44 protein-coding genes are annotated in these 42648 nt (G+C 70.4%); 33 read left to right on the top strand and 11 right to left on the bottom strand.

The features are described 5' to 3' along the window. The 4 genes from PY257_RS05430 to phnN form a co-directional block, all read left to right on the top strand. On the top strand, positions 1 to 417 hold a 417-nt coding region (locus PY257_RS05430; protein WP_275739660.1), incomplete at its 5' end, for an RNA-guided endonuclease InsQ/TnpB family protein. A gap of 106 nt (positions 418 to 523) precedes the next feature. After that, on the top strand, positions 524 to 1399 hold the full coding sequence (phnE, locus tag PY257_RS05425; protein WP_275739659.1) for a phosphonate ABC transporter, permease protein PhnE: 876 nt from the start codon (positions 524 to 526) through the stop codon (positions 1397 to 1399). Next, entirely contained in the window at positions 1396 to 2265 is an 870-nt protein-coding gene (phnE, locus tag PY257_RS05420) for a phosphonate ABC transporter, permease protein PhnE (protein ID WP_275739658.1), read from the top strand. Before phnE (PY257_RS05425) ends, phnE (PY257_RS05420) begins: the two co-directional genes overlap by 4 nt. After that, the gene (phnN, locus tag PY257_RS05415; protein ID WP_275739657.1) at positions 2262 to 2912 is read left to right on the top strand and encodes a phosphonate metabolism protein/1,5-bisphosphokinase (PRPP-forming) PhnN; all 651 of its coding nucleotides are present in this window, start codon (positions 2262 to 2264) and stop codon (positions 2910 to 2912) included. The genes phnE (PY257_RS05420) and phnN overlap by 4 nt, the downstream gene beginning before the upstream one ends. Positions 2913 to 3011: 99 nt before the next feature. Here the strand turns inward: phnN and PY257_RS05410 are convergent, their stop codons facing one another. Both PY257_RS05410 and phnF read right to left on the bottom strand, forming a co-directional pair. Further along, positions 3012 to 3743, bottom strand: coding sequence for a DUF1045 domain-containing protein (locus PY257_RS05410; protein WP_275739655.1), 732 nt, complete (start codon positions 3741 to 3743; stop codon positions 3012 to 3014). Further along, positions 3730 to 4443: a phosphonate metabolism transcriptional regulator PhnF gene (phnF, locus tag PY257_RS05405; protein WP_275739652.1), complete on the bottom strand. Its 714-nt coding sequence runs from the start codon at positions 4441 to 4443 to the stop codon at positions 3730 to 3732. The genes PY257_RS05410 and phnF overlap by 14 nt, the downstream gene beginning before the upstream one ends. Before the next feature lie 136 nt (positions 4444 to 4579). Between phnF and phnG the strand changes: the two genes are divergently transcribed. From phnG to PY257_RS05350, 11 genes are all read left to right on the top strand, one after another. Continuing rightward, positions 4580 to 5089 carry a phosphonate C-P lyase system protein PhnG gene (gene phnG, locus PY257_RS05400; protein WP_275739651.1) on the top strand — a complete coding sequence of 170 codons (510 nt, stop codon included), beginning with the start codon at positions 4580 to 4582 and terminating at the stop codon, positions 5087 to 5089. Continuing rightward, on the top strand, positions 5086 to 5742 hold the full coding sequence (gene phnH, locus PY257_RS05395) for a phosphonate C-P lyase system protein PhnH (protein ID WP_275739648.1): 657 nt from the start codon (positions 5086 to 5088) through the stop codon (positions 5740 to 5742). Before phnG ends, phnH begins: the two co-directional genes overlap by 4 nt. Then, the gene (locus PY257_RS05390) at positions 5727 to 6833 is read left to right on the top strand and encodes a carbon-phosphorus lyase complex subunit (RefSeq protein WP_275739646.1); all 1107 of its coding nucleotides are present in this window, start codon (positions 5727 to 5729) and stop codon (positions 6831 to 6833) included. Before phnH ends, PY257_RS05390 begins: the two co-directional genes overlap by 16 nt. Then, the gene (locus PY257_RS05385; RefSeq protein ID WP_345799236.1) at positions 6830 to 7735 is read left to right on the top strand and encodes an alpha-D-ribose 1-methylphosphonate 5-phosphate C-P-lyase PhnJ; all 906 of its coding nucleotides are present in this window, start codon (positions 6830 to 6832) and stop codon (positions 7733 to 7735) included. Before PY257_RS05390 ends, PY257_RS05385 begins: the two co-directional genes overlap by 4 nt. Then, complete coding sequence (gene phnK, locus PY257_RS05380) at positions 7732 to 8529, top strand: phosphonate C-P lyase system protein PhnK (protein ID WP_275739644.1); 798 nt, start codon at positions 7732 to 7734, stop codon at positions 8527 to 8529. The genes PY257_RS05385 and phnK overlap by 4 nt, the downstream gene beginning before the upstream one ends. Positions 8530 to 8537: 8 nt before the next feature. After that, the gene (gene phnL, locus PY257_RS05375) at positions 8538 to 9272 is read left to right on the top strand and encodes a phosphonate C-P lyase system protein PhnL (protein WP_275739675.1); all 735 of its coding nucleotides are present in this window, start codon (positions 8538 to 8540) and stop codon (positions 9270 to 9272) included. After that, positions 9269 to 10426 carry an alpha-D-ribose 1-methylphosphonate 5-triphosphate diphosphatase gene (locus PY257_RS05370; RefSeq protein WP_275739642.1) on the top strand — a complete coding sequence of 386 codons (1158 nt, stop codon included), beginning with the start codon at positions 9269 to 9271 and terminating at the stop codon, positions 10424 to 10426. Before phnL ends, PY257_RS05370 begins: the two co-directional genes overlap by 4 nt. Positions 10427 to 10651: 225 nt before the next feature. Beyond that, a complete protein-coding gene (yajC, locus tag PY257_RS05365) occupies positions 10652 to 10927 on the top strand; it encodes a preprotein translocase subunit YajC (protein ID WP_275739673.1) in 276 nt (91 codons plus the stop codon). Between the two features lie 75 nt (positions 10928 to 11002). Beyond that, complete coding sequence (gene secD, locus PY257_RS05360) at positions 11003 to 12898, top strand: protein translocase subunit SecD (RefSeq protein ID WP_275739640.1); 1896 nt, start codon at positions 11003 to 11005, stop codon at positions 12896 to 12898. A gap of 93 nt (positions 12899 to 12991) precedes the next feature. Continuing rightward, complete coding sequence (secF, locus tag PY257_RS05355; RefSeq protein ID WP_275739638.1) at positions 12992 to 13945, top strand: protein translocase subunit SecF; 954 nt, start codon at positions 12992 to 12994, stop codon at positions 13943 to 13945. Positions 13946 to 13957: 12 nt separating this feature from the next. Continuing rightward, positions 13958 to 16435: a DUF1631 family protein gene (locus tag PY257_RS05350; RefSeq protein WP_275739637.1), complete on the top strand. Its 2478-nt coding sequence runs from the start codon at positions 13958 to 13960 to the stop codon at positions 16433 to 16435. Between the two features lie 253 nt (positions 16436 to 16688). Here PY257_RS05350 and dprA read toward each other — a convergent pair whose 3' ends face one another. Together dprA and PY257_RS05340 are read right to left on the bottom strand one after the other, a co-directional pair. Next, a complete protein-coding gene (dprA, locus tag PY257_RS05345) occupies positions 16689 to 17828 on the bottom strand; it encodes a DNA-processing protein DprA (RefSeq protein ID WP_275739635.1) in 1140 nt (379 codons plus the stop codon). A 40-nt stretch (positions 17829 to 17868) separates the two neighbouring features. Next, complete coding sequence (locus PY257_RS05340) at positions 17869 to 19098, bottom strand: LysM peptidoglycan-binding domain-containing protein (protein ID WP_275739634.1); 1230 nt, start codon at positions 19096 to 19098, stop codon at positions 17869 to 17871. 185 nt (positions 19099 to 19283) lie between these two features. Here PY257_RS05340 and def point away from each other — a divergent pair, with 185 nt between their 5' ends. The 6 genes from def (at position 19284) to PY257_RS05310 (ending at position 23648) form a co-directional block, all read left to right on the top strand. Next, on the top strand, positions 19284 to 19793 hold the full coding sequence (gene def, locus PY257_RS05335; RefSeq protein WP_275739632.1) for a peptide deformylase: 510 nt from the start codon (positions 19284 to 19286) through the stop codon (positions 19791 to 19793). Further along, positions 19790 to 20299 (top strand): hypothetical protein, encoded by a 510-nt coding sequence (locus PY257_RS05330; protein ID WP_275739629.1) that lies wholly within the window; start codon positions 19790 to 19792, stop codon positions 20297 to 20299. Before def ends, PY257_RS05330 begins: the two co-directional genes overlap by 4 nt. Before the next feature lie 43 nt (positions 20300 to 20342). After that, positions 20343 to 21311, top strand: a complete 969-nt coding sequence (gene fmt, locus PY257_RS05325) for a methionyl-tRNA formyltransferase (protein WP_275739627.1) — start codon at positions 20343 to 20345, stop codon at positions 21309 to 21311. Next, on the top strand, positions 21308 to 22051 hold the full coding sequence (locus tag PY257_RS05320) for an AzlC family ABC transporter permease (protein WP_275739626.1): 744 nt from the start codon (positions 21308 to 21310) through the stop codon (positions 22049 to 22051). The genes fmt and PY257_RS05320 overlap by 4 nt, the downstream gene beginning before the upstream one ends. Next, positions 22051 to 22380: an AzlD domain-containing protein gene (locus PY257_RS05315; protein ID WP_275739624.1), complete on the top strand. Its 330-nt coding sequence runs from the start codon at positions 22051 to 22053 to the stop codon at positions 22378 to 22380. Before PY257_RS05320 ends, PY257_RS05315 begins: the two co-directional genes overlap by 1 nt. A 71-nt stretch (positions 22381 to 22451) precedes the next feature. Beyond that, positions 22452 to 23648, top strand: a complete 1197-nt coding sequence (locus tag PY257_RS05310; RefSeq protein ID WP_275739622.1) for a phosphoglycerate kinase — start codon at positions 22452 to 22454, stop codon at positions 23646 to 23648. Positions 23649 to 23879: 231 nt separating this feature from the next. On the opposite strand, the gene PY257_RS05305 is transcribed toward PY257_RS05310, so the two are convergent. Next, positions 23880 to 25052 (bottom strand): fatty acid desaturase, encoded by a 1173-nt coding sequence (locus PY257_RS05305; RefSeq protein WP_419095658.1) that lies wholly within the window; start codon positions 25050 to 25052, stop codon positions 23880 to 23882. A gap of 370 nt (positions 25053 to 25422) precedes the next feature. On the opposite strand from PY257_RS05305, the gene pyk reads away from it, so the two are divergent. After that, entirely contained in the window at positions 25423 to 26865 is a 1443-nt protein-coding gene (pyk, locus tag PY257_RS05300) for a pyruvate kinase (protein ID WP_275739617.1), read from the top strand. Positions 26866 to 26875: 10 nt separating this feature from the next. Here the strand turns inward: pyk and PY257_RS05295 are convergent, their stop codons facing one another. After that, on the bottom strand, positions 26876 to 27445 hold the full coding sequence (locus PY257_RS05295) for a phosphatase PAP2 family protein (protein ID WP_275739615.1): 570 nt from the start codon (positions 27443 to 27445) through the stop codon (positions 26876 to 26878). 100 nt (positions 27446 to 27545) lie between these two features. Then, the gene (locus tag PY257_RS05290; RefSeq protein ID WP_275739671.1) at positions 27546 to 28154 is read right to left on the bottom strand and encodes a phosphatase PAP2 family protein; all 609 of its coding nucleotides are present in this window, start codon (positions 28152 to 28154) and stop codon (positions 27546 to 27548) included. A 426-nt stretch (positions 28155 to 28580) separates the two neighbouring features. Here PY257_RS05290 and PY257_RS05285 point away from each other — a divergent pair, with 426 nt between their 5' ends. The 4 genes from PY257_RS05285 to PY257_RS05270 all read left to right on the top strand — a co-directional run bounded on the left by PY257_RS05285 (position 28581) and on the right by PY257_RS05270 (position 32742). Next, positions 28581 to 29264 (top strand): response regulator transcription factor, encoded by a 684-nt coding sequence (locus PY257_RS05285; RefSeq protein WP_275739613.1) that lies wholly within the window; start codon positions 28581 to 28583, stop codon positions 29262 to 29264. Beyond that, positions 29261 to 30601, top strand: a complete 1341-nt coding sequence (locus PY257_RS05280) for a sensor histidine kinase (RefSeq protein WP_275739611.1) — start codon at positions 29261 to 29263, stop codon at positions 30599 to 30601. Before PY257_RS05285 ends, PY257_RS05280 begins: the two co-directional genes overlap by 4 nt. A 77-nt stretch (positions 30602 to 30678) precedes the next feature. After that, positions 30679 to 31743, top strand: coding sequence for a class II fructose-bisphosphate aldolase (gene fba / locus PY257_RS05275; protein ID WP_275739608.1), 1065 nt, complete (start codon positions 30679 to 30681; stop codon positions 31741 to 31743). A gap of 90 nt (positions 31744 to 31833) precedes the next feature. Further along, positions 31834 to 32742 (top strand): phosphoribosylaminoimidazolesuccinocarboxamide synthase, encoded by a 909-nt coding sequence (locus PY257_RS05270; RefSeq protein ID WP_275739606.1) that lies wholly within the window; start codon positions 31834 to 31836, stop codon positions 32740 to 32742. 74 nt (positions 32743 to 32816) lie between these two features. On the opposite strand, the gene trxA is transcribed toward PY257_RS05270, so the two are convergent. Further along, entirely contained in the window at positions 32817 to 33713 is an 897-nt protein-coding gene (gene trxA, locus PY257_RS05265; RefSeq protein ID WP_275739604.1) for a thioredoxin, read from the bottom strand. A gap of 59 nt (positions 33714 to 33772) precedes the next feature. Here trxA and purE point away from each other — a divergent pair, with 59 nt between their 5' ends. From purE to PY257_RS05245, 4 genes are read left to right on the top strand one after another with little or no spacing between them, the layout of a single operon-like run. Beyond that, positions 33773 to 34267: a 5-(carboxyamino)imidazole ribonucleotide mutase gene (purE, locus tag PY257_RS05260; protein WP_275739602.1), complete on the top strand. Its 495-nt coding sequence runs from the start codon at positions 33773 to 33775 to the stop codon at positions 34265 to 34267. Then, positions 34264 to 35472, top strand: a complete 1209-nt coding sequence (locus PY257_RS05255; protein WP_275739600.1) for a 5-(carboxyamino)imidazole ribonucleotide synthase — start codon at positions 34264 to 34266, stop codon at positions 35470 to 35472. The genes purE and PY257_RS05255 overlap by 4 nt, the downstream gene beginning before the upstream one ends. A 2-nt stretch (positions 35473 to 35474) precedes the next feature. After that, positions 35475 to 36467: an L-threonylcarbamoyladenylate synthase gene (locus PY257_RS05250; RefSeq protein ID WP_275739598.1), complete on the top strand. Its 993-nt coding sequence runs from the start codon at positions 35475 to 35477 to the stop codon at positions 36465 to 36467. 48 nt (positions 36468 to 36515) lie between these two features. Continuing rightward, positions 36516 to 37475 (top strand): SGNH/GDSL hydrolase family protein, encoded by a 960-nt coding sequence (locus PY257_RS05245; RefSeq protein WP_275739596.1) that lies wholly within the window; start codon positions 36516 to 36518, stop codon positions 37473 to 37475. Between the two features lie 65 nt (positions 37476 to 37540). Here the strand turns inward: PY257_RS05245 and PY257_RS05240 are convergent, their stop codons facing one another. The 3 genes from PY257_RS05240 to dacB form a co-directional block, all read right to left on the bottom strand. After that, the gene (locus tag PY257_RS05240) at positions 37541 to 38689 is read right to left on the bottom strand and encodes an SGNH/GDSL hydrolase family protein (RefSeq protein ID WP_275739594.1); all 1149 of its coding nucleotides are present in this window, start codon (positions 38687 to 38689) and stop codon (positions 37541 to 37543) included. Positions 38690 to 38746: 57 nt separating this feature from the next. Beyond that, positions 38747 to 38941, bottom strand: coding sequence for a type III secretion system chaperone family protein (locus PY257_RS05235; RefSeq protein WP_275739591.1), 195 nt, complete (start codon positions 38939 to 38941; stop codon positions 38747 to 38749). Positions 38942 to 39023: 82 nt separating this feature from the next. Beyond that, positions 39024 to 40460 carry a D-alanyl-D-alanine carboxypeptidase/D-alanyl-D-alanine endopeptidase gene (dacB, locus tag PY257_RS05230; protein WP_275739589.1) on the bottom strand — a complete coding sequence of 479 codons (1437 nt, stop codon included), beginning with the start codon at positions 40458 to 40460 and terminating at the stop codon, positions 39024 to 39026. 180 nt (positions 40461 to 40640) lie between these two features. Between dacB and PY257_RS05225 the strand changes: the two genes are divergently transcribed. The 3 genes from PY257_RS05225 to rimI are packed head-to-tail and all read left to right on the top strand — an operon-like array spanning position 40641 to position 42241. Beyond that, entirely contained in the window at positions 40641 to 41063 is a 423-nt protein-coding gene (locus PY257_RS05225) for a hypothetical protein (protein WP_275739587.1), read from the top strand. Beyond that, positions 41060 to 41761 carry a tRNA (adenosine(37)-N6)-threonylcarbamoyltransferase complex dimerization subunit type 1 TsaB gene (gene tsaB / locus PY257_RS05220; protein WP_275739585.1) on the top strand — a complete coding sequence of 234 codons (702 nt, stop codon included), beginning with the start codon at positions 41060 to 41062 and terminating at the stop codon, positions 41759 to 41761. Before PY257_RS05225 ends, tsaB begins: the two co-directional genes overlap by 4 nt. Positions 41762 to 41773: 12 nt before the next feature. Beyond that, positions 41774 to 42241: a ribosomal protein S18-alanine N-acetyltransferase gene (rimI, locus tag PY257_RS05215; protein ID WP_275739584.1), complete on the top strand. Its 468-nt coding sequence runs from the start codon at positions 41774 to 41776 to the stop codon at positions 42239 to 42241. The last annotated feature ends 407 nt before the right edge of the window (positions 42242 to 42648 follow it).

Below are 42648 nucleotides of genomic sequence, written 5' to 3'. Positions count from 1 at the left end.
GACTTGCAGGTGCGGAATATGTCCAGGTCAGCGGCAGGCACGGCAGAGCAGCCGGGTAAAAATGTTAGGGCCAAGTCGGGCCTGAACAAATCCATCCTCGATCAAGGCTGGTTCGAGTTCCGCCGCCAACTGGACTACAAGCTGGGATGGAATGGCGGCTGGCTCATCGCCGTGCCGCCGCAGAACACGAGTCGTACCTGTCCGTGCTGCGGCCATGTGTCGGCGGACAACCGCCAGACGCAGGCGCAATTCCTGTGCGTCGCGTGCGGCTTCGAGGCAAACGCCGATGTGGTCGGCGCGCTCAATGTACTAAGGGCGGGACACGCCCGGTTCGCCTGTGAAGTGAGCGATGCAGTAGGGTCGCCAGCAGCAGGAACCCACCGAAGCGACTCAGGGGCGGCTCCATGCCGCGCCTGAGCGCCGTAGGAAGCTCCGGCATTCATGCCGGGGAGGATGTCAAAATGCTGGCTCCGCATCCTTGTTTGCGTAAGCCGTAAGCGGGATGAAGTATCAAGAAGACCCCATGAACGTCACCCACTTGCCAGGGGCGCTCGTCCGCGACGCCTACGCCCAGGCCGTGGCGCGCCGCCGCCGCATGGCGGTGCTGGCGCTGCTGGCGCTGGCCGTGCTGGCCGCCATTGCCGGCCGCGTGGCGGAGGTGCAGCCGCGCCTGCTGGCCGAGCAGATCGGCGGCTTCATGAGCTACATCGACCGCATCCTGCCGCAGATCTCGGCGGCCCACCCCGCGCAGGACGTGGCCGAGTGGTACTGGGGCCTGGGCCGCTGGCTGGTGCTGCTGCTGCAGACCATCCTGATCGCCTACCTGGGCACGCTGCTGGGCAGCTTCGGGGCGTTCGGCCTGAGCTTCCTCGCGGCGGCCAACCTCAAGCCCGCGCCGTGGGTGCGCTTCGCCTGCCGCCGCCTGATGGAGTTCTGCCGCACCGTGCCCGACATGGTGTTCGCACTGCTGTTCGTCATCGCCTTCGGCATCGGGCCGATGGCTGGTGTGTTCGCGCTCGCGGTGCATTCCGCAGGCACCCTGGGCAAGCTGTTCTCGGAAGTGGTCGAGAACATCGACATGCGGCCCGTGGAAGGCGTGCGCTCCGCTGGCGGATCGTGGCGGCAGACCGTGCGCTACGCGGCGCTGCCGCAGGTGCTGCCGAACTTCGCCTCCTACGCCATGCTGCGCTTCGACATCAACGTGCGCGCCGCCTCCATCATGGGCTTCGTGGGCGCGGGCGGCATCGGCGAGCAGCTCATGGTGGCGATCCGCCAGTTCTACTACACCGACGTGAGCGCGATCCTGCTGCTGATCCTCGCCACCGTCATGCTGATCGACTTCGCCAGCGAGCGGATGCGCCATGCGCTCATCGGCGCGGTGCGGGAGACTGCGGTATGAACGCCAACGCGAAGTCGGGCCGCGCCGTCATCGCGGTCGACGTCGAGCGCCTCAAGCGCGAGCAGCCCGGCCTGTTCCCGGGCTGGCTGGCGGCGCGCGGCCTGTTCGGCTGGAGCGCGGGCGCGCTGCTGCTGGCACTGGTCTCGATGTGGTGGCTCGAGTTCTCGCCCGCGCGCTTCCTGTACGGGCTCGGGCGGCTGTTCGACTTCGCCCGCGTCATGCTGCCGCCCGAAACCGGCGGCATGGCCGCGAAATTCCTCGGCGCGATGGCCGAGACGCTGGCCATGGCCTTCCTTGGCACGGGCACCGCCGCGCTGGTGTCGTTCCCCATCGGCTTCCTGGCCGCACGCAACGTCATCCCGAACGTTTTCGCGCACTTCGCCGTGCGCCGCGTGCTCGACGCCATCCGCGGCGTGGATGTGCTGATCTGGGCGCTGCTCTGGGTCAACGTCGTGGGGCTGGGGCCGTTCGCCGGGGTGCTGGCGATAGCCTGCTCGGACATGGGCTCGTTCGGCAAGCTGTTCTCCGAGGCGATCGAGAACATCGACCGCCGCCCGGTCGAAGGCGTCATCTCTGCCGGCGGCGGCGCGCTGCACGTGCAGCGCTACGCCATCCTGCCGCAGGTGCTGCCCGTGATCGGCAGCCAGGTGCTGTACTTCTTCGAGAGCAACACGCGCTCGGCGAGCATCCTCGGCATCGTCGGCGCGGGCGGCATCGGCATCTACCTGACCGAGGAGATCCGCGTGCTCAACTTCCCCGTCGTGACCTTCATCGTCATCCTGATCCTCATCACCGTGATGGCGATCGACTTCGTCTCGGAAAAGCTGCGCCTGGCCATGATCGGCCGCGGCAGAACGCCTGCATGAGCCTCGCCCGGCCGCCCGAAGAGGCGCGCACCGCAGCGCATGAGCGCGGAGGTCGTCGAGCGGACGACCCAGCGCCGGGCATCCTTTTCTTCGTGGTCGGCGCCAGCGGCGTCGGCAAGGACACGCTGATGGCGCGCTCGCGCGCGTTGCTGGACGGCGGGCGCTACCTGTTCGCTCGCCGCACCATCACGCGCCCCGTCGACTCCGGTGGTGAGGACCACCGCGCCGTGGCGCTGGACGCCTTCCTGGCCGCGCGCGACCGGCACGCGTTCCTGCTGGACTGGCAGGCGCACGGCCTGCACTACGGCCTGCCGCGCGAACTGCTGGGTGAACTGGCGCACGGGCGGCACGTGGTGGCCAACGGCTCGCGCCAGGCGGTTGGCGCCCTGCTGGCGGCGGTACCGCGCGCTGTCGTGGTGGAGGTCACGGCCGGCGCCGAGACGGTGCGGGCGCGGCTGCAGGCGCGCGGGCGCGAGGGCGGTGCCGACATCGCGCAGCGCCTGGCGCGGCAGGTGGCGCCATACCCGGACGGGGCCGAGGTCGTGCGGGTGTCCAACGACGGTACGCCGGAGGAAGGGGTGGTGGCTTTCGTGCGCTGCATCGAGGCTGTCGTCGGGCGCTTGCCGGGTGGTGGTGGTTTGGGGTAAATCTGGCTGTAGCGCTTACTTTACCTGCGGATGGCGCTATTGTTTTTGTAGTTTTCAGGCGGAATAAGCACTACAGCCCGATAACACCACAAACAGCCATCACCCGCCAAAAGGCACCCGCTCCAGCAGCACGAAATCCCCGCCCTTCACCGGCTCGGCAAAGATCGCCAGCGCATCGAAGCGCGTCGCGGGCAGCGCGCCGAAGCACTGATGGGCGCAGCGCCGCACCGCATCCACCGCCGCCGCGTCCACGCCGGCCAGCGGCCCGGTGAGCGAGAAGTGGAAGCGGAACTCCTCCATGACGAACGGATAGCCCCAGCGCAGCAGCAGCGCGTCCTGCGCGGGTGTCAGCCGGGCCTGCCGCCGCCGCGCCAGTTCCTGCGGCGTCAACGGGGCGGCCAGCCCGTGCAGGGTTTCGACGCAGGCGCGCGCCACGGCCTGGATGCCGGCGCTGGGCACCTGCGGCGCAAGCGCCAGGAAGCCGCCCAGGTCGCGCACCGCGAGGGGCGGCATGTCGAACGCGCGCAGCGTGCGGCACAGCGTCGCCACGGCCTGCCGCAGCGTGCCGGCGCTCTGGCCCGGCGCCAGCCGCAACGGCGCCCGCAGCGTGGCGTGCCAGCCGTAGCGGCGCGGGTCGGCCACCAGACGTTCCCAGGGTCCCGCTTCCATCGGTGTCTGCGGCGGTGCCGGCGCGGCAGCGCCCGGCAGCGCGCTGCGCCCCAGCCAGGCGCTGCCGGCCTGCCACCACGGGCTGTGCGGCGCGTGGGTGAAATAGACCGCGTAACGATAAGCTTCGGGGTACGCCCCAGGGGTCGTTTCAGGTGTCGTCATGGTTCACCGTGATCGTGACGCGGTCGCCTGCGAACCACGTCGTGGAATATTCGATGGGGACGCCGTCCATGTCCACATTCACGCTTTCGGTGCAGAGCACGGGCCGCTCCAGCCGCTGCTGGAGCGCCGCCGCCACCCAGGCTTGCGGCATTTCCGCCCGCAGGCTGCTGGTCTTGCGCACGTAGTCGGCCACGCCGCAGGCGGCCAAGCCCGCGCTGATAGAGCCGGTGGTGCGCACCACCGCCTCCAGCCCGGCGAAGCGGGGCAGCGGAAACACGCGCTGGCTCACGTGCAGCGGCACGCCATCGGCCACCACGATCAGCGTCAGGTTCGACAGCGGGCTGCGCGCGGGCACCGCCAGCGCGCGCGCCTGGGCGGCGCTGGCGGGCTTTGCCGCCGCCTCCAGCACGCCGAACTGCCCATGCAGGCCCGCCAGCGCCAGGCTGCGGTGCAGGCGCGAGCGGCGCGCCAGCGCCAGGCTGACCGCGAACTCCTCCACATAGGTGCCGCTGCCCTGCGTGGTGCGCACCAGCCCCTGGCCGCGCAGGCTGTCCAGCGCCTGCCGGATGGTGTGCCGGTTGACGCCGAACTGGCGCGCCAGTTCAGACTCGGTCGGCAGCCGCTGGCCCGGCTGGTACTGCTTGCCGCGGCCGATGCCGCTCGCCAATTCCTCGGCGATGCGCCCCCACCTCCTTTTCACTGCTTTTTCCAAGAAACGGCTCCGATTCTTCCTGGCATGGTGCACCGCTGCGGGCGTCACCAAACCGACACGGGGGGGACTTAGCATCCCGTCTCACCGATATTTGTCTAGACATATTTTGCCCGGACGACGCTGCATGCCGCACTTTACTGAAACCCCGCAAACCTGCACCGATGCCGGTCGCGCGCAATGGATGGGCCTGCTGGCGCGCGCCCCCGTCGATCTGCTGGAACGCGGGCTCAGCGGCCATGCCGACGTCCGTGCGACCTGGCTCAAGGCGCCGCAAACCGGGCTCATGATGGTGCGGGCGCGCGCTGGCGGGAGCGGGGAGAAGTTCAACCTCGGGGAGGCCACCGTCACCCGCTGCGTGCTGCGCCTGGTCGATTGTGACGGGCAGCCCGCCGTGGTGGGCGTGGCCTATGTGCTGGGGCGTTCGCACCGGCAGGCGCAGCTCATGGCCATGGCCGACGCGTTGCTCCAGCTACCGGCGCAGCGCGAGCGCCTGGAGGCCAGCCTGTTGGCCCCGCTGCGCGCCCATCTCGATGCGTGCAGGCAGCGGCAACAGGCGCAGGCCGAGAGCACGCGGGTCGATTTCCTTACCGTGGCACGCGAAGCCGCCAGTGCCGCCGCGGGAGAGCCGGCATGACGGTGGCCGCGAACCTTGCCACCCTGGGCGCCGGGTTCTCCGCCCCGGCGCTGGACAGCCAGGCGGTGTTCCGCGTGGCGCTGGACGCCCTGTCGCGGCCCGGGCAGGTGCTCGCCATGCCCAGGCATGCGCAGGTGCCGGCGAATGCGCCGGCGGCAGCCGCCTGCCTTTTGCTGGCCCTGCTGGACCCGGATGCCCGCCTGTGGGCGGCCTCCTCCATCGCGGCGGGCGATGCGCCGAGATGGCTGCGCTTCCACACCGGCTGCCAGATCGTCGATACGCCCGCGCAGGCCCAGTTCGCCTGGGCCGGCCACGCGGGCGAGATGCCACCGCTGGATGCGTTCGAGCAGGGCAGCGATCTCTATCCCGAGCAGTCGGCCACCTGCGTGCTGGGTGTGGCGTCGCTCGCCGCGCAGGATGCGCCCGATGCCTGGCGTCTGCAGGGGCCGGGCATCCGCGGCGCATCAGCGCTGGCCGTCGGCGGCCTAGATGGCGCATTCGCCAGCCGCTTCCTGCAAGAGTGGCAGGCCAACCGGGGCCGGTTCCCGCGCGGCGTCGATCTGTTTCTGGCGACCGATGCGCAGATCGCCGGCCTGCCGCGCACCGTGGGCATCGAACGCCAGGAAGGGGTGGCGGCATGTACGTCGCGGTAAAAGGCGGCGAGACCGCCATCCTCAACAGCTACCGGCTGGTCGCCGAGCAGCGGCGCGGTGACGCGGCGGTGCCGGAACTGGGCGTGCGCCAGATCCGTGAACAGCTCAAGCTTTCGGTGGATCGGGTGATGTGCGAAGGCTCGCTCTACGACCCCGAACTGGCGGCGCTGGCGATCAAGCAGGCCGCGGGCGACCTGGTGGAAGCCATCTTCCTGCTGCGCGCCTACCGCGCCACGCTGCCGCGCCTGGGTTTCACGCTGCCGCTGGACACCGCGCGCATGGCGCTCAAGCGGCGCATTTCCGCCACGTTCAAGGACCTGCCGGGCGGGCAGGTGCTGGGGCCGACCTACGACTACACCCAGCGGCTGCTGGATTTCTCGCTGCTGGCCGAGGCCGAGGGCGGCATCGAAGCCGGGCCGCCCGTCGCGGCACCAGCGCCGGATGCGGCGGCCCCGGTGCCGCGCGTGGTCGATCTGCTGGGCGGCGAGGGCCTGATCGAGCCCTGCCCGCCGCCGCCGGGCGACCCGGAGCCGGTGGATCTTACGCGCCAGCCATTGCAGTTCCCGGCGGCGCGCGGCACCCGGCTGCAGAACCTTTCCCGCGCGGACGAAGGCTTTCTGCTCTCGATGGCCTATTCCACCCAGCGCGGCTACGGCCACACCCATCCGTTCGCCGGCGAGATCCGCGCCGGGATGCTGGAGGTGGTGGTCGAGCCGGAAGAACTCGGGTTCGCCATCCCCATCGGCGAGCTGGAAGTCACGGAGTGCGAGATGGTCAACCAGTTCGCGGGCAGCAAGACCCAGCCGCCGCAGTTCACGCGCGGCTACGGCCTGGCGTTCGGCCACAACGAGCGCAAGGCGATGGCCATGAGCCTGGTGGACCGCGCGCTGCGCGCGGCGGAACTGGGCGAGGCCGTGGCGGCGCCGGCGCAGATGCAGGAATTCGTGCTCTCGCACGGCGACAGCTTCGAAGCCTCGGGCTTCGTCCAGCACTTGAAGCTGCCACACTACGTGGACTTTCAATCGGAACTCAAGCTCGTGCGCCAGATGCGCGCGCAAGCCGGCACCGACACCCTGGGAGGGGCCGCATGACGGACATCCAGCAGCAGGCGGCCCGGCCCGCCTGCGCGGCGCTGCCGGTGGTGGAGCAGGCATTCAACTTCGCCTACCTCGACGAGGGCACCAAGCGCATGATCCGGCGCGCCATCCTCAAGGCCGTGGCCATACCCGGCTACCAGGTGCCATTCGGCTCGCGCGAGATGCCGCTGCCCTATGGCTGGGGCACCGGCGGCATCCAGGTGACGGCGGCGGTGATCGGGCCGCACGACACGCTCAAGGTCATCGACCAGGGAGCGGACGACACGGTCAATGCCGTCAACATCCGGCGCTTCTTCCAGCGCACCACGGGCGTGCAGACGACCACGCACACGCAAGAGGCCACGTTGATCCAGACCCGCCACCGCATTCCCGAGGCGCCGCTGGCCGAGGGGCAGATCCTGGTCTACCAGGTGCCCGTGCCCGAGCCGATGCAGCGGCTGGAGCCGCGCGAGTCGGAAACCCGCAAGATGCACGGCATGGCCGAGTACGGCCTGATGTACGTGAAGCTCTACGAGGACATCACGCGCTACGGCGCGTTCGCCACGACCTACGACTACCCCGTGCTGGTCAATGGACGCTACGTCATGTCACCCTCGCCGATCCCGAAGTTCGACAACCCGAAGATGCACATGAGCCCGGCGCTGCAGCTCTTCGGCGCCGGGCGCGAGAAGCGCATCTACGCCATTCCGCCGTACACGCCGGTGGAAAGCCTGGCGTTCGAGGACCACCCGTTCCAGGTGCCGCGCTGGAACGTGCCGTGCGCGCTGTGCGGCGCGACCGGCAGCTACCTAGACGAGATCATCGTGGACGACGCAGGCCGGCGCATGTACGTGTGCTCCGACTCCGACTACTGCCAGTCGCGCCAGCCTGCGGCGGGTGGCCGGGAGGATGCATGAACGCCGTTCTGCCCCAGGCCGGGGATGCCCCGCTGCTGCAGGTGCGCGGCGTCGGCCTGCATTTTGGCGCCATCGCCGCGCTGCAATCGGCCTCGTTCGACCTCTGGCCGGGCGAGGTGCTGGCCATCGTCGGCGAATCGGGCTCGGGCAAGTCCACGCTGCTGGACGTGGTCGCTGGGCGGCAGCGGCCCGATAACGGGCAGGTGCTGTACTGCACCACTGCCGGTGAATGGGTGGACGTGCATGCCATGCCCGAGTCGCAGCGGCAACTGCTGGCGCGCACCGACTGGGGCTTCGTGCACCAGCACGCGGGCGACGGCCTGCGCATGGACGTGTCGGCGGGCGCCAACATCTGCGAGCGCCCGATGGCGCTGGGCCAGCGCCACTACGGCCGCCTGCGCGCCACCGCGCTGCAATGGCTGGACCGTGTGGAGATCGCCCGCGAGCGCATCGACGACACGCCGCGCACCTTCTCGGGCGGCATGCGCCAGCGCCTGCAGATCGCGCGCAACCTGGTCACCCGGCCGCGCCTGGTGCTGATGGATGAACCCACCACCGGCCTGGACGTGTCGGTGCAGGCGCGCCTGCTCGACCTGCTGCGCCACCTGACGCGCGAGCTGCGCCTGGCGGCGCTGGTGGTCACGCACGACCTGGCCGTGGCCCGCCTGCTGGCCGACCGCACCCTGGTCATGCAGCAGGGCCGGGTGGTCGAGGCCGGCCTCACCGACCAGGTGTTCGACGACCCGCAACACGCCTACACCCAGTTGCTCGTTTCTTCCGTGCTCCAGCCATGACGACCGCCATGCCCCCGGCCCTGCTCCAGCTCGAAGGCGTGTCCAAGCATTTCACGCTGCACCACCAGGGCGACACCGAGCTGGCCGTGCTCGACGGCGTCGACCTGCAAGTCTTCCCCGGCGAATGCGTGGTGCTCGACGGCCCCTCCGGCATGGGCAAGAGCACGCTGCTCAAGCTTGCCTACGGCAACTACCGGGCCTCTGCCGGCCACGTGCGGGTGTGCCCGCCCGCAGGCGGCCCGATCGACCTGACGCAGGCCGCGCCGCGTGCGGTGGCCGCGCTGCGGCGCGAAACCATCGGCTACGTCAGCCAGTTCCTGCGCGTGATTCCGCGTGTACCGGCGCTCGACGTAGTGGCCCAGGCGCTGTGGGCGCCCGGGGATGATGCACAGGCAGGTGCGCATGCCGATGCCAGCCAGGCCGCTGCCCGCGAGGAAGCCGGCGCGTGGCTGGCGCGGCTGCGCATCCCGCCGGAACTCTGGGCGCTGCCGCCGGCCACCTTCTCGGGCGGCGAGCAGCAGCGCGTGAACATCGCGCGCAGCCTGATCCGGCCGCGGCCGCTGCTGCTGCTCGACGAACCCACGGCCTCGCTCGACGCCGCCAATACGCAGACCGTGGTCGCGCTCATCCGCGAGGCGGTGGCGCGCGGTGCGGGGGTGCTGGGCGTGTTCCACGACCCGGCCGTCAGCGCCGCCGTGGCGACGCGGCGCGTGAACGTCGCCAGCTTCAAGAGGGCGGCATGACCCAGCCCACCGTATTCAGGAACGCCCGCATCGTCCTGCCCGACGCGGTGGTGCATGGCAGCCTCGCAGTGTCGGCAGGACGCATCGCGGACGCCGGGGCGGGCGATCGCGCCGTGCCCGGCGCGATCGACCTGGAGGGCGATTACCTGCTGCCCGGCCTGGTCGAACTGCATACCGACAACCTGGAGCGGCACCTGATGCCGCGTCCCAAGGTGCAGTGGCCGGGCCTGCCGGCGCTGCTTGCGCACGACGCCGAGATCGCCGCCGCCGGCATCACCACGGTGTTCGATGCGCTTGGCATCGGCTCGACCGATCCCGAGGAGCTGCGCGCGCATTCCTGGGCCGGGCTGCTGGCGCTCTTGGATGCGGCGCGCGCGGGTGGCGTCCTGCGCGCCGACCACCGCATCCACGTCCGCTGCGAGCTGCCCGCGCCCAACGCCGTCGAGCTGTTCGCGCCGCTGCGCGGCCACCCGCTGGTCGGGCTGCTTTCGCTGATGGATCACACGCCCGGCCAGCGCCAGTGGGAAAAGCTGGAAAAGGCCCGCGAGTACTACACCGGCAAGAAAGGCTGGAGCCAGGAGAAGTTCGCGCGGCAAGTGGCGGCGGGGCCGTCGTTCCAGGTGCGCCATGCCGAGCCCAACCGACGCCATTTCGTCGATTACTGCCGCGCCCACGGCATCGCCATGGCCAGCCACGACGACACCACGGCAGCCCATGTGGACCAGGCGAGCGAAGAGGGTGTGCGCATCGCGGAATTCCCCACCACGCTGGAGGCTGCCCGCCGGGCCCGTGAACGGGGCCTGCTGACCGTCATGGGTGCTCCCAACATGGTGCGCGGGGGCTCGCACTCCGGCAACGTCGCCGCCGTCGAACTGGCGCGGCACGGCCTGCTCGACATCCTGTCGTCGGACTACGTGCCGAACGGCCTGCTGGGCGCCGTGGTGCGCCTGGTCGACGACGCATCCATCCCGCTGCCCCAGGCCGTGGCCATGGCATCGCGCAACCCGGCCCAGGCCGCGGGCCTGGCTGATCGCGGCGCGATCGAGGCCGGCCGGCAGGCCGATCTGGTGCACGTGCGTTTCCTCGAAATCCCGGGCCAGCGCCGCCACCCGGTCGTGCGCGGTGTCTGGCGCCAAGGGCTGCGCATCATCTGACACGCGGCCTGCCACATGGCCTTCGCGGCTGGCGCCCGGGGTGGCTGGACGCTCCGCATACAATGCCGCGTTCGTCGCGCGCCTGCACGCGCGTCAGTCAGACAGAGTATCCGCGGGCACCCGCATCGCCTGCCGCCACATCCATTCTCCACAGGAGCCCGATCCGTGTCCTTCATTTCCTCCGCTTTCGCCCAGACCGCACCCGCCGCCGCAGAGGGCGGCGGCATGATGGCTTCGCTCACCGGCATGCTGCCGCTGGTGCTGATGTTCGTGGTGCTGTACTTCGTGATGATCCGCCCGCAGATGAAGCGCCAGAAGGAGCACCGCGCCATGATCGACGCGCTGGCCAAGGGCGACGAGATCGTCACCTCCGGCGGCCTGCTCGGCAAGGTCACCCGCCTGGGCGATGGCATCGTCGGCCTGGAACTGGCCAGCGGCGTGGAGGTGCAGTTGCAGCGCAGCGCTGTGACCCAGGTGCTGCCCAAGGGCTCCATCAAGTAAGAAGCAAATGGGCGGCGCTTTCGCCGCCGCCCTATCATTCCTCGTGACGCCCTTCAGCGGGCGGTTGGCCAGATCATGAACCGTTACCCCGCCTGGAAGTACGCGATCCTCGTGGCCGCGCTGCTCGTCGGCATCCTCTACACCCTGCCCAACTTCTTCGGCGAGGCGCCTGCCGTGCAGGTGTCGGCGACCAAGTCCATCGTCAAGATCGACGGCGCCACGCAGCAGCGCGTGGAAGAGGCGCTCAAGGCTGCGGGCATCGCGCCCGACGCCATCGCCACCGACGCCGCCTCGGTGCGGGCACGCTTTGCCAGCACCGACCTGCAGATCAAGGCCAAGGACGCGATCGAGCACGCGCTCGTCAAGGACCCGGCCGACCCCTCGTACATCGTGGCGCTGAACCTGCTGTCGCGCTCGCCCGCGTGGCTCGCGGCGCTGCACGCGCAGCCCATGTACCTGGGGCTGGATCTGCGCGGCGGCGTGCACTTCATGCTGCAGGTGGACATGCAGGGCGCGCTGACCAAGCGCGCCGAGTCGCTTGCGGGCGACCTGCGCACCACGCTGCGCGACAAGAGCATCCGCCACGGCGGCATCAGCCGCAGCGGCCAGGCCATCGAGATCCGCGTGCGCGACGCGCAGACGGCGCAGGCCGTGCGCAACCTGATAGGCGACCAGTTCCCCGAGCTGCAGGCCAGCGATGCCGCCGACGGCAGCGAGTTCCGCGTGACCGCTGTCATCAAGCCCGATGCTGCGCGCCGCGTGCAGGAGCAGGCGCTCAAGCAGAACATCGTCACGCTGCACAACCGCATCAACGAGCTTGGCGTGGCCGAGCCGGTGATCCAGCAGCAGGGGCTGGACCGCATCGTGGTGCAACTGCCCGGCGTGCAGGACACGGCCAAGGCCAAGGACATCCTGGGCCGCACCGCCACGCTGGAGGTGCGCATGGTCGACGAGGGCGCCGAGGCGCGCGCCGCCGAGCTGGGCTCCGGCCCCGTGCCGTTCGGCGACGAAAAATACCTGGACCGCAACGGCCAGGCCGTGATCGTCAGGAAGCAGGTCGTGCTGACCGGCGAGAACCTGACCGACGCCCAGCCCGGCTTCGAGAGCCAGACGCAGGAGCCCACGGTCAACCTCACGCTCGACGCCAAGGGTGCGCGCGTCTTCCGCGACGTGACGCGCGAGAACGTGGGCAAGCGCATGGCCATCATCCTGTTCGAGAAGGGCCGGGGCGAGGTCGTCACCGCGCCCGTGATCCGCACCGAGATCGGCGGCGGGCGCGTGCAGATATCGGGGCGCATGACCACTGCCGAGGCCAACGACACCGCGCTGCTGCTGCGCGCCGGCTCGCTGGCCGCGCCCATGGAGATCATCGAGGAACGCACCATCGGCCCGAGCCTGGGCGCCGACAACATCGCGCGCGGCATCCACAGCGTGGTCTGGGGCATGGTGGCCATCGCGGTCTTCATGTGCGCGTACTACATGCTGTTCGGCGTCATCTCCACCGTGGCGCTGTGCGTGAACGTGCTGATGCTGCTGGCCATCCTGTCGATGCTGCAGGCCACGCTGACGCTGCCGGGCATCGCGGCCATGGCGCTGGCGCTGGGCGTGGCCATCGACTCCAACGTGCTCATCAACGAACGCATCCGCGAGGAGCTGCGCGCGGGCGCCTCGCCGCAGATGGCCATCCACACCGGCTACGAGCGGGCCTGGGCCACGATCCTGGACTCCAACGTCACCACGCTGATCGCCGGACTGGCGCTGCTGGCCTTCGGCTCCGGGCCGGTGCGCGGCTTCGCCGTGGTGCACTGCATCGGCATCGTCACCAGCATGTTCTCGGCGGTGTTCTTCTCGCGCGGGCTGGTCAACCTGGTCTATGGCCGGCGCAAGAAGCTCAAGAGCGTGGCCATCGGGCAGGTCTGGAAGCCCGAGGGCGGCGCGGTATCCGTGGCCGGCAAGACGGCAGCGAACTAAGGAAAGAGCGCCATGGAATTTTTGGCTCCAGCGTCACATGCGCTGCACGCATATGAGCTTCCTCTGAAAATTCCAGAAAAAGGATAAAAAATCATGGAATTTTTCCGCATCAAGAAGGACATCCCCTTCATGAAATACGCGTTGGTGTTCAACGCGATTTCGTTCATCACCTTTGCCCTGGCCGTCTTCTTCCTGTTCTCGCGCGGGCTGCACCTGTCGGTGGAGTTCACGGGCGGCACGGTGATGGAGGTGGCCTACAGCCAGCCGGCGGAGCTGTCCAAGGTGCGCGACGTGGTGTCCGGCCTGGGCTACCAGGACGTGCAGGTGCAGAACTTCGGCACCTCGCGCGACGTGATCATCCGCCTGCCGGTGCAGAAGGGCACCACCTCGGCCCAGCAGAGCGAGCAGGTGATCGGCGCGCTCAAGGCCGCCGACGCCAGCGCCGAGCTGCGCCGCACCGAGTTCGTGGGGCCGCAGGTGGGCGACGAGCTGGTGCACGGCGGCCTGCTCGCGCTGGGCGCCGTGGTGCTGGGCATCGTCATCTACCTGGCGTTCCGTTTCGAATGGAAGTTCGGCGTGGCGGCCATCATCGCCAACCTGCACGACGTGGTCATCATCCTGGGCTTCTTCGCATTCTTCCAGTGGGAGTTCTCGCTCTCGGTGCTGGCGGCGGTGCTGGCGGTGCTGGGCTACTCGGTCAACGAGTCGGTGGTGATCTTCGACCGGATCCGCGAGGCCTTCCGCCGCTTCCGCAAGATGACCACGCACGAGGTGATCGACCACGCCATCACCAGCACCATGAGCCGCACCATCATCACCCACGCCTCGACCGAGGCGATGGTGCTGTCGATGTTCTTCTTCGGCGGCCCGAGCCTGCACTACTTCGCGCTGGCCCTGACCATCGGCATCCTGTTCGGCATCTACTCGTCGGTGTTCGTGGCCGCGGCCATCGCCATGTGGCTGGGCGTGAAGCGCGAGGATCTCGTGAAGGCCCCGGCCAGGAAGGACGGGGATTCCAGCGATCCCAATGCGGGAGCCGTGGTTTAAGCTACGGTTTCCATGAATTCCGCCACCACCACGATGCAGCAGCGCCAGTGGGCCCGCCAGGTCCGCGAGCGCTTCGTGGAGGCGGCCTGCGAGCAGTTGCCCATGGTCGGCGAGGGCGTGCGCGGCTTCCTCACCGCCCTGCTCGACCAGACGGGCAACGCCCGCCAGATGCAGGACAACCGCGACGCCTGGGACGCCTACCGCCAGCATGGCAAGCAATGGCTGGACCGCACCGCCGCGGCCTGGCGCGGGGCGCTGGCGCCCACCAGCACGGCGCGCGGGCGCATCGGCGGCAATACCGGCCAGTTCGAGCTGCTCGGCGACGACGTGATGGAAAACAAGATCCTGGCCTCGCGCATGGCCCTGGTCGTGGCCGACAAGGCCGGCACCGAGTTCGACGACCTGCGCGTGCGCATCCAGGAGCTCGAAGGCCAGGACATGGCTTCGTATGACGTGCTGCGGCCCGACGTGGTGCTGCTGCTGATGCTGGAGCAGTGGATCGATGCCGGCCTGTCGCGCCAGGCGCTGCAGTCCGTCTTCGGCACGCTGCAGGGCCTGATGGCCGATGTGCTGCAGCAGATCGGCCACGCGGCGAACGCCTGGCTCATCGCCCAGGGCGTGCTGCCGCGCATCGACTTCAGCAACCGCGTGCGGCGCAGCGCATCCACGGCCAGCGCCCCGCTGTCCACGGCCGCGGCAGCACTGGCCTCGCAGCGCGGACCCCTGACCGGGCCGTCGCACTTCTCCACCACGCAGGACGGGCTGCACAGCGGCATGGGCGGCATGCCCCAGGCCATGCCGGGCGGCGGCGGCGGTGCGCCGGCCCTGGGCGCGGGCGCCATGGCGCGCGCCGGCGGCGCGACCGACGTGGTGGGCGCGGCCATCGCGCTGGCGGCCCAGACGGTGCAGGCCGGCTGGCTGCCGGCCGCCGGCAGCGGCGGCGACACGCGCGGCTACGCGATGTCCGCCGCGCTGCCGCTCACGCGCGCGCGCCAGCGCGCCCAGGGCGTGATCGTGCAGCTCAAGCGCCTGCTGGCCGAGCGCGTGTCGGACTTCGAGGCCACGCGCTCGTCCCCCGCATCGGAGGCGCTGGCGCTGGCGCTGGCGCCGCGCCGCACGCGCACCGACCACTACCCGAGCGGCGGCGGCACGCTGATCGAGCCGCACACCGCATCCGCAGCCGTGGCGGTGGACGTGGGCCGCGTGGCCGTGCAGGTGCGCGAGCAGTCGGCGGAGCTGAAGAAGAAGGCATCCACCGACAGCGAGAAGGCGATCATCGAGATCGTGGCGCTGATGTTCCAGAGCATCCTCACCGAGGAGCGCATCCCGCCCGCGGTGCGCGTGTGGTTCGCGCGGCTGCAGGTGCCGGTGCTGCGCGTGGCGCTGGCCGAGCCCGAGTTTTTCAACAGCCTGGACCACCCCGCGCGCCAGCTCATCGACCGCATGGGCTCGTGCGTGCTGGGCTTCGACGCCAACGCCATGAACGGCAACGCGCTGGAGGCCGAGATACGCCGCGTGGTGCAGGTGATCGAGCAGTACCCCGAGACCGGGCGGCGCGTGTTCCAACTGGTCTACACCGAGTTCCAGAAATTTCTCGCCAAGTTCCTCACCGAGAAGAAGGGCACTTCGCGCCTGGTCAGCGTGGCCCAGCAGGTGGAGCAGAAGGAAACGCTGACCATCCAGTACACCATCGAGCTGCGCAACATGCTCAAGGACATGCCGGTGCCAGGCGAGGTGCGCGACTTCCTCTTCAAGACATGGGCCGAGGTGCTGGCCATCTCCGCCGTGCGCCGGGGGCCGCAGCACGCGGATACGCTGCAGCTCAAGCGCGCCGCGTCCGACCTGGTGTGGGCCGCCAGCGCCAAGCCCAACCGCAGCGACCGCGCGCGCGTCATCCAGGATCTGCCGCAACTGCTGCAGCACCTGCGCCAGGGCCTGCTGCTGTTGGGCATCTCGGGGCCGCCGCAGGACGCGCACATCAAGATCCTGAGCGACACCCTGGCCGACGCCTTCATGTCCAAGACCGCGGCCATTCCGCAGGAGCGCATCGAGGCCATGGCACGCCGCCTCGCCAACCTCGAAGAATTCATGGGCGACGAGGCCGGCGGCAGCATCCCGCTGGACGCCGACAGCATCGGCCTGATGCTCGACATGGACGACACCGCCAACCTGCAGGTGATCGCCGACAACGGCGCGCCCGTCGACGACACGCTGCTGGCCTGGGTGCTGGAGCTGCAGCCCGGCACCTGGTTCAGCCTGGACCACAACGGCCACGTCACGCAGGTGCAGTACGCATGGCGCAGCGACCGCAGGCAGTTGCACCTGTTCGCGTCGCTCAACGGCGGCAGCTATCTGTTTCAGTTGCGCCGGCTGGCGGCCTACCTGCAGGCCGGGCTGCTGGTGCCGCAGGAAGAGGAAAGCCTGACGCTGCGCGCGACCCGCGACGCGCTCGCCAAGCTCGACGCCAACCCCGAGCGGCTGCTGGGCTGAATTCCTGTTTTGATAGCTGCTGCCGCAGCTTCCATGCGGTTTTCAGTATAAAAAGTGTCTGAAATCGTTTGAAAACCTGCGGTGGCAGCTATGTTTTCAATAGCGATGCCTGCGCTTCAACCTGGAAACGGCAGTTGCATGGCGCGCTCACCCACGAGGTGAACCCCATCGGAGCCGTCAACGCTCAATTTCATGCGGCCTGGCAAGGGATACGAAGCGGTCAACTGCCGTTTCCAGGTTCAAGGGTCAAGGGTCAAGCCACCCCGACGCGCTGGAACAGCCCCCCCGGCAGCCGGGCCACGGCGCCGGCGAGTTCCAGCTCCAGCAGTTGCACCTGCAGGTCCGCCGTGGCGATGCCGGTGCGCGCCACCAGCGCATCCAGGCCCACCGGGTCGTAGCCCATGGCGGCGAGCAATGGGTGCTCCGGCGGGGCCGCCGGCGCATCCGCCACGGGCGCTGGAGCGGCCGGCAGGCGCAGTTCCTCCAGCACGTCCTGCGCCGACTCCACCAGCTTGGCGCCCTGGCGGATCAGGGCATGGCAGCCGCGCGACTGCGGCGCCTGGATCGAGCCAGGAATCGCGAACACCTCGCGCCCCTGCTCGGCCGCCAGCCGCGCCGTGATCAGCGAGCCCGAGGCCAGCGCCGCCTCCACCACCAGCGTGCCCTGCGACAGCCCGGCGATGAGGCGGTTGCGCTTGGGGAAATTGGCTGCCAGCGGCGGCGTGCCCAGCGGGTATTCGCTGACGATCAGGCCGTGTGCGGCGATGCGGTGCGCCAGCTCCCGGTGGCGCGCCGGGTAGATGCGGTCCGGCCCCGTGCCAACCACGGCGAGCGTCGCAGGCACGCCGTCCGCCGCGCCCGCCAGGGCGCCCGCGTGCGCGGCCCCGTCCACCCCCAGCGCCAGGCCCGACACCACGGTCAGCCCCGCGGCGGCGAACGCCTGGGCAAAGTCGTGCGCATGGCGCTCGCCCTGCGGCGTCGGGTTGCGGCTGCCGACGATCGCCAGGCCGCAGCGCACGCCGAAGTCGCGGCAGTCCGGCTGCAGCCAGCGCGCCGCGCCCACGGCGTAGAGCAGCAGCGGCGGGTCTGCGGTTTCGAGCAGGAGGCGGGGATAGCGCGGGTCGCCGAGCGCGACGAGGCCGCGCATGGCGCCATCGCCTTCGGCCTGCGCCAGCCAGTGCGCCGTGCGCTCCAGCAGTGCCGCCCAGCCTTCGGGCACCTGTGCCAGCGCGTCCGCCTGGGCCGGCGTAACCACCTCGCGCAGCGCGGCGGGGCTCTGGGTGAAGATGTCCTGCGGCAGCCCGAAGCGCGCCAGCAGCCGGCGCGCGGCATCGTTGCCGACGCCGCGGCTCAGCGTGAGGCGCAGCCACGCGCCGAGTTCTGCATGTTCCATGAGGACGGCGGAGGGTTGGCGCGGCGCGCGCGCCGCGCCGTCAGCGCGGGTTGACGAGCCGGTCGCCGATCTTGGCGCCCACGCGCAGTTCGAGCAGCAGGGCGTAGGACACCTTCTCGAACGTGCGGAACACCATGACGTGGCCGTTCTCTTCGCTCGGCAGCTTGATCGGCGTGCGCTCGTCGTTGGTGCGGTCGACCACGCGCGCGCCGTCGGACAACAGCGTCAGCACGTCGCCGCGCTCGATGCCGTCGCGCGTGCCCTTGTTGATGACGATGACCTGGTTCTGCCCCGCCAGCGCCATCGCGTTGGAGTTGCCGTAGAGGGACACCACGCGTGCGTCCACCGCCTGGCGCGGGGCGCGCGGCGCGTAGCTCAGGAACTCGCGCTCGGGCTCGGGCAGCAGGCGGTCGCCGACGCGGATCTCTTCCTTGGTGGCGATGATGTCGACCGTGCCCGGCACGATGTCGGTCACCGTCTCGCCGTCCTTGCCCTTGGACTGCTCGGTGCCCTCGCCGCGTACCAGCGAGGCGCGGCCCAGGTACTGCGCCTCGTAGCCCAGCACCTCGCCGCTCACCGGGTCCTTCAGCGGCACGCCGTCGCGGAACACGCGGAAGGCCACGGGGTTGCCCGGCTCCAGGCTCAGCGGCTTGGCCGCGTCGCCGCGGGCGTAGACGCGGTCGCCGCGGCTCACGATGACGCGGGCGTCTAGCGTGGCGACGATGCGCGGGGCCTTGGTCAGCGTGTCCTCGTCCACCACCACGGGTTCGGCGAGGAAGGGCTCGATCTGGTCGGGCCGCAGCGTCGGCAGGGCCGAGTCGCTCAGGCTGTCATAGCGCGTGCGTGGCGATACGCGGATGGTGCCGGGCTCGCCGCCGCCGGGGCTGGTGCTCAGGCGGGCGTAGCCGTCCTTCTTGAGCAGGTAGAGCGTCTGGCCCGGATAGATCAGGTGCGGGTTGCGGATGTCCTGCAGGTTCATGCCCCACAGCTCGGGCCAGCGCCAGGGCTTGTGCAGGTAGATGCCGGAGATGGCCCAGAGCGTGTCGCCGCGCTTGACCACGTAGGTGTCCGGCGCGTCGGGCGCGAGCTGCTCCAGGGGCACGCCCGCCTGCGCCACCTGCTGCGCGGTGCTGCGCTGGCCGCTGGTGACCGGGTATTGCTGGGCGGCTGCGGGAAGGCAAGAGGCGAAGGCGGTTGCGGCGGCCAGTGCGATGAACGTCGTGCGCTCTGCGCGCCTGCCGGCCTTCGGGGTATTCCTGTCTTGATGCATCGCGAATGCGCCCTCACTTGGGTGTTGTGATACCGGTGGCCGCGCATGCCGCAGTCCCGGCAGAGTCCTTACAAACGATGTCAGATTTTGCGCTCAAGCCCTTGATTCGGCAACGAATATTGCCCACGCCGCCCGGCGGCCCGGCGAAAAGTAGCGAAAATAGCGACATTGCCCGTTCCACGACCATGGCACTTCTTTCGATTCTCCGCTATCCCGATCCCCGCCTCCACACGGTGGCCAAGCCCGTGCAGGCGGTGGACGCGCGCATCCGCACGCTCGTCGCCGACATGCTGGAAACCATGTACGACGCCAACGGCATCGGCCTGGCGGCCACGCAGGGCGATGTGCACGAGCGCCTCATCGTCATCGACGTGTCCGAGGAGCGCAACGCGCCCATCGTGCTCATCAACCCCGAGATCACCTGGGCCAGCGAGGAAAAGCAGGTGGGCGACGAGGGCTGCCTGTCCGTGCCCGGCATCTACGACGGCGTGGAGCGCTCGGTGGCCGTGCACGTGAGCGCGCTCGACGCCGAGGGCCTGCCACGCACCATCGAGGCCGAAGGGCTGCTGGCGGTCTGCATCCAGCACGAGATGGACCACTTGCTGGGCAAGGTGTTCGTCGAATACCTCTCGCCGCTCAAGCGCAAGCGCATCAAGACCAAGATGCTCAAGCAACTGCGGGAGGAGCGCGCATGAGCCGGACACGGACCGCTATCCTGCGCCGCTGCGGCCTGCTCCTGGCGGCGGCGCTGCTGGCCGCCTGTGCGGCTCTGCCGGGGAGCGAGCAGCCGGGCGCCCTGCGCGCCGACGTGCTGCAAAGGCTTGGCAAGCCCACCGCCACCTACGCCTTGCCCGACGGTGGCGAACGGCTGCAGTACTCCGAGCTGCCCGCCGGCCATGCCGTCTACAACCTGGATTTCGACAGCGCGGGCCGGCTGCGGCGCGTGGAGCAGCCGCTCACGCCCGCGCGCCTGGCCCAGATCCAGCCCGGCCTATGGACGCTAGAGGACGTGCGCCTGCTGCTGGGCCCGCCTGTCATGATCGAGCATGTCGCCATGTTCGACGGCGACATTTATACCTACCGCTTCTTCGATTTCAACGAAAGCCGCTTCATTCATATCCACATCGACCGCGGCGGCACGGTACGCCTCATCCAGTTCACCGACGAGTTCATTCGCTCCGACCGGGACAGCGACGGTTGAGAACCTGAAGACCGGCGGCGCCCGGTCCTGCCTTTTTGCAACCATGAAAGTCATCTTCGCCGGCACGCCGGAGTTCGCCAGCGCGGCGCTGCGGCAACTGCATGCCGCGGGCCATGCGGTATCGCTCGTGCTGACCCAGCCCGACCGGCCCGCGGGGCGCGGGATGAAGCTGCAAGCCTCCGCCGTCAAGCGCTTCGCGCTGGACCACGGCATGCCCGTCGCCCAGCCGCGCAGCCTGCGGCTCGACGGCAGGTATCCCGATGATGCGGCGCACGCGCAGGCGAAGATCGCCGCCGCGGATGCGGACGTGATGGTCGTCGCCGCCTACGGGCTCATCCTGCCGCAGTGGGTGCTGGACATGCCGCGCCACGGCTGTTTGAACATCCACGCCAGCCTGCTGCCGCGCTGGCGCGGCGCCGCGCCCATCCACCGCGCCATCGAGGCCGGCGACGCCGAGACCGGCGTCACCATCATGCGGATGGATGCCGGCCTCGATACCGGCGACATGCTGCTGGCGCAGCGCCTGCCCATCGCGGCGGACGACACCACGGCCACGCTGCACGACAGGCTCGCCGCGCTCGGCGGGCGGCTGATCGTCGAGGCGCTGGAACTGGCGGCCCGTGGTGGCCTGCATCCGGTACCGCAGCCCGCCGAGGGCGTGACCTACGCGCACAAGATCGACAAGGCCGAGGCCGAGATCGACTGGCGGCAGGACGCCGCCACCATCGCGCGGCGCATCCGGGCCTTCGACCCGTTCCCGGGCGCCACCGCGCATGCGGGCGGCGAGGCGGTGAAGTTCTGGGCCGGCGTGGCCGAGGCGCAGCCGCCGGGCGCGCAGCCCGCGCCCGGCACCGTGCTGGCGGCGCACGCGCAGGGCGTGCGCGTGCAGTGCGGCCAGGGCGTGCTGCGGGCCACGACGCTGCAGCGCGCGGGCGGCAAGCGGCTGCCGGCGGTGGATTTCCTGCGCGGCTTCGCCCTCGCGCCGGGCCTGCGGCTCGGGGCGGCGCCATGACGCGGCACGCCAGCCCGCCGCCGCTGCGCGACATCGTGCGCCACCCGGAATTCGTGCGCGGCATGCGTGACATGGCCGGCATGGCCGTGGGCATCGGTGCCTGGGGGCTGGTCACCGGCGTGGCGATGACCAAGAGCGGGATGCCGGTGCCGCTGGCCATCTTCATGTCGCTGCTGGTGTACGCGGGCAGCGCGCAGTTGGCCGTGCTGCCCCTCATCATCGCCGGCTCGCCGGTCTGGGTGGTCTGGCTCACCGCGAGCTGCGTCAACCTGCGCTTCGTGATCTTCAGCGCCATGTGGCGCAGCTACTTCGGGCATTTCCACCGCGCCTACCGCTGCCTGCTGGGCTACGTGAGCGGCGACGTGACCTTCGTGCTGTTCACCCGGCGCTACCCCGACCTGAAGCACAGTCCCGAGCAGCTGCCGTATTTCTGGGGCGCCAGCACGATCAACTGGGTGGCCTGGCAGGGCCTGTCCATCGCCGGCATGCTGTTCGCCAACGCCATCCCGCAGCGCTGGGGCCTGGGCTTCGCGGGCGTGCTGGCGCTGCTGGGCGTGCTGTGCTCCATGCTGAGCGACCGTATCAGTTGGGTGGCGGCGGGCGTGTCGGGGCTGGCGGCCATCGCGGCGTTCGCGCTGCCGCTCAAGCTCAACATCCTCGTGGCCATCGCCGCCGCGGTGGCCGTGGGGCTGGTGATGGAGGCCGCCTTTGCGCTGCACCGCCGCATGGGGGCATCCTGATGGAAACGTGGGAGGTCGTCGTGACGGTGCTGGGACTGACGGTCATCACCGTGCTCACGCGCAGCTTCTTCATGCTGCCCGAGCGCGAACTGCCACTGCCCGAATGGCTGCGCCGCGGGCTGCGCTACGCGCCGCTGGCGGCCCTGGGCGCCGTGCTGGCGCCCGAGGTGGTGATGCGCAACGGCGCGCTCATCGCCACGCTGGCCGATGCCCGCCTGCCCGCGGTGGCTGCGGCCATGGCGTACTACTTCTGGCGCCGGGGCATCCTCGGCACCATCGTCGCGGGCATGGCGGTCTACCTGCCGCTGCACCTGGGGCTGGGCTGGTAGCGGCGGCTTGCTGCGCCACGGCTTTTCTACAATGCCGGGCGATTCCCGCTTCAACGAACACCGTCCGCCCCATGAATGTCCTCCGTTTTTCCGACCTCGCCGCGCAGGGCAAGGCTTCCGGCCAGCGCGTTTTCATCCGCGCCGATCTCAACGTGCCTTTCGATGACGCGGGCCATATTTCCGAGGACACGCGCATCCGCGCCTCGGTGCCTTGCATCCGCATGGCGCTCGATGCCGGCGCGGCGGTCATGGTCACCTCGCACCTGGGCCGCCCGACCGAAGGCGTGCGCCGGCCCGAGGATTCGCTCGCGCCCGTGGCCGCACGCCTGTCCGAACTGCTGGGCCGCCCGGTGCCGCTGGTGGCGGACTGGGTGGAACGAGGCGTGCAGGTCCAGCCCGGCCAGATCGTGCTGCTGGAAAACTGCCGCGTGAACAAGGGCGAGAAGAAGAACGACCCCGCACTCGCGCAGAAGATGGCCGCGCTGTGCGACATCTACGTCAACGACGCCTTCGGCACCGCCCACCGCGCCGAGGGCACGACCTACGGCATCGCCCGGTACGCCAAGGTGGCCTGCGCCGGCCCGCTGCTGGCCGCCGAGATCGACGCGATCACCAAGGCGCTGCGCGCTCCGAAGCGCCCGCTGGTGGCCATCGTCGCGGGCAGCAAGGTCAGCACCAAGCTCACCATCCTCAAGAGCCTGGCCGAAAAGGTCGACGAACTGGTGGTGGGCGGCGGCATCGCCAACACATTCATGCTGGCCGCGGGGCTGCCGATCGGCAAGTCGCTGGCCGAGCCCGACCTCGTGGCCGAGGCCCGTGCCGTGATCGACGCCATGGCCGCGCGCGGCGCGGCGGTGCCGATCCCCGTGGACGTGGTGACGGCCAAGACCTTCGCCGCCGACGCGCCGGCCACCACCAAGGCCGCCGCCGACGTGGCGGCGGACGACCTGATCCTCGACATCGGCCCGCAGACCGCCGCGCTGCTGGCCAGCCGGCTCAAGGCCGCCGGCACCATCGTCTGGAACGGTCCCGTGGGCGTGTTCGAGTTCGAGCCGTTCTCGCACGGCACCGAGACGATCGCGCGCGCCATCGCCGAAAGCCCGGCGTTCTCCATCGCCGGCGGCGGCGACACGCTGGCAGCCATCGCCAAGTACGGCATCGGGCGCGACGTGGGCTACATCTCCACGGGCGGCGGCGCCTTCCTCGAAGTGCTGGAGGGCAAGACCCTGCCGGCGCTCGAAATTCTCGAAAAGCGCGCGGCGGGGTAGCCTGACGCGCATCAACGCGGGCGGCTGCGAAGGGCCTGGTGCAGTGTTCGATGCTTGGCGGCACCACCGTTGCGGCATGCCATCGCAGCGCATCTGGGGCAATGACCGCGTGCTGATTTGCTATTGAAAAAGTAGCTGCCACCGCAGGTAAATAAAGCGCTGGAGGCCGATTTGGCATAAAAAAAGCGGGCCGAAGCCCGCTGTTGGACGAGGCGCTTGCGCGCGCGGGGCTCAGGCCGCCTGCGCTTGCAGGCGATGCGGCGTGCTGGTGGCGCAGCCCTTGAAGTCGGTCCAGCACTGGCGCGTGAAGTCATAGAGCTTGCAGGCGCGCGCCGTGTCGAAGTACCACTTCCACGAGAAGCGCTGGATGATGATGCGCTCGGGCAGCAGGTGCTCCAGCACCTTCTGCGCTTCCTTGAGTTTGTAGAGCGGGATGCTCATGTCCACGTGGTGCGCGGTGTGCTCCATGATGTGGTGGATCAGCGCGCCGATCTGCAGCGGGAAGGTCAGGTGCACTGTGGTCGACACGAATGGCTGCGCGCGCTGCCAGGCTGCGCGCTCGTCGTGCCACTGCACCTTGACGTGCGTGTGGTGGCCGTAGATCACGAAGCCCATCATGTTGAACCAGAACAGCATGGGCACGGCGAAGCCGAGCAGCAGCGTGAGCCATACCGACGTGCCCGCCGCCAGCGCGACGGCCACGATGGCGGCGATCCACAGCGCGGCGAAGCCGGTGACCAGCGCGCAGTCCTTGGTGAAGACCGGGCGGTAGGTGCTGCCCATCTGGGCGCGGCGCGGGAACATCATCTTCTTCCACCAGATCTCGATGGCGTAGTACGCACCCGGTCCCCAGCCGCTGCGGTAGAGGCGCTCGAACGCGCGGCGCACGGGCGAGAGCTGCTCGAACTCGGTCTGCGTCAGCGGCGCCCAGACAAAATCCACGCCCTTGAGGTTGGTGAAGCCGTGGTGCACCACGTTGTGACCCATGTCCCACAGGCTGTAGGCCGTGAGCGAGGGCAGGAAGGCGATACGGCCCAGCCACTTGTTCAGGCGCCGATGCGGTGTCAGGCTCTGATGGCAGGCGTCGTGGCCGATGATGAACAGTCGCCCGATCACGAAGCCCGCGGCCAGCGAGCACAGGATCCGCGCCCACAGCGCGTCGAGCAGCATCGTGCCCGCGATGAGCGCGATGAACAGCGCCCAGTCGAAGGCCAGCAGCACGAACGCGCGCAGCGTCGTGCGCTGCGAGATCGGGATCAGCCAAGAGCGGATCACCTTGCGGTGCGGCAGCGGTTCCTCGGGCGAGAGGGGCTGGGGCAGAGTCTCGGGCGCGGAGGCGGAAGTCATGGAGTTCAAGGTCCAGTTCATTCGAAAACGGGAGAGGCGTATGGCAACGCCGCACATGCAGCGCATGCTAAGGCGCTGCGGTGCCCGGGGGTCTGACCGGAATCAAAGCCCTGGCGTTTATTGGCGGGCCGTAGCATACATGAGGTCATATGGCGGAAAGATGTCAGTGGCCCCAAGGCGCTCGCGCACCACCCGCAGCGCATGAAACCGGCGCAGCCCAATGCCAGGGATACCGCGCAACCGGCTTTGCCGGGCCGCCGGTATCGCCCCCGGCGAGGGGGTTGGCGGCCACACGCAGTGGGCAAGCCTGGGGGAGTGTTTCACTTCAGCCCGCCGGGCGGCGGTACGCCGGCTGTCGTCCGCATGTAACTGCCGCTGCCGGGGCCATGTGAGAATCGGAAACCAAGTTACAGGCAGGAGACACGCCATGACCACTCCGCAGCACCGCGCCACCAAGATTGTCGCCACCCTGGGCCCGGCTTCCAGCGAGCCGGCCCTGCTCGAAGCGATGATTCGCGCCGGCGTCAACGTGGTGCGGCTCAACTTCAGCCACGGCACGGCGCAGGACCACATAGGCCGCGCCGCCCTGGTGCGCGAGGCCGCGCAGCGCGCGGGCCGCGAGGTGGCCATCATGGCCGACCTGCAGGGCCCCAAGATCCGCGTCGGCAGGTTTGCCGAAGGGCGCGTGATGCTGGAGCCCGGCACGCGCTTCGTCCTCGATGCCTCGCGCACCGAGCCCGGCGACCTGCAGGGCGTGGGGCTGGACTACAAGGAACTGCCGCGCGACGTGAAGCTCGGCGACCTGCTGCTGCTCAACGACGGGCTGATCGTGCTGAGCGTCGACGCGGTGCTCGGCGAGCAGGTCGTCACCACCGTGAAGCTCGGCGGCGAGCTGTCCAACAACAAGGGCATCAACAAGCAGGGCGGCGGCCTGACCGCGCCCGCCCTCACGGCCAAGGACATGGAGGACATCAAGACCGCCATGGGCTTCCAGGCCGACTACGTGGCCGTGAGCTTCCCGAAGAACGCCACCGACATGGAGATGGCGCGCCAGCTCTGCAACGTGGCCGCCGCCGGACACCGCCACAGGCCGGGGCTGATCGCCAAGATCGAGCGCGCCGAGGCCATCCCGCGGCTGGAGGAGATCCTCAAGGCCAGCGACGGCATCATGGTGGCGCGCGGCGACCTCGCCGTGGAGGTGGGCAACGCCGTCGTGCCGGCGCTGCAAAAGCGCATGATCCGCCTGGCGCGCCAGCACGACAAGGTCGTCATCACTGCCACGCAGATGATGGAGAGCATGATCGCCAACCCCGTGCCCACGCGCGCCGAGGTCAGCGACGTGGCCAACGCCGTGCTCGACGGCACCGACGCCGTGATGCTCAGCGCCGAGACCGCCGCCGGCAAGTACCCGCTTGAAACCGTACAGGAGATGGCCAAGATCTGCGCTGCCGCCGAGGCCGCCGAGGACGTGGAGCTAGACGCCGACTTCACCGGCCAGTCTTTCGGCAGCATCGACCAGAGCATCGCCATGGGCGCGCTGTTCACGGCCCACCACCTGGGCGCCAAGGCCATCGTGGCACTGACCGACAGCGGCTCCACGGCGCTGTGGATGAGCCGCCACCGCATCCACATCCCGATCTACGCACTCACCCCGCGCGTGACCACGCAGCGCCGCATGGCCCTGTACCGCAACGTGCGCCCACTGCTCATGGACAGCAGCGCCGAGCGCGACACTGCGCTGGAACAGGCCGAGGGCCACCTGAAAAGCCGCGACATCGTGCAGAGCGGCGACGTTTACGCCATCACCTGCGGCGAGCCCATGGGCGCGCCCGGTGGCACCAACATGCTCAAGATCTGCCGCGCAGCCTGACCAGGGCGGTTCAGGCCGGCGGCGTTTCCTGCGGCGCCGGCGCGATGGCGCGTTTGCGCAGCAGCGCGCGGGCCGCGCCGCCGACGGCGGCGGCGATGCAGGCGGCCAGCGTGCCCGTGAGCATGCCCGCCAGCACGTCGGAGGGGAAATGCACGCCCAGGCACACGCGGCTCCAGGCGATCAGCAGGGCCACGGCCAGCGCCGGCAGCGCCCAGCGGCGCGCGCCGGCCAGCCAGAGCGCCGCCGCGAAGGCAAAGGCGCCCGTGGCGTGCAGGCTCGGAAAGCCCGCGCGCTTTCCATGGGCGATCCACTGCATGCCGATGCCCAGCGCGCCGGGGCGCGGCATCGGCACCCAGGCCCGCACCACCTGCGCCAGGCACCAGCCCACCAGCAGCGCGGCCACGCACAGCAGCACCGCGCGCCAGCTCCTGCGCGGCTGCAGCGCCAGGGCCAGCGCCAGCCCCACGCCCGCCAGCGTCGGCAGTGTCTCGCTGGCCCAGCGGGCCAGGGCCAGCAGCCAGGCCGGGGTGCCGGGGCCGGCATTGAACGCGTGGAAGAGAGCGATATCCAGGGGCCCCATGGGGTTTCCTTGTTTTTTGTATCAAAGGCAACAGAATCCCATGACGGGATTGCTGCAATGTTGCTGCAATGTGAAAGCGCAAGTGCGGGAAAGGCGGCCCTCAGCCGCCGGCGCGCCGACGCAGCCGGTCACCCGCCAGACTGCAAACCCAGGCTGTGGTCCAGCACAGCCAGCCGGTCCACAGCGTGTGGCTCATGAAGTGGGCGCCGCGCGCCTGCTGCGCCAGGCCCAGGCCGAAGCCCGCAGCCAGCGCGCAGGCCAGCCACGCGTACGCGATGCGCGGCGCGCGGAGGCGGAACGCGAAGTAGCCCGCCAGGAACGAGAAGCCCGCCGAGGCATGACCGGCGGGAAAGCAGCGCCCGCCGCCGCCGCCGCCGTCGCGTATGCCCAGCGACCAGTGCGACACATAGCGTGCGGCACCGCCGAACTCCGCCAAGTCCCAGGGGCAACTGGTGCGGCTGCCCGACTTGACCAGCATCACCACGCTCAGCGACAGCAGGATGCCGATGGCCAGTTGCTGCCGTTCGCCGAGGCCAATGCGGCGCAGTGGCCCGAACGGCCACCATACACCCAGGCACAGCGCCAGCACCAGCAGCCAGCCCAAGCGGCGCGCGTCCTCGTGCAGCACATGCACGAAGAACCAGTCGTCACGCAGCGCAAAGCCGGCGGACGAGCCGAACCAGTGGGCCAGCGCACGGTCCAGGCCCATGGCGTCCCAGGCCAGCACGACGGCCAGCGTGCCGAGGGCCCAGTAAACCTGGAAACGGCAGTTGGATGCGCCTGCCGGTGCCGTGATCGGCGTGCCAGGCAAGACCGGGCGACGCGGCGGGCTACTGCCCGCAAGGATGAGCAACGCCGCATGGCGCGCCGAGCGCGGTGCTGGCAGGTGCATGGCGCTCTCACCCACGAGGTGAACGCCATCGAAGCCGGCAACGCTCGATTTCATGCGGCCTGACAAGGGATACGAAGCGGTCAACTGCCGTTTCCAGGGTAAAGGGTCTGGAAAGAGGCGGCGCGGGAGTGGGCCGGCGCGGCGAGCGGCACGGCGGGCAGAATCGAGGACATGGGGCGCGACGATAGGCAGGCGGCCTTAACGCGCGCTTAAAGGAGTCCGTGGCCCCACAATGGCGCTCCTATGCGAATCCTCGTGGTCGAAGACGATCCCGGCATCGCTGAGGGCCTGCGCGCCAATCTGCGGCAGCGCGGCTATGCCGTCGATGCCTGCGCCACCGTGGCCGCTGCCTGGGGCGCGCTGCGCGCCGAGGCCTTCGACGCCCTGCTGCTCGACCTCGGCCTGCCCGACGGCGACGGCGCCACGCTGCTGCAGCGGCTGCGCCAGGCGGCCCCGCCGGGCCTGCCGGATCCGTGCCTGCCGGTGCTCATCATGACGGCGCGCGACCGGTTGGAGCAGCGCATCGCGGGGCTCGACCAGGGTGCCGACGACTACGTGGTCAAGCCTTTCGACGTGGATGAACTCGACGCCCGACTGCGCGCCTTGCTGCGCCGCGCCGCGGGCCGTTCATCGCCGGTGATCCGCTACCGCGACATCGAGGTCGATCCCGCGGCCCGCGCCGTGCGCCTGCGCGGCGAGCCGGTGAAGCTGTCGCCGCGCGCATTCGCGCTGCTGGTGGTGCTGCTCGAAGCGCGCGCACGCGTGCTGTCGCGCTCGCAGCTCGAGGAACGACTCTATAGCTGGGACGCGGTGGTGGAGAGCAACGCGGTGGAGGTGCACATCCACCACCTGCGGCGCACGCTCGGCAGCGAGCTGATCCACACCATGCGCGGCGTGGGTTATTTCATCCCCCGGGACGACGCGTGAAAGGCATAGGCGGGCAGCCCACGCTCACGCGGCACCTGCTGCTGTGGGCGCTGGGCGCGCTGCTGGTGGTGTGGGGCGGGTTCGTGTTCCTGGGCTTTCGCGCCGGCGTGCATGAAGCCGACGAGCTGACCGACGGCCACCTCGCCGGCGTGGCCGCGCTGCTGCTCAACCTCGACGCCGCGCAGTTCATCGCGCCGGACCAGGCCACGCAGCGCGTGGATCTGCCGCGGCTGCGCAGCCACGACTACCAGCAGTCGTTCAGCGCCTTCGTGTGGGATGCCCAGGGCCGCCTGCTCGGGCGCATCGGCGGCGCTCCCGCGCCGGCCTTCGCCGACGAAACGGGCTTCGCCGACCTGCGCCTGGGCCCGCAGGGCGACGGCTGGCGCGCCTTCTCGCAGTGGGGCGTGGGGCGCGACCGCAAGGTCATGGTGCTGGTCAGCCTGGAAGAGCGTGACGGCCTGGCCAACGACATCGCCGAACAGTTGGTCGAGCCCGGCCTGTGGCTGCTGCCCGTGGTGGCGCTGGCGCTGGGGCTGGCGATCCAGCGCGGGTTGCGGCCGCTGTATGCCTTGTCGCAGGACGCGGCGCGGCTCGACGTGGCGCGCGCGCAGCGGCTGCCGGCGCGCTCGCCGCTGCGTGAATTCGACGCCGTGGTGGCCTCCATCAACGCCCTGCTCGACCGCCAGCAGGCCGCGCTGGCGCGCGAGCGCAGCCTGGCCAACGAGGTGGCGCATGAGCTGCGCACGCCGCTGTCGTCCATCGCCCTGCAGGCGCGCGCGCTGGCCGGGCCGATGGAGGAGGCCGAGCGCGCGCAGGCCACCGCGCGCATCGGCCAGGACGCCCTGCGCGCCGGCCACGTGCTGGGCCAGTTGCTGGCGCTGGCACGCACCAGCCGGGCCGAGCTGCACGATGCCGCAGCCCCGGTGGACCTGGCAGCGCTGGCCCGCGAGGTCTGCGGCGGCTACGCCCAGGACGCCTGGGCGCGGCACGACAGCCTGGCCGTGGAGGGGCCCGAAGCCCTGGCGCTGCAAGGCCATGCGCTGCTGCTGGAGATGGCGCTGCGCAACCTGGTCGAGAACGCGCTCAAGCACACGCCGCCGGGCACGCGCATCGAGGTGCGGCTGGGCCTGGCGGGCGCCGCGCCGTGGCTGCAGGTGAGCGACGACGGCCTGCGCGCCGCCGCGTCCCTCGCCGCGCGAACCCCCGACAGCCTGCGCCTGGGCCACCAGATCGTCACCCGCGTGGCCGAGGCGCACGGCGCGCGCTTCGGCGCCGCCGCCGCCGCGCCGCCCTTTACCACCTGCTACCGCATGGCCTTTGACGCGGGGCGCGCATAGGTAAAATTGGCCCTGCTGCGCCGGGCCGTCGGCTGACCGCGCCTGCGCCCCATTCAAACCATCCTCGGAACAAGACCATGCCACTCGTCTCCATGCGTGAACTGCTCGACCATGCCGCCGCCAACGGCTACGGCATACCGGCCTTCAACGTCAACAACCTGGAGCAGGTGCAGGCCGTGATGGAGGCCGCCAAGGAAACGGGCGCGCCGGTGATCCTGCAAGCCAGCGCCGGGGCGCGCAAGTATGCGGGCGAGCCCTTCATCAAGCACCTGATCCTGGCTGCCATCGAGGCGTACCCGGCCATCCCGCTGGTCATGCACCAGGACCACGGGCAGAGCCCGGACGTGTGCCAGGGCGCGATCAACCTGGGCTTCAGCTCGGTGATGATGGACGGCTCGCTGGAATCCGACGGCAAGACGGTGGCCAGCTATGAATACAACGTGGACGTGACCCGCAAGGTGGTGGACATGGCGCACAAGGTCGGCGTCACCGTCGAGGGCGAGCTCGGCGTGCTGGGCTCGCTCGAAACCATGAAGGGTGACAAGGAGGACGGCCACGGCGCCGAGGGCACGATGACGCGCGAGCAATTGCTCACCGACACCGAGCAGGCCGCCGACTTCGTGAAGCAGACGCAGATCGACGCGCTGGCCATCGCCATCGGCACCAGCCACGGCGCCTACAAGTTCACGCGCAAGCCCACGGGCGACATCCTGGCCATCGACCGCATCAAGGAGATCCACGCGCGCATCCCCAACACCCACCTGGTGATGCACGGCTCCTCCAGCGTGCCGCAGGAGCTGCTGGCCATCATCCGCCAGTACGGCGGCGCCATGAAGGAAACCTACGGCGTGCCGGTCGAGGAGATCCAGGAGGCCATCCAGCACGGCGTGCGCAAGATCAACATCGACACCGACATCCGCCTGGCCATGACCGGCGCGGTGCGCAAGTTCCTGGCCGAGCACCCCGAGAAGTTCGACGCCCGCGAGTGGCTCAAGCCCGCGCGCGAGGCCGCCAAGCAGATCTGCAAGCAGCGCTACCTGGAGTTCGGCTGCGAAGGCCAGGCCGGCAAGATCAAGGGCCAGAGCCTCCAGGACGTGGCCGCGCAGTACGCCAGCGGCGCGCTGGCCCAGGTCGTGCGCTGAGCGCCCGAGCGGCGGCCCATCCATCCCTTTCCCCCCACGGGCCCGCTCACGCAGCGGGCTTTCGCTTTCAGAGAAGAACCGCCCCCCGCCATGCGCAACGCCCTGCACACCTCCTCCCTCACTTCCCTGCCCCTGCTCGCGCGCGGCAAGGTGCGCGACAACTACGCCGTCGGCAGCGACCGCATCCTCATGGTGGCCAGCGACCGCATCAGCGCGTTCGACGTCATCATGGGCGAGCCCATCCCGGGCAAGGGCGAACTGCTCACCCAGCTCAGCCTGTTCTGGTTCGCGCGCCTGGGCCACGTCTGCCCCAACCACCTGACCGGCGACGCGCCCGAGAGCGTGGTCGCGCCCGCCGAGGTGCCGCAGGTGCAGGGCCGCGCCATGCTGGTCCAGCGCCTGAAGCCCGTGCCCATCGAGGCCGTGGTGCGCGGCTACCTGGCCGGCAGCGGCTGGAAGGAATACCAGCAGGGCCAGTCGGTCTGCGGCGTGCCGCTGCCCGCGGGGCTGAAGAACGCCAGCCCGCTGCCCGAGCCCATCTACACCCCGGCGGCCAAGGCCGAGATGGGCGCGCACGACGAGAACATCACTTACGAGCGCACGGTGGAGATGGTGGGCCCGCAGCTCGCCGCGCAGATCCGCGACACCGCCATCGCGCTCTACAAGGAGGCCGCGGCGTTCGCGCTGACCAAGGGCCTGATCATCGCGGACACCAAGTTCGAGTTCGGGCTCGATGCCGGCGGCCAGCTCGTGCTGATGGACGAGGTGCTCACGCCCGACAGCTCGCGCTACTGGCCGGCGGACGGCTATGCCGACGCCTGCGCCCGGGGCGAGAACCCGCCGAGCTTCGACAAGCAGTACCTGCGCGACTGGCTCGAGGCCGTGCGCATCAACGGCCAGCCCTGGAACAAGACCCCGCCGGCGCCGCGCCTGCCGCAGCAGGTGGTGGAGAAGACCGCCGCCAAGTACCGAGAAGCGCTGGAGCGCCTCACGGCCTGAGCATCAAATCGGCCTCCAGCGCAGTAGATACGGGCGCAGGTAGCTACTGATTCAGTAGCAAACGGCTGCGCGCATCAGCTCAGGATGATCGAGCTGAGCCGGCGCCGGTAGCTTGCCACCAGCGGGTCGTCGGGCGGAATCTGGCCCTCGGCCACCGCGGGCTTGGGCGGCTCGATGATCTCCAGGATGGCGATGTAGGTCTTGCGCGCGGCCTCGTCGTTCCAGGCGCGATCGCGCATGAGGATCTCCAGCAGTTCGTCCATCGCGTCGGTCCAGCGCTGCCGGGCCAGCAGCACCTGGGCGCGGCCGAAGCGCGCGTCGAAGTCGCGCTTGGCCGCGGCGATGCGGGCGTCGAACTCGCCCACGTCGGGGTGCGCATCGGCGAAGTCGATGGCGTCCATCCAGCGCTGGAGTGCGTCGAAGCGGCGCACCGCCGGCGCCTTGGCGATCACCGGGGCGAAGGCCACCTTGGCGTCGTCCACGCGGCCCTCCTGCAGCAGCAGCTTCACGTAGTCGAAGCGCGCGCCGTCGTTGGCGGGATCGGTGGCGAGGGCGTGCTGCAGCTTCTCCAGCGCACCTTCGGTATCGCCCTCGGCCAGGGCCTGCTGCGCCTGCTCATCCTCGGCCTGGGCCTGGGTTTCCTCGGCGCTGGGCACGTGCTTGTCGAGGAAGGCGCGCACCTGGCTTTCGGGCAGTGCGCCCATGAAGCCGTCCACCGGCTGGCCACCCATCATGAGGATGCAGGTCGGGATGCTGCGGATGCCGAACGCGCCCGCGAGTTGCTGCTCCTGGTCGGAGTCGATCTTCACGAGCTTGAAGCGGCCTTCGTAGGCGGTTTCGAGCTTTTCGAGGATGGGCCCGAGCGTCTTGCACGGCCCGCACCACGGCGCCCAGAAGTCGAGCAGCACGGGCTGGGTCATCGAGGCGGCGACCACCTCGGCTTCAAAGTTTTCTATGGTGACGTCGATCATGCAAACACCCTGAGGGGCAAAAAGTAAAATTCAAAGCTGTCAACTGAACAGCCCACACTATGTCATCCATCCACATCGGCGTGGTCATGGGGTCCAGCAGCGACTGGGACACCATGCAGCATGCAGTGCAGATTCTCCAGCAATTCGGCGTCCCCCACGAGGCACGGGTGGTGTCGGCACACCGCATGCCCGACGACATGTTCGCCTACGCCGAGGCCGCTGCAGGCCGGGGGCTGAAAGCCATCATCGCCGGTGCGGGCGGGGCGGCGCACCTGCCGGGCATGCTGGCGGCCAAGACGGTGGTGCCGGTGCTCGGCGTGCCCGTGGCCAGCCGCCACCTGCAGGGGCTGGATTCACTCTACAGCATCGTGCAGATGCCCAGGGGCGTGCCGGTGGCCACCTTCGCCATCGGCGCGGCGGGCGCGGCCAACGCGGCGCTGTTCGCCGTGGCCATGCTGGCCGCCGACGATGCCCGGCTGCGCACGCAGCTCGAAACCTTCCGTACCCAGCAGACGGAACTCGCACGCGGCATGGCCTTGCCGCCTGCGGCATGAACGCTCCGATCCTTCCCGGCGGCCAGGCCGTGCTCGGCGTGCTCGGCGGCGGGCAACTGGGGCGCATGTTCGTCCATGCGGCGCAGCGCATGGGCTACTTCACCGCGGTGCTCGACCCCGACCCGGACAGCCCCGCGGGCCGCGTGAGCCATCACCACATCGAGGCCGACTACCTCGACCCCGGCGCCCTCGACCGGCTGGCCGGGCTGTGCGACGCAGTGACGACCGAGTTCGAGAACGTGCCCGCCGCCGCGCTCGCCGACCTGGCCGCGCGCCTGCCCGTGGCGCCGGGCGCCGATGCGGTCGCCATCGCGCAGGACCGCGCGCGCGAGAAGGCGCACTTCGTCGCCTGCGGCGTGCCCTGCGCGCCGTATGCCGAAATAGAAACCATCGAGGCCCTGGCCGCCCTGGTGGCGCCGCCGAGCGCAGCACACGAAGGGGCTGGCGGGGGGGCGGGGCTGTTTCCGGGCATCCTGAAGACATCCCGCCTCGGCTACGACGGCAAGGGCCAGGCACGCGTGGCCACGCCCGCCGAGCTGGCCGCCGCCTGGGAGCGCCTGGGCCGCGTGCCCTGCGTGCTCGAAAAAATGCTGCCACTCGCCGGCGAATGCTCGGTCATCGTCGCGCGCGGCGCCGACGGCGCGCTGGTGCACCTGCCGCCGCAGCGCAACCTGCACCGCGACGGCATCCTCGCGGCGACCGAGGTCTTTGAACAAAATATGCCTCCAGCGCTTATGGAACAAGCGGTTGTAGCTGCGAAATCGATAGCAAACGGCCTGCGCTACGTGGGCGTGCTCTGCGTCGAGTTCTTCATGCTGGAGGACGGTGCGCTGGTCGTCAACGAGATGGCGCCGCGCCCGCACAACAGCGGCCACTACAGCATCGATGCCTGCGACGTGTCGCAGTTCGAGCTGCAGGTGCGCGCCATGGCGGGCCTGCCGCTCACGCAGCCGCGCCAGCACAGCCCGGCGGTCATGCTCAACCTGCTGGGCGACCTGTGGTTTGCGCAAGGTGGCGGCGCGCCCGCCACGCCGCCCTGGGACCAGGTGCTGGCCCTGCCCGGCGCCCACCTGCACCTGTACGGCAAGCGCGACGCCAAGCGCGGGCGCAAGATGGGCCACCTGACCCTCACTGCCGCCACGCAGGCCCAGGCGCGCGCGACGGCGCTGCGCGCGGCGGCGCTGCTCGGCGTCGCGCCGTTCTGACCATGGTGCTCGACGGCAGCCTGCCCGCCTCCATCGACGCCGCCGTGCGCGCGCTGCGCGCGGGCGAACTGCTGGGCCTGCCCACCGAGACCGTCTACGGCCTGGCGGCGGACGCCGACAACGCCCAGGCCGTGGCCCGCATCTTCGCCGCCAAGGGCCGGCCCAGCGACCACCCGCTCATCGTCCACGTGGCCGAGCCTGCGGGTATCGCGCGCTTCGCGCACGCTGTGCCGGCCTTCGCCCAGGCGCTGGCCGCCGCATTCTGGCCCGGCCCACTCACGCTGATCCTGCCGCGCCGCGCCGGCGTGGCCGAGGCCGCCGCGGGTGGGCAGGATTCCGTGGGCCTGCGCTGCCCGTCCCACCCCGTGGCGCAGGCCGTGCTGCGTGCCTGCGCCGCGGCGGGCATCGCCGGCCTGGCGGCGCCCAGCGCCAACCGCTTCGGGCGCGTGAGCCCTACCGCCGCCCTGCACGTGCAGGGCGAATTCGGCGACGACCTGCTGGTGCTCGACGGCGGCGCCTGCGCCGTGGGCATCGAGTCCACCATCGTCGACTGCACGCGCGGCGCGCCCGTGCTGCTGCGCCCCGGGGCCATCACGCGCGAGCAGGTCGAGTCCGCCTGCGGCCAGCGCCTGCGCTCGCGCGAAGAGCTGCAGGCGCCCGACCCGCGTGCGTCCGGCACGCTGGCCGCGCACTACGCGCCCACGGCGCAGGTGCGGCTGATGGACGCGCGCGCGCTGCAGACGGCGCTCGACGTGCTGGGCGCCGATGCGGCCAACATCGCGGTGTATGCCCGCGCCGTGCTGCGCACTCGTTCGCCGCGCGTGGTGATGCGCCGCATGCCCGACGATGCCGAGGCCGCCGCGCAGCAGTTGTTCGCCGCCCTGCGCGCGTTCGACGCGCAGGGCGTGAAGCTGATCTGGATCGAGACGCCGCCCGACACGTCCGCGTGGGAAGGCGTGCGCGACCGCCTGCGCCGCGCGGCGGCGGCGGCATGACGGCACCACCCTCGTTAAACTACCCCCCGCTTTTCTGGAGAAAACCCCATGGCAGTTAATTGGTTGCGGCGCGGTTTCCTGGCCGCTGCATGCGCATCGGCGGCGTTGCTCGCGGCATGCGGTTCGAGCACCATCGAGTCGGCGCTTTCCCCGTCGCGCATCATCGTCTTCGGCGACGGCATGGCTGACGTGGGGCAAAACGGGTCGCGCTACACGGTCAACGACGCTTCCCTCAACGTCTGGACGGCGCAGCTCGCTGGCCGCTACGACCTGACGCTCACCGCAGCCTCGGCGGGCGGCACGGGTTATGCGCGCGGCAATGCGCGCATCGCCGCCAAGCCCGACGCGGCGGGCAACGCCGCCACGCTGACCATGGCCGAGCAGATCGATGCCTTCCGGGCCGCGGGCGGCGTGTTCGGCGACTCCGACCTGGTGGTGCTGAACGGCGGCGTGGCCGACGTCGTCGCCGAGATGGCGGCGGTCAACGCCGGCACCGAGACCAGCGACCAGATGCTCGCCAACCTGAAGCAGGCCGGGCGCGACCTGGGCGCGCAGGCGCAGCGGCTGGTTGCCGCGGGTGCCCAGCATGTGTTTGTGGTCGGCTCCATCGACCTGGGCCGCACGCCCTGGGGCACGGCCATCGACAAGCGTTCCCTGCTGACCAACGCTTCACTCGAGTTCAACAACGCATTCCTGATTTCCGTGGTGGGCATGGGCAAGAACGTGTTCTACGTGGACAGCGCCTACTACTTCAACCTGATGACCGGCTCGCCGGGCTCGTATGCGTTCGACACCTCGGAGACGCCGGTGTGCACCTCGGTGGACCCCGGCAACGGCATCGGCATCGGTGCGGGCGAGGTCAACTCGGCGCTTTGCAACGCCAGCACGCTGCTGCCCGGCGTGACCGACTATTCCAAGTACGTGTACGCCGACAAGATCTACCCCACCCCCGCGGCGCACCGCCAGTTCGGCGACTGGGCCTACGACCGGCTGCGCACGCAGTGGTGAGTTGAGCGCGCAGCCGCCGCGTCAGAAGCGGTAGCCGGCCGCGACCGCGAACACGTCGGGGTGTCTCAGAGCCAGCCGGCGGCCGACAGCGAGCGCGACACCATCTGGCCCATCAACTGGTGGCCGTAGGGCGTGGGGTGGAAGCTGTCGGAGAAAGCGTAGCTTTTCCACCAGTCGGCGCCGCCGGCCGCGCCCGCAGGCGGCGCCATGGCCGACAGCGCGGCGGCGCTGCAGGCCGGGAAGCTGTAGGTCGGCAGGCCGTCGCCGCCCATGCCCGTGACCGGACAGACCGGCGTGGTGGAGTTGCTCAGGCCGAACTGCGACGGGTTGGCCACCTGGTCGTTGAGGTCGGTGTAGAAGTCCACCACCACGACCTTGGCGTTGCCGGCGAAGTCCGCCGCCAGCCGGGTGTTGAACGCCTCCACCCAGCCCCTGGACAGCGCCAGCACCTGTGCCGCCGCCGCGTCGCCCGCGCTGGCCTTGATGCTGGCCAGCACCATCTGCAGGCGCGGCGTGTTGTATACGCCCGGCATGTTCAGCACGGCCACGCGCGTGGCGCCCTTGCCCAGCACGTTGGCGCTGATGGCGCCGCTGAACTGGGCGGCCAGCGCCTGCATGTAGGCGCCGCCCACGGTCGCCATGCCCGTGGCGCCGCCTGCGAAGGCTGCATCCACGGTGGCCGCGGGCAGCAGGCTCTTGAGCAGCGCGCCGTAGGTGGCCGCGCCGTCGCTGTCGGCATTCAGGTAGGCGCCGATCAGGTCGGCGGCGTCGTTGCCGCCGCCGTCCACCAGCACCAGGTCCTGTGCCGTGAAGCCGTTGGCCCCGGCATCGGACATCTGCTGCGTGATGGAGAGGGGCGAGGTGGGCGCGCTGGCGTAGTTGATGCGCCCGCCGGCCACCGCGTAGTTGGTGCAGGTTGCGGCCTTGTCGAAGGTGCTGCCCGTGGACACGTAGTACGGGCACAGCGTCTTGCCGTAGCTCGCGGCCACGCGCTCGGGCCAGATCGGCGTGGAGCCCGTGCCCGTGGGCGCGCTGCCCTGTACCGTGGCCTTGAAGCCGAAGGTGCCGCTGTCGGCCAAGCTGTCGCCCATGACCTTGACGATGGAAACGGAGGCCTGCGGCGTGGTGTCGGCCCCGTCGCCGCCGCACGCGGCCAGGAAGGCGGCCGCGCCCAGCGCGGCCCAGGTGGTGGTGGTGAAACGGGGGTGGCCCATGCGTTGCTCCTGGTTAAAAAATCAAACGTCCGTTCTTTTTTGCGGCGCATAGGGGGATCATCCTGGAAACGGCAGTTGGATGCGCCTGCCGGTGCCGTGATCGGGGTGCCAGGCAAGACCGGGCGACGCGGCGGGCTTACTACCCGCAAGGAGGAGCAACGCCGCATGGCGCCCCGAGCGCGGTGCTGGCAGGTGCATGGCGCTCTCACCCATGAGGTGAACCCCATCGAAGCCGTGAACGCTCGATTTCATGCGGCCTGGCAAGGGATACGAAGCGGTCAACTGCCGTTTCCAGGATCATTAGCGCGGTCCAGCGGGGAAATACTGAGATTCGCTATTCCCGCGCCGTCCAGTCCACCAGCGCGTCGAAGGCCGGGCGCAGCGCGCCCGCGTTGGCGTGGTTGGCGAACGCCACCAGGATGTAGCGCCGCCCGCTCGGTGCATGCACGTAGCCGGCCACCGCGGCCACGTCGCGCAGGCTGCCGGTCTTCAGGTGCGCCGCGCCGACGAAGCGCGTCTGGCTGCGGCGCAGCGTGCCGTCCACGCCCGAGATCGGCAGCGACGAGGCCAGCTCCGGCATCAGCGGCGACTGCCAGGCTGCCTGCAGCATGCGCGCCAGGGCCTGGGCGCTGATGCGTCCGTCGCGGCTCAGTCCTGCGCCGTTGTCGAACACAGGCATGTCGGCCTCGCCGAAGCGCTCGCGCCACCACTGGCGCAGCACCTCGCGCGAGCCCTCGGGCGTGCCGGTGCCGTTGCGCTGCAGGCTCAGCGTCAGGAAGAGCTGCTGCGCCATCACGTTGTTGCTGTACTTGTTGATGTCGCGGATCACCTCCGCCAGCGCAGGCGACGCCATGCCGAACGCGGGCGGCAGCCCTTCGGGCACGCGCCCATCGCGCACGCGCCCGGCGAGCCTGCCGCCGATCTCGCGCCACATGCCCTCGATGGCGCGCGCGGCATAGGCGCCGGGGTCGGCATAGGCCACGGGCCAGGCCCGCTCGCCGCAGGCGGCGGGGTACACGCCGTCGAACGCCACGCGCGTGGCGGCGGAAAAATCGGCCTTCAGCGCGCCGCGCCAGTCGCCACATTCGGCGCCCGGTGCGGCCAGCGCCACCGTGGCCGGCATCTGCACGCCCGCCAGCGGCGGCTCCGACACCACGCGCGCGCTGCCCGCTGCCGGATCGGGCACGAAGGTCATGACGATGGACTTGTAGTTGACCAGCAGCGCGTCGGGCGCGGCGTTGTAGGGCCTGAGCGGCTCGCCGTCGAAGCCCGCGGGGTCGGCGGGCGGCAGGGCGAAGGCGCTGCGGTCGAGCACGATGTCGCCCGCGATGGCCTGCACGCCCTGGCCCTGCAGGCGGCGCAGCAGCAGCCAGAGCCGCTCCACCACGAGCTTGGGGTCGCCGCGGCCCTGGATGTAGGCGTTGCCCTGCAGCACGCCGCCCTGCACCGGGCCGTCGAGGTACACGCTGGTGTTCCAGGCATAGGCCGGCCCCAGCAGGTCCAGCCCCGCGTAGGTGGTGGCCAGCTTCATGACCGAGGCCGGGTTCATCGGCACCTGCGCGCGCCAGGCCAGCCGCGGCGTGCGCGCCTGCGCCTCCACGACCAGTATCGAGACGGCCTCGCGCGGCACGCGGGCGCGCGCCAGGGCGGCGTCCACCTCGGGCGGCAGCGCCGCGCCCTGCGCGCGGGCCGTGAATGTGGTGGCGAAGGGCAGGGCGGCGGCAAGCGTGGCCGCCAGCGCCAGGCGGCGCGACAGGCGAGGGCAGGGCATGGACTGGGAGTCTATGCGCTCCGGATGCGCGCCGGGCGCAGGCATCGCACGCCCCGCCATATGAAAAATTGACCCACGCTTCGCCGCTGCGCGGGTCGCTGCTGCCCCCGAGGGGGCCGTTTTCCATCTTGGGGCGGCCAGTCCCGGCGATGAAAACCCGCTCCGCCGATAATCAGGGCGATGCGCCTCTCCTCCCGCACCGTCGGCCTGCAGTCAGCCGTCGTCATGGTCGCCATCTGGTCGTCCTTCACCGTCATCGCGCGCGCCGCCGGCAGACGCATCGTCAGCAGCCTGGGCGGCATATCGCCGCTGCCGCTGGGGCAGACCGCGCTGCTGGGCACCTTCGGCGGGCTGCCATTCATGGTGGCCGCCCGCACCCGGGCTGCCTACAGCGTGCTGGCGCGCCGCCACGCGGTGGACGCAGTGCGCGTCACCATCGCCGTCACGGCCTTCGCCTGCGCCACCTACGTGCCAGCGTTCGCGCTGCTCACGGGCCTGGGCATCGCGCCCATGCACCCGGGTACGGCGCCGACGGGCGAGATTGCCTTCGGCCTGCTGTTCCAGGGCTGCGGCTCGGCGGTGGCCTGCGGGGGGCGGCCATGAAGCTGCTGGCATTCGACACCAGCACCGAGGCGCTGTCCGTCGCCGTGCAGCACGGCGCGCAGGCGTGGCGGCACAGCGGCGCGGGCGGGGCGCAGGCATCGGCCACGCTGATTCCCACGGCGCGCGCGCTCATGGCACAGGCGGGGCTGCTGGGTTTCGCCGCGCTCGACGCGGTGGTGTTCGGGCGCGGGCCGGGCTCGTTCACGGGGCTGCGCACGGCCTGTTCGGTGGCGCAGGGCCTGGCCTTCGGGGCCGGGGTGCCGGTGCTGCCGGTCGACACGCTGCTGGCCGTGGCCGAGGACGCCCGCGCGCGCCATGGCTGCGACCGCGTGGTGGCCGTACTGGATGCGCGCATGGGCGAGGTCTATGCCGCCGCCTGCGCCTGGAATGCCGGCACCGGCCTGTGGCGGTGCGATGCCGACTTCGCCCTCTGCGCCCCCGAGGCGCTGCCGGTGCCGCCGGGCTGGACCGTGGCCGGCAACGCCCGCGCCGCGTATGGCGAGCGCCTGGCCCCCGGCGCCGCGCATGTGGACGCGCTGCCCACGGCGGATGCCCTGCTGCGCCTGGCGCCCGCGCTGCTCGCCGCCGGCAAGGCCGTGGCCGCCGCCGCCGCGCTGCCGCGCTACATTCGCGATAAAGTCGCCAAGACCACGGCAGAGCGCGAAGCCGAACGCGCGGCCCTGGCCGGCCACCCCTGATGCCTTCTTCCCATGAGCGCCCTGCCCACCACCGTCGAAGCCCGGTTCGAGCCCCTGGCCGAGCCGCTGCTCGACGCCGTGGTCGCGGTGGAACTGCAGGCCTACACCCACCCCTGGTCGCGCGGCAACTTCCGCGACTCGCTGGCCGCCGGCTACGAGGCGCAGGCGCTGATGGCCGGCGACACGCTGCTCGGCTACTTCGTCGCCATGAAGGGCGTGGACGAGGTGCACCTGCTCAACATCACCGTCGCCCCGGCCTTCCAGCGCCAGGGCTGGGCGCGCGTGATGCTCGACGCGCTGGCCCTGTGGTCGCGCGGCCAGGACGCGCAGTGGCTCTGGCTCGAAGTGCGCAAGAGCAACCTGCGCGCGCAGCACGTCTATGTGCTGTACGGCTTCCGCAGCGTGGGCGAGCGCCGCCGCTACTACCCCGCCCATGCGGACGAGCGCGAGGACGCCATCGTCATGAGCCTGCGCCTATGAACCTGGAAACAGCAGTTGACCGCTTTGCATCCCTTGCCAGGCCGCAGGAAATCGAGCGTTGCCGGCTTCGATGGGGTTCACCGCGTGGGTGAGAGCGCCATGCACCTGCCAGCACCGCGCTCGGCGCGCCATGCGGCGTTGCTCCTCCTTGCGGGCACCAAGCCCGCCGCGTCGCCCGGTCTTGCCTGGCACCCCGATCACGGCACTGGCAGGCGCATCCAACTGCCGTTTCCAGGATGAACGCCCGCTGATGAGCCTCGACCTGGATCGCCGCCAGCGCGCCATGCTGGAAGAAATGGGCATCACCGTCTGGTGGCCCGATGCGCCCGTACCGCCGGTCGCGGCTGCGGAGCCCGCCGTGGCGCCGCCGGCGCGCGCCGCGCCTCCTGCCGCCGCAGCGCGGCCAC

The organism is Curvibacter soli, assembly GCF_029211125.1.
Lineage (GTDB): Bacteria > Pseudomonadota > Gammaproteobacteria > Burkholderiales > Burkholderiaceae_C > Curvibacter_A > Curvibacter_A soli.
The sequence above is the reverse complement of the archived record's forward strand: the minus strand, read 5'-3'. Positions and strand labels throughout refer to the sequence as shown.

Bases quoted from the DNA above. Each gene is read 5' to 3' on its own strand.
- phnE (WP_275739659.1), top strand. From the start codon at position 524: ATGAACGTCACCCACTTGCCAGGGGCGCTCGTCCGCGACGCCTACGCC.
- phnE (WP_275739658.1), top strand. From the start codon at position 1,396: ATGAACGCCAACGCGAAGTCGGGCCGCGCCGTCATCGCGGTCGACGTC.
- phnN (WP_275739657.1), top strand. From the start codon at position 2,262: ATGAGCCTCGCCCGGCCGCCCGAAGAGGCGCGCACCGCAGCGCATGAG.
- PY257_RS05410 (WP_275739655.1), bottom strand. From the start codon at position 3,743: ATGACGACACCTGAAACGACCCCTGGGGCGTACCCCGAAGCTTATCGT.
- phnG (WP_275739651.1), top strand. From the start codon at position 4,580: ATGCCGCACTTTACTGAAACCCCGCAAACCTGCACCGATGCCGGTCGC.
- phnH (WP_275739648.1), top strand. From the start codon at position 5,086: ATGACGGTGGCCGCGAACCTTGCCACCCTGGGCGCCGGGTTCTCCGCC.
- PY257_RS05390 (WP_275739646.1), top strand. From the start codon at position 5,727: ATGTACGTCGCGGTAAAAGGCGGCGAGACCGCCATCCTCAACAGCTAC.
- PY257_RS05385 (WP_345799236.1), top strand. From the start codon at position 6,830: ATGACGGACATCCAGCAGCAGGCGGCCCGGCCCGCCTGCGCGGCGCTG.
- phnK (WP_275739644.1), top strand. From the start codon at position 7,732: ATGAACGCCGTTCTGCCCCAGGCCGGGGATGCCCCGCTGCTGCAGGTG.
- phnL (WP_275739675.1), top strand. From the start codon at position 8,538: ATGCCCCCGGCCCTGCTCCAGCTCGAAGGCGTGTCCAAGCATTTCACG.
- PY257_RS05370 (WP_275739642.1), top strand. From the start codon at position 9,269: ATGACCCAGCCCACCGTATTCAGGAACGCCCGCATCGTCCTGCCCGAC.
- yajC (WP_275739673.1), top strand. From the start codon at position 10,652: ATGATGGCTTCGCTCACCGGCATGCTGCCGCTGGTGCTGATGTTCGTG.
- secD (WP_275739640.1), top strand. From the start codon at position 11,003: ATGAACCGTTACCCCGCCTGGAAGTACGCGATCCTCGTGGCCGCGCTG.
- secF (WP_275739638.1), top strand. From the start codon at position 12,992: ATGGAATTTTTCCGCATCAAGAAGGACATCCCCTTCATGAAATACGCG.
- PY257_RS05350 (WP_275739637.1), top strand. From the start codon at position 13,958: ATGAATTCCGCCACCACCACGATGCAGCAGCGCCAGTGGGCCCGCCAG.
- dprA (WP_275739635.1), bottom strand. From the start codon at position 17,828: ATGGAACATGCAGAACTCGGCGCGTGGCTGCGCCTCACGCTGAGCCGC.
- PY257_RS05340 (WP_275739634.1), bottom strand. From the start codon at position 19,098: ATGCATCAAGACAGGAATACCCCGAAGGCCGGCAGGCGCGCAGAGCGC.
- def (WP_275739632.1), top strand. From the start codon at position 19,284: ATGGCACTTCTTTCGATTCTCCGCTATCCCGATCCCCGCCTCCACACG.
- PY257_RS05330 (WP_275739629.1), top strand. From the start codon at position 19,790: ATGAGCCGGACACGGACCGCTATCCTGCGCCGCTGCGGCCTGCTCCTG.
- fmt (WP_275739627.1), top strand. From the start codon at position 20,343: ATGAAAGTCATCTTCGCCGGCACGCCGGAGTTCGCCAGCGCGGCGCTG.
- PY257_RS05320 (WP_275739626.1), top strand. From the start codon at position 21,308: ATGACGCGGCACGCCAGCCCGCCGCCGCTGCGCGACATCGTGCGCCAC.
- PY257_RS05315 (WP_275739624.1), top strand. From the start codon at position 22,051: ATGGAAACGTGGGAGGTCGTCGTGACGGTGCTGGGACTGACGGTCATC.
- PY257_RS05310 (WP_275739622.1), top strand. From the start codon at position 22,452: ATGAATGTCCTCCGTTTTTCCGACCTCGCCGCGCAGGGCAAGGCTTCC.
- PY257_RS05305 (WP_419095658.1), bottom strand. From the start codon at position 25,052: ATGTGCGGCGTTGCCATACGCCTCTCCCGTTTTCGAATGAACTGGACC.
- pyk (WP_275739617.1), top strand. From the start codon at position 25,423: ATGACCACTCCGCAGCACCGCGCCACCAAGATTGTCGCCACCCTGGGC.
- PY257_RS05295 (WP_275739615.1), bottom strand. From the start codon at position 27,445: ATGGGGCCCCTGGATATCGCTCTCTTCCACGCGTTCAATGCCGGCCCC.
- PY257_RS05290 (WP_275739671.1), bottom strand. From the start codon at position 28,154: ATGGGCCTGGACCGTGCGCTGGCCCACTGGTTCGGCTCGTCCGCCGGC.
- PY257_RS05285 (WP_275739613.1), top strand. From the start codon at position 28,581: ATGCGAATCCTCGTGGTCGAAGACGATCCCGGCATCGCTGAGGGCCTG.
- fba (WP_275739608.1), top strand. From the start codon at position 30,679: ATGCCACTCGTCTCCATGCGTGAACTGCTCGACCATGCCGCCGCCAAC.
- PY257_RS05270 (WP_275739606.1), top strand. From the start codon at position 31,834: ATGCGCAACGCCCTGCACACCTCCTCCCTCACTTCCCTGCCCCTGCTC.
- trxA (WP_275739604.1), bottom strand. From the start codon at position 33,713: ATGATCGACGTCACCATAGAAAACTTTGAAGCCGAGGTGGTCGCCGCC.
- purE (WP_275739602.1), top strand. From the start codon at position 33,773: ATGTCATCCATCCACATCGGCGTGGTCATGGGGTCCAGCAGCGACTGG.
- PY257_RS05255 (WP_275739600.1), top strand. From the start codon at position 34,264: ATGAACGCTCCGATCCTTCCCGGCGGCCAGGCCGTGCTCGGCGTGCTC.
- PY257_RS05250 (WP_275739598.1), top strand. From the start codon at position 35,475: ATGGTGCTCGACGGCAGCCTGCCCGCCTCCATCGACGCCGCCGTGCGC.
- PY257_RS05245 (WP_275739596.1), top strand. From the start codon at position 36,516: ATGGCAGTTAATTGGTTGCGGCGCGGTTTCCTGGCCGCTGCATGCGCA.
- PY257_RS05240 (WP_275739594.1), bottom strand. From the start codon at position 38,689: ATGGGCCACCCCCGTTTCACCACCACCACCTGGGCCGCGCTGGGCGCG.
- PY257_RS05235 (WP_275739591.1), bottom strand. From the start codon at position 38,941: ATGAAATCGAGCGTTCACGGCTTCGATGGGGTTCACCTCATGGGTGAG.
- dacB (WP_275739589.1), bottom strand. From the start codon at position 40,460: ATGCCCTGCCCTCGCCTGTCGCGCCGCCTGGCGCTGGCGGCCACGCTT.
- PY257_RS05225 (WP_275739587.1), top strand. From the start codon at position 40,641: ATGCGCCTCTCCTCCCGCACCGTCGGCCTGCAGTCAGCCGTCGTCATG.
- tsaB (WP_275739585.1), top strand. From the start codon at position 41,060: ATGAAGCTGCTGGCATTCGACACCAGCACCGAGGCGCTGTCCGTCGCC.
- rimI (WP_275739584.1), top strand. From the start codon at position 41,774: ATGAGCGCCCTGCCCACCACCGTCGAAGCCCGGTTCGAGCCCCTGGCC.